This is a genomic window from Caminibacter profundus (assembly GCF_054657155.1).
In genome coordinates, this window is record NZ_BAAHXC010000003.1 from 1 (window position 1) to 57,671 (window position 57,671).

General features: G+C 29.6%; 57 protein-coding genes, 6 tRNA genes and 1 pseudogene (1 of these 64 running past the window's edge). 47 read left to right on the forward strand and 17 right to left on the reverse strand.

Annotated features, from left to right (window positions below):
* The first annotated feature begins 471 nt into the window (after positions 1-471).
* The 20 genes from ACYQ1U_RS07900 to modD all read left to right on the forward strand — a co-directional run bounded on the left by ACYQ1U_RS07900 (position 472) and on the right by modD (position 18,514).
* Positions 472-548 (forward strand) — tRNA-Thr (locus ACYQ1U_RS07900).
* A gap of 28 nt (positions 549-576) precedes the next feature.
* Positions 577-662 (forward strand) — tRNA-Tyr (locus ACYQ1U_RS07905).
* 3 nt (positions 663-665) lie between these two features.
* Positions 666-742: transfer RNA gene (locus tag ACYQ1U_RS07910), tRNA-Gly, on the forward strand.
* Positions 743-856: 114 nt separating this feature from the next.
* Positions 857-931: transfer RNA gene (locus ACYQ1U_RS07915), tRNA-Thr, on the forward strand.
* Between the two features lie 61 nt (positions 932-992).
* Complete coding sequence (gene tuf / locus ACYQ1U_RS07920; protein WP_459886479.1) at positions 993-2,192, forward strand: elongation factor Tu; 1,200 nt, start codon at positions 993-995, stop codon at positions 2,190-2,192.
* A 27-nt stretch (positions 2,193-2,219) separates the two neighbouring features.
* The gene (gene rpmG, locus ACYQ1U_RS07925) at positions 2,220-2,372 is read left to right on the forward strand and encodes a 50S ribosomal protein L33 (RefSeq protein ID WP_459886481.1); all 153 of its coding nucleotides are present in this window, start codon (positions 2,220-2,222) and stop codon (positions 2,370-2,372) included.
* A gap of 50 nt (positions 2,373-2,422) precedes the next feature.
* A tRNA-Gly gene (locus tag ACYQ1U_RS07930) sits at positions 2,423-2,499 on the forward strand.
* 3 nt (positions 2,500-2,502) lie between these two features.
* Positions 2,503-2,578 (forward strand) — tRNA-Trp (locus ACYQ1U_RS07935).
* A 29-nt stretch (positions 2,579-2,607) separates the two neighbouring features.
* The gene (gene secE, locus ACYQ1U_RS07940; RefSeq protein ID WP_459886484.1) at positions 2,608-2,796 is read left to right on the forward strand and encodes a preprotein translocase subunit SecE; all 189 of its coding nucleotides are present in this window, start codon (positions 2,608-2,610) and stop codon (positions 2,794-2,796) included.
* A gap of 8 nt (positions 2,797-2,804) precedes the next feature.
* A complete protein-coding gene (nusG, locus tag ACYQ1U_RS07945; protein WP_459886487.1) occupies positions 2,805-3,344 on the forward strand; it encodes a transcription termination/antitermination protein NusG in 540 nt (179 codons plus the stop codon).
* A gap of 10 nt (positions 3,345-3,354) precedes the next feature.
* Positions 3,355-3,780, forward strand: coding sequence for a 50S ribosomal protein L11 (gene rplK, locus ACYQ1U_RS07950; protein ID WP_459886489.1), 426 nt, complete (start codon positions 3,355-3,357; stop codon positions 3,778-3,780).
* 41 nt (positions 3,781-3,821) lie between these two features.
* Entirely contained in the window at positions 3,822-4,523 is a 702-nt protein-coding gene (rplA, locus tag ACYQ1U_RS07955) for a 50S ribosomal protein L1 (RefSeq protein ID WP_459886492.1), read from the forward strand.
* An 83-nt stretch (positions 4,524-4,606) separates the two neighbouring features.
* A complete protein-coding gene (gene rplJ / locus ACYQ1U_RS07960) occupies positions 4,607-5,092 on the forward strand; it encodes a 50S ribosomal protein L10 (RefSeq protein WP_459886495.1) in 486 nt (161 codons plus the stop codon).
* Positions 5,093-5,118: 26 nt separating this feature from the next.
* Positions 5,119-5,493, forward strand: coding sequence for a 50S ribosomal protein L7/L12 (gene rplL / locus ACYQ1U_RS07965; RefSeq protein ID WP_459886497.1), 375 nt, complete (start codon positions 5,119-5,121; stop codon positions 5,491-5,493).
* An 81-nt stretch (positions 5,494-5,574) separates the two neighbouring features.
* A complete protein-coding gene (gene rpoB / locus ACYQ1U_RS07970) occupies positions 5,575-9,714 on the forward strand; it encodes a DNA-directed RNA polymerase subunit beta (protein ID WP_459886500.1) in 4,140 nt (1,379 codons plus the stop codon).
* Positions 9,701-14,212 (forward strand): DNA-directed RNA polymerase subunit beta', encoded by a 4,512-nt coding sequence (gene rpoC / locus ACYQ1U_RS07975; RefSeq protein ID WP_459886503.1) that lies wholly within the window; start codon positions 9,701-9,703, stop codon positions 14,210-14,212. The genes rpoB and rpoC overlap by 14 nt, the downstream gene beginning before the upstream one ends.
* Before the next feature lie 101 nt (positions 14,213-14,313).
* Positions 14,314-14,697, forward strand: a complete 384-nt coding sequence (gene rpsL / locus ACYQ1U_RS07980; RefSeq protein WP_123352888.1) for a 30S ribosomal protein S12 — start codon at positions 14,314-14,316, stop codon at positions 14,695-14,697.
* A gap of 236 nt (positions 14,698-14,933) precedes the next feature.
* Positions 14,934-15,404 (forward strand): 30S ribosomal protein S7, encoded by a 471-nt coding sequence (rpsG, locus tag ACYQ1U_RS07985; RefSeq protein ID WP_459886506.1) that lies wholly within the window; start codon positions 14,934-14,936, stop codon positions 15,402-15,404.
* Between the two features lie 102 nt (positions 15,405-15,506).
* Positions 15,507-17,588 (forward strand): elongation factor G, encoded by a 2,082-nt coding sequence (gene fusA, locus ACYQ1U_RS07990; RefSeq protein ID WP_459886509.1) that lies wholly within the window; start codon positions 15,507-15,509, stop codon positions 17,586-17,588.
* 98 nt (positions 17,589-17,686) lie between these two features.
* Positions 17,687-18,514, forward strand: a complete 828-nt coding sequence (gene modD / locus ACYQ1U_RS07995; protein ID WP_459886513.1) for a ModD protein — start codon at positions 17,687-17,689, stop codon at positions 18,512-18,514.
* On the opposite strand, the gene ACYQ1U_RS08000 is transcribed toward modD, so the two are convergent.
* Positions 18,498-18,893, reverse strand: coding sequence for a DUF6858 family protein (locus ACYQ1U_RS08000; protein ID WP_459886516.1), 396 nt, complete (start codon positions 18,891-18,893; stop codon positions 18,498-18,500). The genes modD and ACYQ1U_RS08000 overlap by 17 nt on opposite strands.
* A 270-nt stretch (positions 18,894-19,163) precedes the next feature.
* Between ACYQ1U_RS08000 and ACYQ1U_RS08005 the strand changes: the two genes are divergently transcribed.
* From ACYQ1U_RS08005 to ACYQ1U_RS08015, 3 genes and pseudogenes are all read left to right on the forward strand, one after another.
* Positions 19,164-19,484: a hypothetical protein gene (locus ACYQ1U_RS08005; protein WP_459886519.1), complete on the forward strand. Its 321-nt coding sequence runs from the start codon at positions 19,164-19,166 to the stop codon at positions 19,482-19,484.
* Between the two features lie 26 nt (positions 19,485-19,510).
* Entirely contained in the window at positions 19,511-19,750 is a 240-nt protein-coding gene (locus ACYQ1U_RS08010; RefSeq protein WP_459886522.1) for an HP1242/YdcH family protein, read from the forward strand.
* A gap of 496 nt (positions 19,751-20,246) precedes the next feature.
* Positions 20,247-20,924, forward strand: a pseudogene (locus ACYQ1U_RS08015) (methyl-accepting chemotaxis protein); the annotation flags it as partial.
* Here ACYQ1U_RS08015 and ACYQ1U_RS08020 read toward each other — a convergent pair.
* Genes ACYQ1U_RS08020 through nadA form a run of 3 tightly spaced genes read right to left on the reverse strand, consistent with a single transcriptional unit; the run spans position 20,925 to position 23,584 of the window.
* Positions 20,925-21,782 carry a PhoH family protein gene (locus tag ACYQ1U_RS08020; protein ID WP_459887179.1) on the reverse strand — a complete coding sequence of 286 codons (858 nt, stop codon included), beginning with the start codon at positions 21,780-21,782 and terminating at the stop codon, positions 20,925-20,927.
* A gap of 3 nt (positions 21,783-21,785) precedes the next feature.
* On the reverse strand, positions 21,786-22,616 hold the full coding sequence (gene nadC, locus ACYQ1U_RS08025) for a carboxylating nicotinate-nucleotide diphosphorylase (RefSeq protein ID WP_459886525.1): 831 nt from the start codon (positions 22,614-22,616) through the stop codon (positions 21,786-21,788).
* On the reverse strand, positions 22,613-23,584 hold the full coding sequence (nadA, locus tag ACYQ1U_RS08030; protein ID WP_459886528.1) for a quinolinate synthase NadA: 972 nt from the start codon (positions 23,582-23,584) through the stop codon (positions 22,613-22,615). The genes nadC and nadA overlap by 4 nt, the downstream gene beginning before the upstream one ends.
* A 165-nt stretch (positions 23,585-23,749) precedes the next feature.
* Here nadA and plsY point away from each other — a divergent pair, with 165 nt between their 5' ends.
* The 11 genes from plsY (at position 23,750) to cobA (ending at position 35,558) form a co-directional block, all read left to right on the forward strand.
* A complete protein-coding gene (gene plsY / locus ACYQ1U_RS08035; RefSeq protein WP_459886531.1) occupies positions 23,750-24,358 on the forward strand; it encodes a glycerol-3-phosphate 1-O-acyltransferase PlsY in 609 nt (202 codons plus the stop codon).
* A 46-nt stretch (positions 24,359-24,404) separates the two neighbouring features.
* A complete protein-coding gene (locus ACYQ1U_RS08040) occupies positions 24,405-24,731 on the forward strand; it encodes a dihydroneopterin aldolase (RefSeq protein WP_459886533.1) in 327 nt (108 codons plus the stop codon).
* A 49-nt stretch (positions 24,732-24,780) separates the two neighbouring features.
* Positions 24,781-25,449: a homeostatic response regulator transcription factor HsrA gene (hsrA, locus tag ACYQ1U_RS08045; protein WP_459886536.1), complete on the forward strand. Its 669-nt coding sequence runs from the start codon at positions 24,781-24,783 to the stop codon at positions 25,447-25,449.
* A 1-nt stretch (position 25,450) separates the two neighbouring features.
* Entirely contained in the window at positions 25,451-25,705 is a 255-nt protein-coding gene (locus ACYQ1U_RS08050) for a YfhL family 4Fe-4S dicluster ferredoxin (RefSeq protein WP_459886539.1), read from the forward strand.
* Entirely contained in the window at positions 25,705-27,168 is a 1,464-nt protein-coding gene (locus ACYQ1U_RS08055; protein WP_459886543.1) for a Ppx/GppA phosphatase family protein, read from the forward strand. Before ACYQ1U_RS08050 ends, ACYQ1U_RS08055 begins: the two co-directional genes overlap by 1 nt.
* 87 nt (positions 27,169-27,255) lie before the next feature.
* The gene (locus ACYQ1U_RS08060; RefSeq protein WP_459886546.1) at positions 27,256-27,654 is read left to right on the forward strand and encodes an arsenate reductase ArsC; all 399 of its coding nucleotides are present in this window, start codon (positions 27,256-27,258) and stop codon (positions 27,652-27,654) included.
* A 91-nt stretch (positions 27,655-27,745) separates the two neighbouring features.
* Positions 27,746-29,008, forward strand: a complete 1,263-nt coding sequence (locus ACYQ1U_RS08065; protein ID WP_459886549.1) for an MFS transporter — start codon at positions 27,746-27,748, stop codon at positions 29,006-29,008.
* 22 nt (positions 29,009-29,030) lie between these two features.
* Positions 29,031-30,614, forward strand: a complete 1,584-nt coding sequence (locus tag ACYQ1U_RS08070; protein ID WP_459886552.1) for a bifunctional protein-serine/threonine kinase/phosphatase — start codon at positions 29,031-29,033, stop codon at positions 30,612-30,614.
* Positions 30,615-30,675: 61 nt separating this feature from the next.
* Positions 30,676-32,439: a ferredoxin--nitrite reductase gene (locus ACYQ1U_RS08075; protein WP_459886555.1), complete on the forward strand. Its 1,764-nt coding sequence runs from the start codon at positions 30,676-30,678 to the stop codon at positions 32,437-32,439.
* 21 nt (positions 32,440-32,460) lie between these two features.
* Complete coding sequence (locus tag ACYQ1U_RS08080) at positions 32,461-34,425, forward strand: molybdopterin oxidoreductase family protein (RefSeq protein ID WP_459886559.1); 1,965 nt, start codon at positions 32,461-32,463, stop codon at positions 34,423-34,425.
* 2 nt (positions 34,426-34,427) lie between these two features.
* Positions 34,428-35,558 carry a uroporphyrinogen-III C-methyltransferase gene (gene cobA, locus ACYQ1U_RS08085; RefSeq protein ID WP_459886562.1) on the forward strand — a complete coding sequence of 377 codons (1,131 nt, stop codon included), beginning with the start codon at positions 34,428-34,430 and terminating at the stop codon, positions 35,556-35,558.
* 18 nt (positions 35,559-35,576) lie between these two features.
* Here cobA and bamA read toward each other — a convergent pair whose 3' ends face one another.
* Entirely contained in the window at positions 35,577-37,757 is a 2,181-nt protein-coding gene (gene bamA / locus ACYQ1U_RS08090) for an outer membrane protein assembly factor BamA (protein WP_459886565.1), read from the reverse strand.
* 69 nt (positions 37,758-37,826) lie between these two features.
* Between bamA and ACYQ1U_RS08095 the strand changes: the two genes are divergently transcribed.
* Positions 37,827-38,654 (forward strand): prephenate dehydrogenase, encoded by an 828-nt coding sequence (locus ACYQ1U_RS08095; RefSeq protein ID WP_459886568.1) that lies wholly within the window; start codon positions 37,827-37,829, stop codon positions 38,652-38,654.
* Between the two features lie 147 nt (positions 38,655-38,801).
* Here the strand turns inward: ACYQ1U_RS08095 and ACYQ1U_RS08100 are convergent, their stop codons facing one another.
* The 12 genes from ACYQ1U_RS08100 to ACYQ1U_RS08155 form a co-directional block, all read right to left on the reverse strand.
* The gene (locus ACYQ1U_RS08100) at positions 38,802-39,398 is read right to left on the reverse strand and encodes a Fic/DOC family protein (RefSeq protein ID WP_459886571.1); all 597 of its coding nucleotides are present in this window, start codon (positions 39,396-39,398) and stop codon (positions 38,802-38,804) included.
* Positions 39,379-39,504, reverse strand: a complete 126-nt coding sequence (locus tag ACYQ1U_RS08105) for a hypothetical protein (RefSeq protein WP_459886574.1) — start codon at positions 39,502-39,504, stop codon at positions 39,379-39,381. Before ACYQ1U_RS08105 ends, ACYQ1U_RS08100 begins: the two co-directional genes overlap by 20 nt.
* 903 nt (positions 39,505-40,407) lie before the next feature.
* Complete coding sequence (locus ACYQ1U_RS08110; RefSeq protein WP_459886577.1) at positions 40,408-40,929, reverse strand: thiamine phosphate synthase; 522 nt, start codon at positions 40,927-40,929, stop codon at positions 40,408-40,410.
* Between the two features lie 140 nt (positions 40,930-41,069).
* A complete protein-coding gene (locus tag ACYQ1U_RS08115) occupies positions 41,070-41,750 on the reverse strand; it encodes a F0F1 ATP synthase subunit A (RefSeq protein WP_459886579.1) in 681 nt (226 codons plus the stop codon).
* Positions 41,751-41,944: 194 nt separating this feature from the next.
* Positions 41,945-42,688, reverse strand: a complete 744-nt coding sequence (locus ACYQ1U_RS08120) for a TIGR02757 family protein (RefSeq protein WP_459886592.1) — start codon at positions 42,686-42,688, stop codon at positions 41,945-41,947.
* A gap of 56 nt (positions 42,689-42,744) precedes the next feature.
* A complete protein-coding gene (gene flgK, locus ACYQ1U_RS08125; protein WP_459886594.1) occupies positions 42,745-44,898 on the reverse strand; it encodes a flagellar hook-associated protein FlgK in 2,154 nt (717 codons plus the stop codon).
* A gap of 2 nt (positions 44,899-44,900) precedes the next feature.
* Positions 44,901-45,311: a hypothetical protein gene (locus tag ACYQ1U_RS08130; protein WP_459886596.1), complete on the reverse strand. Its 411-nt coding sequence runs from the start codon at positions 45,309-45,311 to the stop codon at positions 44,901-44,903.
* A gap of 25 nt (positions 45,312-45,336) precedes the next feature.
* Complete coding sequence (locus ACYQ1U_RS08135) at positions 45,337-45,525, reverse strand: flagellar biosynthesis anti-sigma factor FlgM (protein WP_459886600.1); 189 nt, start codon at positions 45,523-45,525, stop codon at positions 45,337-45,339.
* 44 nt (positions 45,526-45,569) lie between these two features.
* Positions 45,570-45,839, reverse strand: coding sequence for a rod-binding protein (locus tag ACYQ1U_RS08140; RefSeq protein ID WP_459886602.1), 270 nt, complete (start codon positions 45,837-45,839; stop codon positions 45,570-45,572).
* A gap of 9 nt (positions 45,840-45,848) precedes the next feature.
* A complete protein-coding gene (locus ACYQ1U_RS08145) occupies positions 45,849-46,802 on the reverse strand; it encodes a flagellar basal body P-ring protein FlgI (RefSeq protein ID WP_459886604.1) in 954 nt (317 codons plus the stop codon).
* 111 nt (positions 46,803-46,913) lie between these two features.
* On the reverse strand, positions 46,914-48,167 hold the full coding sequence (locus tag ACYQ1U_RS08150) for an MFS transporter (protein ID WP_459886607.1): 1,254 nt from the start codon (positions 48,165-48,167) through the stop codon (positions 46,914-46,916).
* A 9-nt stretch (positions 48,168-48,176) separates the two neighbouring features.
* The gene (locus tag ACYQ1U_RS08155; protein ID WP_459886609.1) at positions 48,177-48,956 is read right to left on the reverse strand and encodes a histidinol-phosphatase HisJ family protein; all 780 of its coding nucleotides are present in this window, start codon (positions 48,954-48,956) and stop codon (positions 48,177-48,179) included.
* Positions 48,957-49,009: 53 nt separating this feature from the next.
* Here ACYQ1U_RS08155 and ACYQ1U_RS08160 point away from each other — a divergent pair, with 53 nt between their 5' ends.
* From ACYQ1U_RS08160 to ACYQ1U_RS08215, 12 genes are all read left to right on the forward strand, one after another.
* Positions 49,010-49,669, forward strand: coding sequence for a hypothetical protein (locus tag ACYQ1U_RS08160; protein WP_459886612.1), 660 nt, complete (start codon positions 49,010-49,012; stop codon positions 49,667-49,669).
* Between the two features lie 3 nt (positions 49,670-49,672).
* The gene (locus ACYQ1U_RS08165) at positions 49,673-50,956 is read left to right on the forward strand and encodes a peptidase U32 family protein (protein ID WP_459886615.1); all 1,284 of its coding nucleotides are present in this window, start codon (positions 49,673-49,675) and stop codon (positions 50,954-50,956) included.
* A 101-nt stretch (positions 50,957-51,057) separates the two neighbouring features.
* Positions 51,058-51,555, forward strand: coding sequence for a 5-(carboxyamino)imidazole ribonucleotide mutase (gene purE / locus ACYQ1U_RS08170; RefSeq protein ID WP_459886618.1), 498 nt, complete (start codon positions 51,058-51,060; stop codon positions 51,553-51,555).
* Positions 51,555-52,013, forward strand: coding sequence for a DUF3972 domain-containing protein (locus ACYQ1U_RS08175; RefSeq protein WP_459886621.1), 459 nt, complete (start codon positions 51,555-51,557; stop codon positions 52,011-52,013). Before purE ends, ACYQ1U_RS08175 begins: the two co-directional genes overlap by 1 nt.
* Before the next feature lie 81 nt (positions 52,014-52,094).
* A complete protein-coding gene (locus tag ACYQ1U_RS08180; RefSeq protein WP_459886624.1) occupies positions 52,095-52,331 on the forward strand; it encodes a glutaredoxin family protein in 237 nt (78 codons plus the stop codon).
* Complete coding sequence (locus tag ACYQ1U_RS08185; protein WP_459886627.1) at positions 52,328-53,188, forward strand: damage-control phosphatase ARMT1 family protein; 861 nt, start codon at positions 52,328-52,330, stop codon at positions 53,186-53,188. The genes ACYQ1U_RS08180 and ACYQ1U_RS08185 overlap by 4 nt, the downstream gene beginning before the upstream one ends.
* Positions 53,185-54,042, forward strand: a complete 858-nt coding sequence (gene glyQ, locus ACYQ1U_RS08190; protein WP_459887182.1) for a glycine--tRNA ligase subunit alpha — start codon at positions 53,185-53,187, stop codon at positions 54,040-54,042. Before ACYQ1U_RS08185 ends, glyQ begins: the two co-directional genes overlap by 4 nt.
* Positions 54,039-54,758, forward strand: coding sequence for a Nif3-like dinuclear metal center hexameric protein (locus ACYQ1U_RS08195; protein WP_459886630.1), 720 nt, complete (start codon positions 54,039-54,041; stop codon positions 54,756-54,758). The genes glyQ and ACYQ1U_RS08195 overlap by 4 nt, the downstream gene beginning before the upstream one ends.
* A gap of 26 nt (positions 54,759-54,784) precedes the next feature.
* Positions 54,785-55,507 (forward strand): zinc ribbon domain-containing protein, encoded by a 723-nt coding sequence (locus tag ACYQ1U_RS08200; protein ID WP_459886633.1) that lies wholly within the window; start codon positions 54,785-54,787, stop codon positions 55,505-55,507.
* Positions 55,507-56,652 carry a lipid IV(A) 3-deoxy-D-manno-octulosonic acid transferase gene (gene waaA / locus ACYQ1U_RS08205; RefSeq protein ID WP_459886635.1) on the forward strand — a complete coding sequence of 382 codons (1,146 nt, stop codon included), beginning with the start codon at positions 55,507-55,509 and terminating at the stop codon, positions 56,650-56,652. Before ACYQ1U_RS08200 ends, waaA begins: the two co-directional genes overlap by 1 nt.
* 12 nt (positions 56,653-56,664) lie before the next feature.
* A complete protein-coding gene (locus ACYQ1U_RS08210; RefSeq protein WP_459886638.1) occupies positions 56,665-56,946 on the forward strand; it encodes a DUF167 domain-containing protein in 282 nt (93 codons plus the stop codon).
* Positions 56,943-57,671: the beginning of a bifunctional diguanylate cyclase/phosphodiesterase gene (locus ACYQ1U_RS08215; RefSeq protein ID WP_459886640.1), read on the forward strand. 1,626 nt of this gene lie beyond the right edge of the window; only the first 729 of its 2,355 coding nucleotides appear in the window; it begins with the start codon at positions 56,943-56,945; its stop codon lies beyond the right edge, outside the window. Before ACYQ1U_RS08210 ends, ACYQ1U_RS08215 begins: the two co-directional genes overlap by 4 nt.

The window sequence follows — 57,671 nt, forward strand, 5'->3', positions numbered from 1 at the left end:
AATCCCTTATCTAATTTTCTTCCCATATTGAATATTATACACTATCTATTTGAGATTTGGTATTATCCAAAAAATCATTTTTCAGTAATATCAATAATTTTAGCTTGTATTTTGCTAAGGTATGGCTCAATGTAGTAAATTTTTTCTATTTCAACTTAAATTCTTTAAATTTTAAGAAAGTTTACATAAGAAAAAATAAAAAATATAGTAAAAAATTGATAAATTTTTTAATTTTTAACCTAGCTCTACTCCTGCAGGCAGATAGGCTCCAGACTATCTAGACCACCATAAAAATGCTGGTAGACATGTTTTTCGATGGTCTGATAAGTTCTTAAATTTTAAATTTAGATTATATTCTTTTTTATTTTTAAAAAAATTGAATTTTTTTTCAAATTTTTTTCGAATTAGCTTGAAAACTCTTGACTTTAAAAATTTTTTTTCTTATAATTTCAATCCACAACGACAGGTTGTGCCGGCGTAGCTCAGCTGGCTAGAGCAGCTGATTTGTAATCAGCAGGTCGGGGGTTCGAGTCCCTTCGCCGGCTCCAGTCGTATTCAGCGTTTGACCAGTTAAATGGTGGGGTTCCCGAGTGGCCAAAGGGGACGGGCTGTAAACCCGTTGGCGTTCGCCTTCGCAGGTTCGAATCCTGCCCCCACCACCATGAGCGGGCGTAGCTCAGTTGGCTAGAGCGTCAGCCTTCCAAGCTGAGGGTCGCGGGTTCGAGTCCCGTCGCCCGCTCCAGTCATGACAAACTGGGAGCTGAGCAACTTCGATAATGCAATGTTGTCTGCTCATAAACTCCCAAAAGTAATTTATTGTTTTAATTTATTTTAAAACATTGCTAGCAGTGTTTTTGCCCATATAGCTCAGTGGCAGAGCACTTCCTTGGTAAGGAAGAGGTCGCCGGTTCAATCCCGGCTATGGGCTCCAGCAAGGCCTTGTTGGAGTTCATAAAAGAGCTTATTTTAAAAATTTTAAATGGAGGAATAAAATGGCAAAAGAAAAATTCCAAAGAACTAAACCACACGTTAATATTGGTACTATTGGACACGTTGACCATGGTAAAACTACTTTAACAGCAGCTATTTCTGGTGTTTTAGCAATGAAAGGTTTTGCTGAAATGAAAGACTATGACCAAATCGATAACGCACCAGAAGAAAGACAAAGAGGTATTACTATTAATACATCTCACGTAGAATATGAAACTGAAAATAGACACTATGCACACGTTGACTGTCCAGGACACGCAGACTATGTTAAAAACATGATTACTGGTGCTGCTCAAATGGACGGAGCTATTCTAGTTGTTGCAGCAACTGATGGTCCTATGCCACAAACAAGAGAGCACATTCTTCTTTCAAGACAAGTTGGTGTACCAGCTATTGTTGTGTTCTTAAATAAAATGGATATGGTAGATGATGAAGAGCTTCTAGAACTTGTTGAAATGGAAGTTAGAGAACTTTTAAGTGAATATGATTTTGATGGTGATAATGCACCTGTAATTGCAGGTTCAGCTCTTAAAGCTCTTGAAGAAGTAAAAGCTGGTAAACTAGGTGAGTGGTCAGAAAAAATTATGGAACTAATGAATGCAGTTGACGAGTATATTCCAACTCCAGAGAGAGACACTGAAAAAGATTTCTTAATGCCAATTGAAGACGTATTCTCAATTTCAGGAAGAGGTACAGTTGTAACTGGTAGAATTGAAAGAGGTATCTTAAAACTTGGTGACGATGTTGATATCGTTGGTTTCAAAGAAACAAGAACTACAAAAGTAACTGGTATTGAGATGTTTAGAAAAGAAATGGATGAAGCTCAAGCTGGTGATAACGTAGGGGTACTTCTAAGAGGTATTGGAAAAGATGAAGTAGAAAGAGGTATGGTTCTTGCAAAACCTGGAAGTATTACACCTCATACAAAATTTGAAGCAGAAGTTTACGCATTAACTAAAGAAGAAGGTGGTAGACATAAACCATTCTTTAATGGATATAGACCACAATTCTACATCAGAACAACTGACGTAACTGGTACTATTCAACTACCAGAGGGTGTAGAAATGGTTATGCCTGGTGATAACGTAAAATTAACTGTAGAACTAATTGCTCCAATTGCACTAGAAGAAGGTACAAGATTTGCTATCAGAGAAGGTGGTAGAACTGTTGGTGCTGGAGTTGTTACAAAAATTATTGAATAAGGTTTTGCCTTATTTTAAAGGATAGTGATGAGAGAAATTATTCATCTAAAATGTACTGAGTGTGGTAGATTTAATTATCATACAACAAAAGAAAAAAGAAAACATCCTGAAAAGTTTGAAATTAGAAAATATTGCAAGTGGTGTAATAAACACACTACTCATAAAGAATCTAAACTTTAATTTGGGCTTTTGCCCTTTCATTCAAGCCTATTAAAACTAGGTTTGAATGAGCGGGCGTAGCTCAGTTGGCTAGAGCGTCAGCCTTCCAAGCTGAGGGTCGCGGGTTCGAGTCCCGTCGCCCGCTCCATATAGGGCAGTAGCTCCAATGGTAGAGCGGCGGTCTCCAAAACCGCTTGTTGGGGGTTCGAGTCCCTCCTGCCCTGCCATTAAATGCCAATTTTTGGAAGAGGTTAAAATGGGAAGATTTAAATCTTTTATTAGTTATATAAAACTAGCAAAAACTGAACTAGATAAAGTAATATTTCCAACATCTAATGAAGTAAAACAAGCTTTTATTTCTGTAATAGCAATAGTAACTATTGTAACATTGTTTTTAAGTTTTATTGATTTAATAATGAGAGGAATACTTAAAGTAGTATTATAAGGATAAATATGGCTGAAAAAAATAAAGAGTGGTATGCACTTCAAGTATATTCAGGTAGTGAACTTGCTGTAAAAAAAGCTGTTGAAAATTTAAAAAAAGAAATGCGCTTAGAAGATAGAATTGGTCAAATAATAGTACCTACAGAAGAGGTTATAGAAGTAAAAAATGGTAGGAAAAAAATATATGAGAGAAGTATATATCCTGGATATGTGTTTTTAGAAGCTGATTTGGATACTGCATTATGGCATAAAATACAATCTCTTCCAAAAGTTGGTAGATTCATTGGTGAATCTAAAAAGCCAACTCCTCTGAAAAAAGAAGATATTGACTTAATTTTACAAAAAGCAAAACAAAAATCGGCACCTAAGCCTAAGGTTAGCTTTGAAGAAAATGAAATTGTAAGGATCATTGAAGGTCCTTTTGCTAACTTTACGGGTGAAGTTGAAGATTTTGACTATGAAAAAGGTATGCTAAAACTAAACGTGACTATTTTTGGTAGAAGCACACCAGTCGAAATACATTACACAAAAGTAGAAAAAATCGTATAAAGGATAAGGGATGGCAAAAAAAGTAGTAGAAGTATTAAAACTTCAAATCCCAGCAGGTAAAGCGAATCCATCACCTCCTGTAGGTCCAGCTTTAGGACAAAGAGGTATTAACATTATGGAATTTTGTAAAGCTTTCAATGAAAAAACTAAAGATATGATGGGCTTTACAGTTCCTGTTGAGATTACTGTATATAGTGACAGAAGTTTCACGTTTATTACAAAACAACCACCAGCAACAGATTTACTAAAAAAAGCAGCTGGAATAACTAAAGGAAGTAGTAATCCTTTAAAAGAAAAAGTTGGAAAAATTACAAAAGCTCAGCTTAGAGAAATAGCTGAAAAAAAATTACCAGACTTAAATACGGATGATATTGAAGTAGCAATGAAAACTCTTGCAGGAAGTGCAAGAAGTATGGGAATAGAAATAGTAGACTAATACCACTTGTGTGGAAGTAGAAAAACTACGTAGGAGTGAAAATGGCAAAAAAACATGGTAAAAGATATCAAGAGCTTTTAAAAAAGATAGATAAAGATGTTTATTCATTAAAAGAAGCTGTTGAAAAAATAAAAGAATTAAAGTCAGCAAAGTTTGATGAAACAGTAGAGCTAGCACTTAGACTTGGTGTTGACCCAAGACATGCAGATCAAATGATTAGAGGAAGCGTAGTACTTCCTCATGGAACAGGAAAAGAAGTAAAAGTAGCAGTATTAGCTAAAGATGATAAAGCAGAAGAAGCTAAAGCAGCTGGGGCTGATATAGCTGGAGAAGAAGAAGTTCTTGAAATGATTCAAAATGGAAACTTAGATTTTGATATCTTAATAGCAACTCCAGATATGATGGGTAAACTTGGAAGATTCGGTAAAGTATTAGGGCCAAAAGGTCTTATGCCAAATCCAAAAACAGGAACTGTTACAGTTAATGTTGCTCAGGCTGTAAAAAATGCAAAAGCAGGTCAAGTTAACTTTAGAGTAGATAAAAAAGGAAATATGCACGTAGGTATTGGAAAAGTAAGTTTTACACCTGAACAATTATTTGAAAACGCAAAAGCTTTTGTTGAAAAAATTAATAAAATGAAACCGGCAAGTGCTAAAGGTAGATATATTCAAAATGCAGCACTAAGTCTTACAATGAGTCCAAGTTTAAAATTAGATGTAAATGAATTAGCTGAATATAAATAGGCTTTTTGCCTAAGTCCAAGTGACTTAGAAAGCAGGTGGGATATTCCCTTAATACCCTGCCGAGTCTAAGAGAAAGGAGCTTTATGAAAAAAAAGTTAAAAAAGCAAATAGTTGAAGAACTTTCAAAAGAATTTACAAATGAAGCTAGTGTATTCTACGCTGACTTTAAAGGTCAAACAGTAAAAGAATTAGAATCTTTAAGAAAAGCTGTTAGAGAAGCAGGTGGAAAAACAAGAGTTATTAAAAATACTCTTGCAAGAATTGCTTTTAAAAACAATGGCATTGATGTTGACTTTGAAGAAAACAACATTTTTGTATGGGGTGAAGATCAAATCACTTTAGCAAAAATTATTACAAAACATGCTGCGGCACATAAAGAAACATTTAAAATTAAAGGTGCAGTAGTAGAAGGTGAATTAAAAGACGCAGCTTATGTAGATGAAATAAGCAAACTTCCAACTAAAGATGAATTACTTGGAATGGTTGCATTTATGATGAAATCTCCAATTGCAAAATTTGCATGGGGACTACAAAAATTAATTGAAAAAAAAGAACAAGAACAAGAATAATTAAATAAAAAATAGGAGGAGTAGTTATGGCATGTACATTTGAACAAATTTTAGAAACAATTGAAAACTTAACAGTTAAAGAACTAAACGAATTAGTTAAACTTTTTGAAGAAAAATTTGAAGTTAGTGCACAACCAACTGTTGTAGCAGGAGCAGCAGGTGGAGCAGCAGGTGGAGCAGCTGAAGAAAAAAGTGAATTTGATGTAATTCTTAAAGATGCAGGTGCTAAAAAAATTAATGTAATTAAAGTTGTAAGACAAATTACTGGTGCAGGACTTAAAGAAGCAAAAGAAATGGTAGATGGTGCACCAACTACACTTAAAGAAGCAGTGAGCAAAGAAGAAGCTGAAGAAATCAAAAAACAACTTGAAGAAGCAGGAGCTACTGTAGAACTTAAATAATTTCTTTCTTGCTTTTTTTTTATTTTTTTGATATAAATACCATTTCGAACAAAATCTACAAATTCTCACCCAGGAGAGCCTATGCTAAACCAATTAAAATCAGCTAATAGATTAAGACTTGACTTTTCAAAAGTCCCTCAAATATTGGATATCCCGAATTTACTACATTTACAACAAAACTCTTTTCAAGATTTTATAAATTTAAAAGAACCTGAAAAAAGTGGTATCCATAAAGTGTTTAAGTCAATGTTTCCAATTACAGATGCACAAAATAGAATAACTTTAGAATATGCTGGAATCGAGTTTAAAAAACCAAAATATACAGTTAGAGAGTGTATGGAAAAAGGTCTTACATATTCTATTCCAATTAAAATAAAAGTAAGATTAATAGTTCATGAAAGAGATGAGAAAACTGGTGAAAAAATTGGTATAAAAGATATAAAAGAACAAACACTTTTTATTAGAGATATACCTTTAATGACTGAAAGAACTAGTTTTATTATAAATGGAGTTGAAAGAGTAATTGTTAATCAATTACACAGAAGTCCTGGAGTTATTTTTAAACAAGAAGAAGCTCAAAATTCAAATAAGTTATTATACTCTGCACAGATTATTCCAGATAGAGGAAGTTGGGTATATTTTGAATATGATGTAAAAGATGTATTGTATGTAAGAGTAAATAAAAGAAGAAAAGTTCCTGTAACAATACTTCTTCGTGCAATGGATTATAGCAAAGAAGACATTTTAAAAATGTTTTATCCTATAATTGATATTTATATAAAAAATAATAAATTTTTAATGCCTTCAAGTCAACTTGAAGTAGGAAAACTTGATTATGATATAAAAGATGAAGATGGAAATGTAATACTTGCTGCTGGTAAGAGACTTACAAGAAGAAAACTTAAAGAAATTCAAGAAAAATATGATTTAGTTGAATATCCTATTGAAATTCTTTTAGATAGACATTTAGCAGAACCAATTTATGATCCATTAACTGGTGAAGTGTTATTTGATACTTTAACAATTTTGAATGAAGTTAAACTTAAAAAGATTGCAGAATCACAAATTGATTCATTTAAAATAGTAAATGATTTAGCTGACGGTGTTGATGATGGAATTTTGAAAGCATTTCATCAAGATATAGAAACACTTAAAATTCTAAAACAGACTGAAGGAATTGAAAACGAAAATGATTTAGCTAGAATTAGAATATATAAAGTTATGAGACCTGGGGAACCTGCAAACCCACAAACTGCAAAAGAATTATTTGAAAAACTATTTTTTGATCCGGAAAGATACGACTTAACAAAAGTTGGTCGTATGAAAATGAATCATAAACTAGGACTTAACGTTCCTGATGAAGTAACTGTTTTAACATATCAAGATATTATTAAAACTATTCAATATTTAATTGGTGTAAAAAATGGTATAGGTCAGATAGATGATAGAGATCATTTAGGAAATAGAAGAATTAGAAGTATCGGAGAGTTACTTGCAAATAAACTTCAAGATGGTCTTGCTAAAATGCAAAAAACTATTAAAGATAAAATGACTACTATTACAAATGTAAATGATCTACTTCCAATGGATTTAGTAAATACTAAACTTGTAACAACAACTATATTAGACTTTTTTGCTACGGGTCAATTATCACAGTTTATGGACCAAACTAACCCGCTTAGTGAAGTTGCACATAAAAGAAGACTCAGTGCTCTTGGTGAAGGTGGTGTAACTCGTGAGAGAGCAGGATTTGAAATCCGTGACGTACATCCTAGTCATTATGGAAGAATTTGTCCTATTGAAACACCTGAGGGACAAAATATTGGTCTTGTAAACACACTTTCAACTTATGCAAAAGTTAATGAGTTTGGGTTTATTGAAGCTCCTTATAGGGTTGTAAAAGATGGCCGTGTAACAGATGAAATAGTTTATTTAACTGCTACACAAGAAGAAGAAAAAGTAATAGCACCTGCAAGTGTGAAAATTGATGAGGAAACAGGTGAGATATTAGAGGACTTAATCGAAGCAAGAAAAGATGGTGAAATTATTTTAGTTGATAAAAAAGAAGTTGATTTGTATGATTTGAACCCTAAAATGATTGTAGGGGTTGGAGCATCGCTTATTCCATTCTTAGAGCATGATGACGCAAACAGGGCATTAATGGGTTCTAACATGCAGCGTCAAGGTGTGCCACTTTTAAGAAGTGAGGCGCCACTTGTTGGTACTGGAATGGAAAAATATGTAGCACGTGATGCGTGGCAAATTGTAAAAGCAAAACGTGGTGGAAAAGTTATTAAAGTTGACTCTAAAAATATTTATATTCTTGGCGAAGATGAAAACGGAGCATATATTGACCATTATGGACTTGAAAAATATCTCAGAACAAATCAAAATACATCTTTTGATCAAAGACCTATTGTAAAAGAAGGAGATATTGTAAAAGCTGGAGATGTAATTGCAGATGGTCCGAATATGGATAATGGTGAAATTGCTCTTGGTAAAAACGTTCTTGTAGCATTTATGCCATGGAATGGATATAACTTTGAGGATGCTATTGTACTTAGTGAAAGAATTATTAAAGATGACGTTTATACATCAGTACATATTTATGAAGAAGTTTGTGAAGTTAGAGAATTAAAACACGGTTTAGAAGAGCTAACAAATGATATTCCGGGAGTTAAATCTGAACATTTACAACATCTTGATGAAAGTGGAATTATAAAAGTTGGAACATATGTAAAACCTGGTATGATTCTTGTAGGTAAAATCTCACCAAAAGGTGATGTAAAACCAACACCTGAAGAGAGACTACTTAAATCAATTTTTGGAGATAAATCAGGTCATGTAGTAAATAGCTCACTATATGCACCGGCAAGTATGGAAGGTGTTGTAATTGATGTTAAAGTTTATACGAAAAAAGGTTATGAGCTTGATGAAAGAGCAAGACGTGCTTATGAGGAAGAAAAGCAAAAAATTGAAGATGTATATAAAAATAAATTAAGTATTATTGATAAAGAAGAAATTTTAGCTCTTGCAACTCTTTTATCAAGTAAACCACTTGCAAAAGACTTAAAATTAAACGAAAGAGCTTATAAAGCTGGAGAAAAAGTTTCAAGAGATGAGTTAGAAAACATTAATAAATTTTTACTTTTAAGTTTAATTGAATATTATGATGAGGAGACAAAACAAGAATTTGAGAATATTAAAGTTAAATATCAAGCAGAAAAAGAAAATATTAGACGTGAATATGATGAAAAAATTGAAGTATTAGAAAGAGATGATATCCTGCCAAACGGTGTTGCTAAAATGGTAAAAGTATATATTGCTAATAAAAGAAAAATTAAAGTTGGTGATAAAATGGCAGGTCGTCACGGTAACAAAGGTATTGTAAGTGTTATAGTTCCAGAAGAAGATATGCCTTATATGGAAGATGGAAGAACTGTAGATATTGTTTTAAATCCACTTGGGGTTCCATCAAGGATGAACATTGGGCAGATTCTTGAAGTTCACTTAGGTCTTGTTGGTAAAAAACTAGGAGAACAACTTGAAAAAATTTTAAAAGAAAAACAAGAAGATTATATAAATAAACTTCGTGAGAAAATGAAAGAAATTGTAAGAGTGGCTCATTTTGGTGAACATTATGAAAAATTCCTTGATAGCTTAACTAACGAAGAGTTATTAAAATATGCAAGAGACTGGGCAAAAGGTGTTAAATTTTCAACTCCTGTTTTTGAAGGTGTGACAGAAGAAGAGTTTAAAAAATTATTTGAGATGGCAGGAATTCCAGAAGATGGCAAAACTCAGCTGTATGATGGTAGAACTGGTGAGCCTATCAAAGAGAGAGTAAATGTAGGTTATATGTACATGATGAAACTACATCATCTTGTTGATGATAAAGTTCACGCAAGAAGTATCGGTCCTTATTCACTTATTACTCAACAGCCAGTTGGTGGTAAGGCGCTATTTGGTGGACAAAGATTTGGGGAAATGGAAGTATGGGCACTTGAAGCATATGGTGCTGCATATAACTTAAAAGAAATGTTAACAACTAAATCAGATGATGTTGAGGGTAGAAATAAAGCATATAGAGCTCTAACTCGTGGTGAAAATGTTCCTATTGAAGGTCTTAGTGAAACTTTTTTTGTTTTAAGTAAAGAATTAAGAGCACTCGGACTAGATTTAGAGTTTTATAAAAAGGAAGAGGACAATGAAGAAATTTAAATATATTAAACTTGACTGGGACGAAGAGAATAGACCGCAAGATATAGATGCGGTTCAAGTTAAGATTGCAAGCCCGGAAGAGATTCTTTCTTGGTCTCACGGGGAAGTTAAAAAACCTGAAACTATTAATTACAGAACTCTTAAACCAGAAAGAGATGGGCTTTTTTGTGCAAAAATATTTGGTCCTATTAATGATTATGAGTGTCTTTGCGGTAAATATAAAAAAATGCGCTACAAAGGAATTGTTTGTGAAAAGTGTGGTGTAAAAGTTACTACTTCTAAAGTAAGAAGGGAGAGATTTGGACATATTGAACTTGTAACACCTGTAGCGCATATTTGGTATGTATCTAACCTTCCAAGTAGAATTGGTACTCTTCTTGATATTAAAATGAAAGATTTAGAGAGAGTACTTTATTATGAAGCATATGTAGTATATGAACCAGGCGACGCTCCTGTAAAAAGAGGAGATGTATTAGTAGAAGAAGAGTATAGAAAACTTGTAGACCTTTATGGAGATAGTGGTTTTCATGCAGAAATGGGTGCTGAAGTTATTAGAAAAATGCTTGAAGAGCTTGATTTACCAGAAATGTACTATACATTAAAAGAAGAACTAAAAAATACAAAAAGCGAAGCTAGAAAAAAAGATATTGTTAAAAAACTTAAAATTGTGGAAGGTTTCTTAAATAGTGATAATAGACCTGAGTGGATGGTTATGTCTGTAATTCCAGTACTTCCACCTGATCTTAGACCTCTTGTAGCACTTGATGGAGGAAAATTTGCAGTAGCAGATGTAAATGACTTATATAGAAGAGTGATTCATAGAAATCAAAGATTAAAAAGACTTATAGAACTTGATGCACCTGAAATTATTATTAGAAATGAAAAGAGAATGCTTCAAGAAGCTGTTGATGCATTATTTGATAATGGAAGACGTGGTAATACAATTAAAGGTGCTAATAAAAGACCACTTAAATCTCTAAGTGATATTATTAAAGGTAAAACTGGTAGATTTAGACAAAACCTTCTTGGTAAAAGGGTTGACTATTCAGGAAGAAGTGTTATTGTAGTAGGACCAAATCTTAGAATGGATCAATGTGGGCTTCCTAAAAAAATGGCGTTAGAGCTATTTAAGCCACATTTAATTGGAAAACTTCAAGAAAAAGGATATGCAACTACAATTAAGCAAGCAAAAAGACATATTGAAGAAAAAACACCAGAAGTTTGGGAGTGTTTACAAGAGATTGTTGATCAGTATCCAGTATTATTAAACAGGGCACCAACTTTACATAAATTATCAATTCAAGCATTTCATCCAGTTTTAATTGATGGGAATGCAATTCAATTACACCCTCTTGTTTGTGCTGCATTTAACGCAGACTTTGACGGTGACCAAATGGCAGTTCACGTACCATTAAGTCAAGAAGCAATTGCTGAGGCTAAAATTTTAATGTTAAGTAGTATGAATATCTTGCTGCCAGCTTCAGGTAAGGCTATTGCAGTACCATCTCAAGATATGGTTCTTGGAATTTATTATATTTCTCTAATTAAAGATGGAGTTAAAGGTGAGCATAAGCTTTTTGCTAACCCAGAAGAAGTTTTAATTGCATTTGATGAGGGTGCAGTTGATCTGCATGCAAGAATTAAAGTGAAAGTAAAAAGTGAAATTGTTGAAACTACTCCTGGTAGAATGATTTTATACTCTATTACACCTGATTTTGTTCCAGTTGAGATGTATAATAAAATAATGAAGAAAAAAGATATAGCAAATCTTGTAGATTATGTATATAAAGTAGGTGGATTAAAAGTTACAGCTGAGTTTTTAGATAAACTTAAAGATCTTGGATTTAGTTATGCAGCAAAAGTTGGGGTTTCTATTTCTATGGCTGATATTCTTGTTCCGGAAGAGAAACCACAAATTATTAAAGAAGCTCTTGAAAAAGTTAAAGAAGTTCAAGAACAATATAAAAAAGGTCTACTTACAGAGCAAGAAAGATATAACAAAATTATTGATATATGGACAAAAGTGGATAATGATATTAAAGAGAAACTTCTTGATCTTATGAAAAAAGATAAAGAAGGATTTAACTCAATTTATATGATGGCGGATTCAGGTGCTAGAGGTAGTGCAAGCCAGATTAAACAGTTAGCAGGTATGAGAGGTCTTATGGCTAAACCAAATGGTGAAATTATTGAAACACCTATTATCTCAAACTTTAAAGAGGGATTAAATGTTCTTGAGTTTTTCATTTCAACTCACGGTGCTAGAAAAGGTTTAGCAGATACTGCTCTAAAAACAGCAAGTGCTGGGTATCTAACAAGAAAACTTGTTGATGTTTCACAAAACTTTAGAGTTATTATGGAAGATTGTGGAACACATGAAGGAATTGAAGTTACTGATATTACTGATGGGTCAACTTTAGTTGAATCTCTTGAAGAGAGAATTTATGGAAGAGTATTAGCAGATGATGTTTATGACCCAATTACAAATGAAGTTCTTTTTACAGAAGGTACGCTAATTACTGAAGAAGAAGCTAAAGAAATAGTTAGAAAAGGTGTAAAATCTGTAAAAGTAAGAAGTGCACTTACTTGTAAATCACCAAAAGGTATATGTGCTAAGTGTTATGGAATGAACCTGGCTGAGAGACGTCTTGTAAAAGTAGGAGAGGCTGTTGGTATTATTGCGGCTCAAAGTATTGGTGAACCTGGTACTCAGTTGACTCTTAGAACATTCCATACAGGTGGTATTGCTGGTTCAACTCAAGAAGAAAGACAAATTGTAGCAAGTAAATATGGATATATTAGATACTATAATATTGAAACATATGACAGAGATGGTAAAAAAATTGTTGCTAATAGAAGAAATGCAGCAGTTTTATTAGTTGAGCCAAAACTTAAAGCACCTTGTGATGGTGTTGTAAAAGTAGAAACTCAACACGAAGAAGTTATCGTTGAAATTCATTGTAATGATGGAGCAGTTAAGAGATATTCTCTTAGAAAAAATGATATTGTAAAAGGTACTGAGCTTGCAGGTATTGCTGGGAAAACTGAAGGAAAACTTTATATTCCTTATAAAGATGCACCAGTTAAAAAAGATGATGCCATTGTAGAAGTAATTAAAGAAGCATGGTATGTACCTCAAAGAATTCCTTATGGGGCTGAACTTAAAGTTGATGACAATGAACCAGTTCCTATGAAGGTTGAAAGCAAGGCAAGTGGTATTGTTAAATATTATAAATTGATTGGTGATCATCTTGAGAGAGTTTATGATCTTAAAGCTGGAACTGAAATTGGTAAAACAAATGAGTTTAAAGGTCTATTTGCAGTAATTGTTGATGAAAATGATAGAGAAGCAGATAGATATTATATTGTAAGAGGAAGTAGGATATTAAAAGATGATAATGCTAAGATAAAAGCAGGGGATACTATCGCTGAACCAATTAATGGAGAGAGTAAAATAATTGCTGAATGGGATCCATTTGCTAATCCAATCTTAGCAGAAGCAAATGGTGTGGTTAAATTTGAAGATGTAATCGATGGATTTACTGTAACAACTCAAATAGATGAGCTTACAGGTGAATCAAGAATTATTGTAAAAGAGTATTTACCAAAAGGATATCATCCAAGAATTTTGTTAGCTAGTGAATCAAAAGTTTATGAATATGTACTTGAACCTAAAACAGTTATTCATGTTCAAGAAGGTACGGAAGTTAAACAAGGTGATGTTTTAGCTAAAACGCCTAAAGCTGTTGCTAAATCAACGGACATTACCGGAGGTCTTCCAAGAGTTAATGAACTATTTGAAGCAAGACGTCCTAAATCTCCAGCGATTATTAGTGAAATTGATGGAATTGTAAAATTTGGTAAATCAATTAGAGGAAAACAAAGACTTATAGTTGAGGGTGAGAGTGCAGTAAAAGAATACTTGGTTCCAGCAGATAGACAAATTTTAGTGCATGATGGTGATTTTGTTCATGCTGGGGAGAGACTAACAGATGGGCAAATTTCTAGTTATGATATTTTAAATATTTTAGGAGAAAAAGCACTTCAACAATATATTGTAAGTGAAGTTCAAAAAGTTTATAGATTGCAAGGTGTTAATATTAATGATAAACATATTGAACTTATTATCAATCAGATGTTAAGACAAGTAAGAATTGTTGATAGTGGTGATACTAAATTTATTGAAGGAGATTTAGTAAGTAGAAAAATGTTTAATGAAGAGAATGAAAGAATTAAGAAATTTGGAGGTGAACCTGCTATTGCAGAACCAGTGTTAGTAGGTATTACAAGAGCTGCAATTCAATCTGATAGTTTCATTAGTGCAGCTTCTTTCCAAGAAACAACAAGAGTACTTACAGAAGCTAGTATTCAAGGAAAATTTGATTATTTAGAAGACTTTAAAGAAAATATTGTTTTAGGAAGAGTTGTACCAGTTGGTACAGGAATGTTTTATCACAAAGATAGAGATCTTAAACTAGACCACGGAGAGGATGAATAATCCTTTTCCTTTTTATAAGGAAAAAATAGTTTGTAAAAAACACTAAATCTTGATATAATTCCGCACTAAAAACTATTCAAATTTCACGAAAAAGGAAGCAAATGCCTACTATAAACCAATTAGTTAGAAAAGGTAGAAAAAAAGTAATTAAAAAATCTAAATCACCGGCACTTGTAAGCTGTCCTCAAAGAAGAGGGGTTTGTACAAGAGTTTATACAACAACTCCTAAAAAACCAAACTCAGCTTTAAGAAAAGTTGCAAAAGTTAGACTAACTTCAGGATATGAAGTAATTAGTTACATTCCTGGTGAAGGTCATAATCTACAAGAACACAGTATTGTACTTGTTAGAGGTGGTAGGGTAAAAGACTTACCAGGGGTTAAATATCATATCGTGAGAGGTGCTCTAGATACTGCTGGAGTTAAAGGTAGAGTACACTCAAGAAGTAAATACGGTACTAAAAAAGCAGACGCAGGTAAAAAGTAATTAAGTAGATAAGTGGTTAAGCAGGTGAGTAGATAAGTTGTAATATATTTATAGTTGGTTTTGGTTATAGTAGGAGCGATATTAAATGGACAATGTAAAATGCAAAATGGAAAATGATTTTTATCAATTTTCCATTTTAAATTGTTTAATTTTCCATTGAATGAGCTCCTCACTGCCAAAAAAGGTAGAGTAAGTCCTGTAGTTGCAGGAAAAAAACTGAAGAGAAGGAGATTTTAATGAGAAGAAGAAGAGCGCCAAAAAGACCGGTAATGCCAGATCCGGTATATAATAGTGAAGTAGTTACAAAATTTATTAATAAAGTTATGTGGGATGGTAAAAAGACTTTAGCTGAAAGAATTGTATATGGTGCAATTGAAAGATTAGATGGTAAAGAAGAAGGAACAAAAGGTATCGATATATTCTTCAAAGCTATTGAGAATGTAAAACCACTTCTTGAAGTTAGAAGTAGAAGAGTTGGTGGGGCTACTTATCAAGTACCTATGGAAGTTAGACCTGAAAGACAACAAACTCTTGCAATTAGATGGATAGTTGACGCGGCAAGAAATAGAAATGAAAGAACAATGATAGAAAGACTTGCAAATGAATTATGGGATGCTGCAAATGAAAGAGGAGCAGCATTTAAGAAAAGAGAAGACACTCATAGAATGGCAGAAGCTAATAAAGCATTTGCTCATTATAGATGGTAATAATCAATTGAAAATTGAAAATGGAAAATGGAAAATGATTAAACTTTTCCTTTTCTTTTTTCTTCATAGCCTACAACCACAAAATCAAACAAGGAGAATATAATGCCAAGGAAAACACCTATTGAGAAGGTTAGAAATATAGGTATTGCAGCACATATCGATGCTGGTAAAACTACTACGACTGAGAGAATTTTATACTATACAGGGGTTAGTCATAAAATTGGTGAGGTGCACGAGGGTGCAGCTACAATGGACTGGATGGAACAAGAAAAAGAAAGAGGTATTACAATTACTTCAGCTGCTACTACATGTTTCTGGAAAGAGCATCAAATTAATATCATCGATACTCCAGGGCACGTTGACTTTACAATTGAAGTTGAAAGAAGTATGAGGGTTCTAGATGGTGCTATTGCAGTATTTTGTGCTGTTGGTGGTGTTCAACCTCAAAGTGAAACTGTTTGGAGACAAGCAAATAAATATCATGTACCAAGAATTGCATTTGTAAATAAAATGGACAGAATCGGTGCAAACTTTTATGAAGTTGAAAAACAAATAAGAGAAAGACTAAAAGCAAACCCAGTTCCAATTCAAATTCCAATTGGTGCAGAAGATAACTTTAAAGGTGTTATTGATTTAGTTCAAATGAAAGCACTTGTATGGGAAGATGAAGCAGCACTTGGAAGTAAATATGAAGTTGTTGATATTCCAGCAGAACTTATGGAGAAAGCCGAAGAGTACAGAGAAAAATTAATTGAAGCTGTTGCTGAAACTGATGAAGAGTTAATGGAAAAATATTTTGCAGGTGAAGAACTTACAATTGATGAAATTAAAGCAGCTATTAAAAAAGCTACACTAAATCTTGAAATAGTTCCAATGCTTTGTGGTACAGCATTTAAAAACAAAGGTGTTCAACCACTACTTGACGCAGTAATTGATTATTTACCTGCTCCAACAGAAGTTACATGGATTAAAGGTATTGATCCTAAAACTGGTGAAGAAATTAGCGTAAACCCTGGTGATGACGAGCCTTTCAGTGGACTTGCATTTAAGATTATGACTGACCCATTTGTTGGTAAACTTACATTTACAAGATTTTATTCAGGAATTATTAAAGCTGGAAGTTATGTACTAAACTCTACTAAAAATAAAAAAGAGAGAGTTGGTAGACTTCTTAGAATGCATGCTAACAAAAGAGAAGAGGTTAGCGAGTTTTATAGCGGTGAAATTGGAGCGATTGTTGGTCTTAAATACACTTTAACAGGTGATACTTTATGTGATGAAAGCAGACCTATTATCTTAGAGAGAATGGAGTTCCCAGATCCAGTTATTAGTGTGGCAGTTGAACCTAAAACAAAAGCTGACCAAGAAAAAATGGCACTTGCTCTTCAAAAGTTAGCTGAAGAAGACCCAAGCTTTAGAGTTACTACTGATGAAGAGAGTGGACAAACTATTATTTCTGGTATGGGTGAGCTACATTTAGAAATTATTGTAGACAGACTTAAAAGAGAATTTAAAGTTGAATGTAACACTGGTAAACCACAAGTTGCATACAGAGAAACATTTAAAAATACAGTAGAACAAGAATATAAATATGCAAAACAATCAGGTGGTAGAGGTCAATACGGACATGTATTTATTAGAATGATTCCTCAAGAGCCTGGAAAAGGTTATGAGTTTGTTGATTTAATTAAAGGTGGTGTGATTCCTAGAGAATATATTCCAGCAGTTGATAAAGGTATCCAAGAAGCAGCTCAAGGTGGGGTACTTGCAGGATTTCCTGTTGTTGATTTTAAAGTAGAACTTTATGATGGTAGTTATCATGAAGTTGACTCAAGTGAAATGGCATTTAAATTAGCTGGAAGTATGGCGTTTAAAGAAGGTATGAAAAAAGCAAATCCAGTTATACTTGAACCAATTATGAAAGTTGAAATTGAAGTACCAGAAGAATATATGGGTGATGTGATTGGTGATATCAATAGAAGAAGAGGTCAAGTTAACTCAATGGAAGATCAACATGGAATTAAAAAAGTAACAGCTTTTGTTCCACTTGCAGAAATGTTTGGATACTCAACAGATCTTAGAAGTATGACTCAAGGTAGAGGTACATACTCAATGGTATTTGATCATTATGAGGAAGTACCAGGAAATATAGCTGATGAAATTATTAAAGAAAGACAAGGGTAATTCCCTTGTTTATTTCTTATTAGTGTATTGATATATTAGTATTAATACAAATAACTAATATATCAATACACTAATATATTGCTCTCTAAAGGTTTCTTATGTATTATACTCACGATGAAATCGATAAACTTATAAATGAAGATATGCCTTTATTTGATTTAACAAAAGAGCTGTTAGAAATATCTACACCCGGTAAAATTTCTTTTATTGCAAGAAAAAAAATAGTTGTAACTGCAAATGATCTAATTGAAAAACTGGCTATGAGACTTGATTTAAAAGTGATTTTTAAAGAAAACAATAAAAAGTTTGTAGATGAAAATTCGAAACTTTTTGAGGCTGAGGGAGAAAATGTTTTGATTTTGTGGAAGGTGGCTCAGAATATTTATGAGTATGCACTTAGTGTAGCTACTTATACTAAAGAATTAGTAACTAAAGCGAAAAGATTTAATCCAAAAATAGAAATACTGACTACAAGAAAAGTTATACCTTTTACTAAAAAAATAGCTTTGAATGCCGTAATGGATGGAGGAGGATATCCACACAGGGTAACTACTACTGAAACAATTTTGGTTTTTGAGAATTATATTAATTTATACGGAGGATGGGAAAAGTTTTATAAAGATTTTGAGAAATTAAAACACAAAGCAATTGAAAAAAAATGGATTGTTGAAGCTAAAGATTTTGAGCATGCTAAAAAATTAATAGAGATTGGTGTGGATGTTTTACAACTTGATAAGGTAGATATTGAAACAACTAAAAAGATAGTAGATTTGGCTCATAAAAACAATATAAAAGTAATAAGTGCAGGCGGTATTAATATTGAAAATATTGAAGAGTATGCAAAAACAGGGGTGGACAGTATAGTAACGACTGCTCCTTATTTTGCTAAAGGAGCAGATGTGAAGGTTGTTATTGAGCCTTTTTAAGTTCTTTTATCCAAGATTGCATTACTTCATTTGCCATTATTGCTGGAGCTTCAAGGAAAGATATTTCAAATTTATTTTCATATTCTGTAACACTTATGCTTCTAGGTCTTGCGGCAGTGATTTTACCATTTAAAAGTTTGTTACCAAAGCAAAAAATAATTAATTTACAATCTTTAATTTCAGGGGCTATTTCTCCATTTTCTAAATTTTTTGTGTGTGTAAAGTGGTCAAACTCTCCTATATAAGTACATACAGGATGAGAGTCTATTTTTTCTTTTAAAAAGTTTATAATTTCTTGAGTATTTTTATAATTAGTTTCATATTTTTCTATATCTATTGTAAATATTGGATATTTTTCTTGTAAAGTTATATGTTTCATAAACTCTCCTTTTTTGAAGAGAAGTTTAGCACAAATAAATTTGTATTATAATATTTATAAGTAAAATTTATTATTGGTTATACTAATTCTAATATAGTCATAGTTTTTAAATAGAAGTATATGCTTTAATTGGTTGTATTTGATTAACTAAATTTTATTATACTGAAGTGTCTAAACATCTTGGAATTGGTATTATATTAGATAATTACATAGGTTAGTATTTTAAATATAGGTTGGTATAATTATAAACAAAATAAAAAAAGGAATATAATGGCATATGAGTTAATGATTTTTCCTAAAGAGAGTAAAATTGAAGTCCACTCAGATTTATGTGATAAATTGATTGAAAGTAAAGATAATTATTTGTTAATTAATGAGATAGAGTATATTAATTTAATTGATTTTGAGGAAGTGGAAGAGTTTTTAAATAAAGATGAGTATAAAGATGAGTATAAAGGTTATGAGATAATTTTTTGTGAGGTTTGTAAGCCTAAGGAAAATAAGGAAAAATATGATGAAGAGTATGATGATTTTTATGAAGAATTTGCAGAAGATGATGAAATAGATAACAGCCGCTGTGATATATTTTGATATAATTATATAAAAAAGGAGAAAATATGTTTAAAGAATGTTGTCCAGAACTAATTCCACTAATGGAAGAACTTGCTTCACAAAATCCTCATATAGATAAACTTATTCAAAGACATGCTGAGCTTAATAAAATAATTGATGAGGTTGAAGCTGGAAGAGAACATATGGAAGATTTAGAACTTGAAAAGTTAAAAAAAGAAAAACTACATATTAAAGATGAAGTTTATCAAGCAGTTTTAAATTATAAAAAAGAAAAAAATCTTTAATCTATATAAATATTTCTTCAAATAAATACTTACAATAATATCCCCTTATTTGATAGGGGATAAATAACTTAATACTTAATATAATCTAAAAAAAAGGGTTGTTATGTTTTGTAAAGATAAAAAGATAAAGATTAAAGAGCTTCAAGAAGAAAATTATTCTTTAAAAATTAAAATAGAAGAACTAGAAAGAGAAGTTGAGTCTCTTCAAAATGAAATTAAAATGTTAAAGTCTCAAGATAAGACTAATCAATATGAAGACAAAATAAATCTAGTGAAAGAAATGATTAAAGGCAATGTATCAAATATTGGAGAAATTGCTGAAGATTCTAGTGTTATAATTTCGGATCTAGTTTCTTTGGTAGAAGTAAATAGAGGAGTAAAAGGAGAAATTAAAGTCCTTAGAGAAACTTTTGACAATTTTTTACAAGAGATTGAATATTTATTAAACTTTGCTTCAACAAGTAAAGAAAATATCAAAGAATTAAATGATAGTGTAGATAACATAGGAAGTGTAATTCAGTTAATTAAAGATATAGCAGACCAAACAAATTTATTAGCACTTAACGCAGCAATTGAAGCTGCACGTGCAGGTGAACATGGTAGAGGTTTTGCAGTTGTTGCAGACGAAGTAAGAAAATTAGCAGAACGTACCCAAAAAGCAACTCAAGAAGTTGAAGTAACAATTAATGTTTTAAAGCAAAGCAGCTCAAATATGACAGATGAAGGAAATAGATTAGACCATATAATTGAAGAGATGCAAAAATATATGGATTCTTTTAAACAAGGATTTGATGAATTATATGAAATTGATATACAAACATTTGATAAAATGCAAAATTTAGCGAATGACCTAATAGCTATTGAGCAAAAAATAAATAATTTATTGTTTAAAGCAAGAAGTTATGAAGAAAAAATTGTTGGTAAATCTCAAGAAATAAATGATGATGGGAAACATAGTTTTGATGAATGGTATCAAGGAAGAGGAAAAACTGCTTTTGAAAATACAAACTCTTATAAAAAAATAAACTTATCTCAAGATAGATTTGAAGGAAATGTAAATAATGCTATGAATGCAACTATGAAGCAGTCTTTAAATGATTTTAAACAAATGGAAGAAGAGACTAATAAAATGTATGATCTGTTAGATGATATGGTAAAAGAAACTAAAAGATAATTACTCAATTAACTTAATAGCAAGCTCTGTGAGCTTGTTTCTATAAATTTTTTTTAGATCTACCCACGCAAGCGCTTCATGAGGTAAGACTTGCTGAAGTCTAAAAAGTCCACTGTCTTGTTTTTGTATAGTTGAATATGTTTGATGAATGTCTCCAAGCAAAAATAGTTTAGAACCTTCGCTCATTCTACTTAATATCATACTCATATATTCTCTTGTGACAAGTTGGACTTCATCAACTATTAAAATTTCATCTTCAAGTATTGAAACTCCTTGAATCATATTAAGTGGAATTATTTCAAATTTTTCAAAAAACAATTTGCTTTTAATTGAATCGTAATTTTCGCCTTTAACGCCTCTATATAGATAGTTAAGTGCACTTAAAAAGCCACCAGCCCACTCAAGCATTTTTTCATCTTTACTTCCAGGTAAAAATCCTATATCATAATCACTACTTATTCCAATTGGAGGACGAGTTATAAAAATTTTTTTGTTTGTAAGAGAGAGGGCAGTTGCAGTAGCAAGAAGAGTTTTTCCACTACCAAATCGACCAGTAAGTAAAGTTGCAGGAGCTTGTGTTAGAGCATAGATAGCGCATTTTTGGTAAATATCAAGAGGTTCAAAAATTTTAGCATTTTTAATTCTTAGTTTACTAGTTTCAGGAATATTATCAATTCTCTCAATTCCTTTATCAGGGTGATAGCAGTAAGCAAGGTCTCTATATTCATCATTGGTTACAACAAAATCCCAAGGCTCTAGTATATAATTAAACTTTTCTTTTATATATTTTTTAAAGTCTTCAATAGATTTTATTCCTATAAAATGACCAAATTCAAAGTTTTTATCTTCTATTATTATGACTCACTCCTTTATTTTCATTGAAAAATCTTTAAATGTAGCTTGATGAATTATAGCACCACTACTTACTGCATCAATTCCACTTTCGATGTATTTATCAATATTTTCAAGTGTTACATTGCCGCTAGCTTCTAAAAATACATGAGGGTAACTTGTATTTCTTATATTTACTACTTTTTTTATGCTTTCAAAATCCATATTATCACACATTACAATATCTGCTCCTGCTTCCATGGCTTCTATCGCCATTTCAACATTTTCACACTCTACTTCTATTTTTGTGGTAAAAGGGATATTAGCTCTTGCTTTATTTATAGCTTCTGTAATTGAGTTAAAAGTTGCAAGGTGGGTATCTTTTAGCATTAAACAATCATCTAGTCCTAATCTGTGGTTAGTAACACCCCCACAATTGCTAGCATATTTTTCAAATATTCTAAGTCCAGGTCTTGTTTTTCTTGTATCTAGTATTTTTATTTTGCCTTTTGCTTTTTTAATAAACTCATATGCATTTGTTGCTATACCACTTGCATGCTGCAGTATATTTAGCATTGTTCTTTCTATGGATAGAATGTCTTTTGCACTTCCATATACTTCAAAAATTATATCACCCTTTTTATATTCACTACCATCTTCAAAATGAAAATCAAACTTAACATCGGCTATTTCAGAAAAATGCTTTATATATTCTAATCCGGATAGTATTCCTTCGCTTTTAGAAATGACTTTTGCTGTTTTTTGTCCTTTAATAAGGGTTCTTGATAAGTCTCCTCTACCAATATCTTCATTTAGTACATTTATTAAAAATTCAACTATTTGATGTTTCATCAAATTCATGACAACTCCATCATTCTTTGCAATGCTTTTAGTGCATTTTCTTGTACACTTTTATCTACTTCTATTTCGTTATAAGGATTTCCCTCATCAATAGCTTTTAGTAAGTTATAAAGTTCTTCTAAGCTAGTTTCATTCATACTAGGACATTCTGGTTTAGTAGATGAAAGGACATAAATATTTGGGTTAATATCTCTTTTCATTCTTTGAACTAAATTATATTCCGTTCCTATTGCCATACGTTTATTAGGATTTTCTTTTACATAGTTTATAATTTGAGATGTGCTTCCTACAAAGTCTGCCATTTCACAAACTTCTGGGCTACATTCAGGATGAACTACTATTTTTATATCAGGAAACTTTTCTTTATAAAATTCTATATGTTCTGGCATAAATACTTGGTGAACAGAACAATGACCATCATAACATATAATATCAGCTTCTTGAAAGTTTATATCTCCTATTACACTACTACTTACTCCCATCATTCTTGCTATATTTTGTCCAAGATTTTTATCAGGCAAGAAAAAGATCTTTTTACCTTGATTTAATATATGTGAAACTATTTTTTTTGCATTTGAGCTTGTACAAGTTAGTCCACCAAGTTCTCCTACTATTGCTTTTACTTTTGCACTTGAATTTATATAAGTTATAGGAATAAAATCAATATTGTTTTCTTTTAGAGTTTTAATATTTTCTTCTACTTTTCCTTCTTCTGCCATTCTTGCCATAGAACAACACGCAAGTTTCGGCATATATACAGGAATATTTGGGTTTAAAATTTTTGCACTCTGTCCCATAAAACTTACACCGCAAAAAATAAGAGGGTTTTTTAATGCAGCTGTTTTTTTAGCAAGTTCAAGACTATCACCTGATAAATCTGCTATATCAAAGATTTCATCTTTTTGATAATAGTGTGCTGCTAATGTAATATTATGTTTTTTTAGTAATGCTTTTACTTTTTCTTGCATTGCCGTCCTTTTTGTAAATTATATCATTTTTATTATTAATTTAAAAAAAAAATTTAGCTAATAAAAATGAAATAATTATTAACTTCGATAATTAAATGAATATAATAAAAATGTTTTTTTGGGTTTTAAATAAAGTATATTATAATTTCACAAAAAAGGGAATTAATGAATAGTGTAATTTGGTACCTAATAGCGTATTTTGTAGGTGGTATTCCTTTTGGGTATTTGATAGCTAAATATTTTGCAGGAATAAATATAAAAGAACACGGTAGTGGAAATATAGGTGCAACTAATGTTTTAAGAGTATTAAAAGAAAAAGATCCCAAAAGAGCTAAAACTTTAGCAGCAGTTACACTTTTTTTAGATGCTTTTAAAGGAGCAGCTGTAATAATATTAGCGAAGATATTAGGAGTTTGTGATGCTACTTTATGGACAATAGCAGTTTTAGCAGTAATTGGGCATTGTTTTTCTCCATTTTTAAAATTTGAAGGTGGAAAAGGAGTTGCTACAACTGCAGGTGTTATGCTTGTTTTAATTCCAAAAGCTGCAATAGTAGGGCTTATTGTATGGTTTATAATGGCAAAAACTGTTAGAATTTCCTCTCTTAGTTCACTTGTTGGAATTTTAATAGGAATTGCAAGTGCATATATTTTATATCCAAATATTTCTATTGAATCATATTCGCCTTTATGGATTATAGCATTTATTGTTATTTATAAACACAAAGAAAATATTTATAGATTAATAACAGGTCAAGAAAAAAGAGTAGTTTAATAAGTTAAAAGTAAAAAATGAAAAGAAAAGGTTAAAGGCTAATAAGATGTATAAGATTTTAATAGAAGAGATAACTTTTAAAGCAATAATAGGAATTTTAGAAAAAGAGCGAAAAAATGAACAATTAGTGGTTGTGAATGCAGAAATTGAATATATTGATAAAAAAAATTATATTGATTATGCAAAAGTATGTGATTTGATTGTAAAGGTTATTCAAAATGGTAAATTTATGTTAATTGAAGATGCAGTAGATGAGGTTGAGAAAGTTTTATTTGAAAACTTTCCTCAAATAAAAAGTTTAAAACTTAGTATTAAAAAACCAGAAATTTTAAAGAATGCTTTAGTCGGAGTTGAAATTTTAAGAAAATATTAATTTTTGTTATAATAAGTTAAATTTTTGTGGCTTTGCCAAAAGGAGAGATATGCGTCTTTTAGTTGTAGAAAAAGATGAAACACTAAATGATTTAATTACAAAGTCTTTATTAGAAGTAGGATATAAAACTGATGAGGCTTTTACTATAAAAGATGCCAAATATTTTCTTGATATTAGACATTATAATTTAATTATTGTGGATGCAAATTTTGGTGCAAGTGAAGTTTTTAAATTTATTGATTATGCAAAGGATATATATCCGTTAATAAAAATAATAGTAATTTCAGATGATCCATCAGTTGAGAGTGAAATAAAAACTCTCAAAATGGGTGCTGATGATTATATAAAAAAACCTCTTCATTTTGATTTGTTAATAACTCGTGTAAATGTTGCTTTAAGAGGAGGGAAAGAGACACAAATAAAAATAAAAGATTTAATAATTATAAAAGATGAAGAAAAAATTATTTATAAGGATAAAGAATCTTATCTTAAGGGTAAGGCTTTTGAAGTTTTTATGCATTTAGCCAGATATCCAAATCAGGTTATTTCAAAAGAACAACTGTTAGATGCTATTTGGGAAGAGCCAGAACTTGTTACACCAAATGTTATAGAAGTTGCTATAAATCAAATCCGTCAAAAGGTTGACAAAGTTTTTAAAATTGATACAATAAAGACTATTCGCCGTAGAGGCTATAAATTTTCATATCCAAAGGAGTAGCATGTCACTAAAAATTACTGAAGAATGCATAGCTTGTGATGCTTGTGTGGATGAGTGTCCAAACTCAGCTATTGAAGCTGGTGATCCAATTTACGAAATAGATCCTGACCTTTGTACTGAATGTATTGAATATGGTGGAGAACCACAATGTGTTCAGGTGTGTCCAGTTGATGCGATTGTTCCAGATCCAGACAATGTTGAAACAGCAAAAGAATTAAAATTAAAAGCAGAACTTATTCATAAAGACGAAGAATAATGGCAAAAGTAACGGCTGTAATTGATATAGGTTCTAACTCTGCCAGAATGGCAGTATTTAAAAAAACCAGCCGTTTTGGTTTTTACCTTCTTCGTGAAGAAAAAAGTAAAGTTAGAATTAGTGAAGGTGCATATGAAAATGGAGGTAATCTTCAAGATTTTGCAATTAAGAGAGCTTTAAATGCTTTAAGAGAATTTCTTTTAATTGCAAAATCTTTGAAAGCTAGAAAAATTTTGTGTGTTGCTACATCTGCTGTAAGAGATGCTCCAAATAAGGCTCAGTTTATAAAGCGTGTTAGAGATGAACTTGGACTGAAAATTAAAGTTGTTGATGGTGATAAAGAAGCATTTTTTGGTGGAGTTGCAGCTGCAAATTTATTATATGAAAAAAATGGCGTTACTATTGATATTGGAGGTGGTTCAACTGAACTTGCTTTAATTAAAAATAAAAAAATTGAAGCTACAATCTCGCTTAAACTAGGTACTGTAAGACTTAAAGAACTTTTTTTTGATAAGGGTGACATTAAAGGTGCAAAAGAATATATAAAAAAAGAGATTGAGAAGTTACAAGATATCAAAACTGCAAAAAAAGTATTTGGAATTGGTGGAACTGTTAGAGCATTATCTCAGGCAATTATGAAAAGAGAAGAATATCCTCTTGATATTTTACACGGATTTACTTATGAAGTAGAAGATCAAAAAGAATTTTTAGAAAAAATTATAAAAATGAGTGACGATGAATTACTAAAGGCTGGTATAAAGCCAGAAAGACTTGATGTAATAAGACCTGGTACTTTAATATTTTTAGAGTTACTTGAATATTTAAACGCAAAAGAAGTAATTACTAGCGGGGTTGGTGTTAGAGAAGGTGTGTTTTTAACAGATTTACTTAGGAACGATAATTATAGATTTCCTGATAATTTTAATCCCTCGGTTAGGACTATAATAGATGTATATCAAATAGATAGAAAAATAGCTTCTTATGAGACAAAAATTGCTCTAGAAGTATTTGACTTACTTAAAGATGATTTTAAACTTGATGAAAAATATAAAATGCATTTAACTTATGCGATAAAACTTTCACGTGCGGGAGAACTTGTAGATTTTTATGAAGCTCATAAGCATACAGATTATATCTTACTTAATTCACTTCATTATGGATTTAGACATTATGACAGGCTTTTGATTTCAAAAATTATAAGATATCACAAACGTAAAAAAATAAAGAAAAAAGAGATAGAAAAATTTAAATGCCTTCTCCCAAAAAAAGATATTGTAGAAAAACTTTGTAATATATTTTGGGTTGCGAAACTTATAAATCTTAATCTTTCAATGCCAAAAGTTGAAATAAGTAAAATTGATAAAAAGATAGTAATAAAAGGTGAAAATCTTTATCTTTCAAAAGAACGCTCAAAGACAAGAGAACTATTTTTTGATTTAGAAATAATAGATAATACCAATTGAAAATGGAAAATGAAGTGACCAAGTAGCCAAGTTCCAAGTAATATAGGATAAATAACAAATTACCAATTATTAAAAAAAGGAACAGATTTGAAAAAAGTATTAGTTTTATGTACAGGAAATAGCTGTAGAAGTATAATTGCAGAAGCAATTTTAAATAAAGATTTAGATGTTTTAGCTTACAGTGCAGGAGTTAAAGCAACTGGAAAAGTTAATCCAAATGCCAAAAAAGTTTTAGAAGAGTTTGGGTATTGGAGAGATAATTATTATTCAAAAACTCTTGATGAAATTATAGATATTGATTTTGATTTGGTAGTAACTGTATGTGATAATGCAAAAGAAACTTGTCCAGTTTTCCCAGGAAAAACAAAAACGATTCATGTGGGTTTTGTTGACCCAGATGGAAAAGAATATAGTGAATTTGTAAAAACTTTCAAAGAGATAAAAGAAAAGTTACTCCCTATTGTAAAAAAAGAACTCTCTGATTAAAAATGCTTCATATTGTGTATAAAAAATAATCAATAACATGATTATTGTTTTGTTTATTTAAGAGTATAATTGTCTTAAAAAAAGGCAAAAAATGATTAAAGAAATAAAGAGTTTAAAGGGTAAAGGGCATACTCCTACTTTAATTGCAGCATTTTTGTATTTTGATTTTTCATTTATGGTTTGGACTATGCTTGGTCCTCTTGCCCCTGAAATTGCTCAAAGTATTGGGGGGTTAACTCCTTCTCAAATTTCAACTATTCTTGCTTTACCAATCCTTGGTGGAGCTATATTAAGAGTACTTCTTGGATTTTTGGTTGATAATATAGGTCCTAAAAAAACAGCACTTATTGCTCAAGCAATTGTAGCAGGAGCACTTTGGTATGCATATTTTAGAGGAGTGAATATTACTTATGGAGAGCTTTTATTTGTAGCCTTCGCTCTTGGATTTGCTGGTGCTTCTTTTGCTGTAGCCTTACCTCAAGCAGGACAATGGTATCCACCAAATCTTCAAGGTGTAGTTTTAGGTATTGCAGGGGCTGGAAATATTGGAGTTGTAATTGACTTTTTATTTGCACCAAAAATTGCTGAACTTTGGGGATGGCCAGCTGTATTTTTAGTTGGAGCAATTTTATCAACGTTTATATTTGTATTATATATTTTTATGGCAAAAGACGCTCCAATTAAAAGAACTAAAAGAAAAGTTAGTGATTATATAAAATTACTTAAAGATAAAGATACTTATTGGTTTATGTTGTTTTATGCGGTAAGTTTTGGAGGGTTTGTAGGTTTTGCAAGTTATATGAAAGTATATTTAATGGATGTGTATTCAGAAGAGATGGCAAGAATTGGTTTAGATTGGCTATCAGAAAATAATATAAAAGTAGTTGCAGGATATTTTGGTGCTTTAACTATTTTTGCAGGAGCTATTCTTAGACCGGTTGGAGGAGCGGTAGCAGATAGAATAGGTGGAGTAAAAGCACTTTATTTATTTTATAGTGCAGTTTTGGTGCTTGCGATTATTAATGTATTTATTAAATTACCTTTTTGGTTTGCTATACTTGATCTATTTTTAATTATGTCATTTCTTGGAGCGGCAAATGGTGCTGTTTTTCAATTAGTACCTCAGAGATTTTCTAAAGAAATGGGAATTATGACAGGTCTAGTTGGATGTGCTGGTGGTCTTGGAGGGACTGCTATTATTAAAACACTTGGATTCTCAAAAGCTATAACAAATGGTTATGCAGCTGGCTTTTTAGCATTTAGTACTATTGTTTTACTTGCGATTATTGGTTTAAGTTTAGTAAAAACAAGATGGAGAACTACTTGGGGTGTTAATGCTGGAGGGAGAATATAAACTAAAATTTTAGGACTTTTAAATGGATAATGTGAAATTAGGTGGATTTTCATTAGCTAAGGGTAAGGAATTAATAGGAGATGACGCTTTTTTAATTAAAAAGTATAATGGATTTACTTTGGGTGTAGTTTGTGATGGTGTTGGAAGTGTTAAAGAAGGTCGTGAAGCTGCAAGAAGAGTTATTAAATATCTTGATAACTCTTTTTCTTCTCTTCCTGTGTCTTGGGATATGGAAAAGTCTATAAAGCATTTTATTACTTCTATTAATAAAATTCTATACAATGAAGGTATTCAAAACTATGAAAGACCTGAATTTCTAACAACTTTAGCACTAACTGTAATAAAAGGTAATAGATTATATGGAGCAAATGTAGGAGATAGTAGAATTTATTTATATCGTGATAGATTATATCAGCTTTCTATTGACCATAATGACCCTTATGATTCAAGTTGCATTACAGAAGCTATTGGAATGAAAGAAGAAGTTGGGATTTATTATTTTGAAAATAATTTAGAGATTAGTGATAAGGTTCTTTTGTGTAGTGATGGTCTTTATGAAGTTTTAAATGAAGAAGAAATTGTTAAAAATCTTTTTGGTGCAAGTCATATTGTAAGAGTTGCAAGTAAAAAGACAAATGACAATTTGCCTGATGATACGACTGCTGTTGTTATTGAGATAAATAATATAGATAAAAGTGAAGAATTAAAAAAAATAAATTTACCTATAATAAAAGAGTTAAAAGCTGGAATGGAAATTGATGGATTTATCCTTAATAAAAGTCTTATTCAAAATAATCGCACTTGGCTGGCAATTAAAAAAAATAAAAAATATGTATTAAAATTTGCTCCATTAGAAGCAGAAGATGATGAAAATATTCTAGATTTATATGTAAAAGAAGCAATAAATGCAATTAGACTTAAAGCAGGGTTTTTTCCAAAAGCAGTAATACCTAAAAAAAGAAGTTATCGTTATTATGTAATGGAGTATTTAGAGGGAAGTAATCTTAAAAATAAAAAGTTATCAGTTGATGAGGGAGTAAAACTTGCTAAAATGCTTCTAAGAGCCTTAATGTATCTACTTAAATTTGATTTAGTTCATGGCGATATAAAACCCGAAAATATTATAAAAACAAAAACTTATAAACTTGTTGATTTTGGTAGTATTACTGAAATTTTTTCTTCTACAAATAGAGCTGGAACTCCAAGTTATTTAGCGCCTGAGAGATTTAAGGATGCACCTATTAATGAATCAACTGAAATTTTTGCAATAGGTGTTACTTTATATGAATTGTTAACTTCAAAACTCCCGTATGGAGAAATAGAACCATTTCAAACTCCAAAATTTAAAAAACCACTTCCTCCAAATAAGCTAAATAAAAATATTCCAGAATGGTTAAATAGTATTATTTTAAAGGCAATTGAAATTGATAAAGATAAAAGATATCAAAATTACTCTGAAATGTTATATGACCTTACTAATCCAGAAAAAGTAAAGCCTTATTTAAAAAAAGAATTTTTATTAGAAAGAGAAGATAATTATAAGTTTTGGTTTATTGTAAGTTTAGTGATGAATTTTATTCTTTTATTTGTATTGCTTAAAAATTAATCAGTTTTTTTAAAAAAAATTAATCACTCTTTAGATAAAATTCATACAAAAAAGGTCTTAAATGATTGAGAAATTAAAAGAAATAAATTTGAGACATTCAAAAAAACTAAATAAGATTGAAAAATTAAAAGAAAAAACAAATCCTTTTGAAGCTCTTGAGAGGTTAAAAGAAAGAAGCTTGCTTCCTGAAGATAGAGACTTTTTTTTAAAATGTTTTGGTTGTTTTTATAAAAAAAATACAGATGATTATATGATAAGGGTTAGAATTCAAGATGGAGAGATAACTCCAAATCAGGCTCAAAAAATAGGAGAAATTGCTAAAACATTTGGAAATGATTATATAGACCTTACGACTAGGTCTCAAATAGAACTTCGCTATATAAAGGAAAAAAATCTATACAATGTTTTAAAAGAGTTTGAAAGTACAAATATTATAACTTACCAAACAGGAGTTGATAATTTTAGAGGAATTTTAACTGACCCAATGGCTGGAATTAGTGTTAGTAGTTTTATTGATGATAAAGAGTTAAGAAAAAAATTAGAAGAAGAATTCTTAGGAAAAGAAGTTTGCACCCTTCCTAGAAAATTTAATATAGGAATTTGTGGTAATATTAAAAATACATCAAATGTTTTTACTCAGGATTTAGGATTTGCTCTTGCAAAAAGTAAAGGTGAATATGGTTTTAGGGTATTTATGGGTGGTAGAGTTGGAATGATTGGAAAAGATACTAAAATTTTTGTAAATATTGATGAGGCAGTTAAACTTTTTAGAGGTGTTAAAGAGTTATTTAAAACATATGGATTTAGGGATAATAGAAATAAAAATAGATTTGCCTTTTTATTAAAAGAAGTTGGACTTGAGAACTTTATAAAAGCTCTTGAAGAGTATGTGAACTATGAATTTAGAAAAGAAAGTGAACTTTTAACTTCTAAAGAAATAAATTATCATATTGAAGAAGAACTAGTAAATGGTAAAAAGGCATATAAATTTATTGTACCAAGTGGAATTTTTAGTGGGACTGATATGATAGAAGCTGGGAATTTAGCTAGTGAATTTGATGGGGTTATTAAACTTACGTTTGATCAAAACTTTTATATAACAAATGCTGATGATAGTATAAAAGAAACTAAACTATATAAAAAATATTTCCCAAATCCATATTTCAATAATCTTGTGGCTTGTGCAGGGACAAAGACTTGTTCTTTTGCAGTAATTGAAAATAAAAATGATGCTATAAATTTAGCTAAAAAATTGAGTGTTTTAGCACCAATTGATGGAATAGTAAAGTTTCATTGGTCAGCTTGTGTTAAAGGTTGTGGGATTCACGGAGTAGGGGATTTTGGATTTGAAGGTACAAAAGTTAAGATAGATGGCAAAACGGTAGAAGGGGTTAATATTTTTATTGGTGGAAATTCAATTAAAGAAGGAAAAAAGGTTTTAAGTGTACCTTTAAGTGAACTTGATAAATATATTTTGCCTATGATGAAATTATATCAGGGGAGAGAACCATATGAAAAATGGTATGAAAAGGCAAATATAAGTGAATGGGCGGTAGCTTTTATTATGAAGTTTAATGCTAAGTTTTTTGAGTTTTTACCAAAACTTCCTCTTAAATCAAATAAAATAGAATTTTTTGAAATTAAAGAGCTAGGTAATAGCTTGTTTTATCAAATTTCAGGAACTCATGCGTTTGATGATTTATATAGACCATTAAAGGTAAAAAGTCTTAAAGAGTTTGGATATAAAGATGAAGTGCATCAAATTATTGATAAAATGGTAAGAGGTGATTTTAGTGTTTGGAGTGAAGTACTTAGTGAAATTTAAACTTTTAATGGAGAATAGGATATGATAAAAAGTGTATGTAGTTACTGTGGAGTTGGTTGTGGATTTGAGATAGAAAATAAAGTAAAAGGAATAAAAGAATACCCATCTAATAAAGGGCTTATTTGTAAAAAGGGTAGTTTAGAAGATAAAGTAATAAATAATAGAATTTTAAAACCTCTTTTTCGTGAAAGTAAAGATGAAGAGTTTAGAGAAATTAGCTATGAGGAAGCTATTAAAATAGTAGCAAGTAAATTAAAAAATATTAATCCACAAAAAGTAGGGTTTTATCTATCAGGTCAGCTTTTAAATGAAGATTATTATATAGCAAATAAATTTGCAAAAGGATATATCAAAACTAATAATGTTGATACCAATTCGCGTACTTGCATGGCAAGTGCTGTTGTTGCAATGAAGAAGGTTTGGGGCAGTGATTATGTCCCTTTGACTATGGAAGATGCTTTAAATTCTAATCTTTATATATTAGCCGGTAGTAATATTGCTGAAGCTCATGTTGTATTTTTTAATAGAGTAAAAAAAGCTAAGAAAAAGGGTTTAAAAGTTATTGTGATTGACCCTAGATTCACAAAAACTGCAAAAATTGCTGATTTATACATACCGATAGCTCCAGGGGGAGATATTTATTTTTTCTTGGCTCTTGCTAAGAGGTTTTTAGATGAAAACTTGATTGATTTTGATTTTTTAAGAGAAAAAGTCAATTTTGATGAAAAATATTTTGATAAATTAAAAGAAATTAATATTAGTAAGTATCTAGAACGGGCTAAAGTCAAAGAAAAAGATTTTGAAGAGTTTATAAGACTATGGAAAGAAAATGAAAACATAGTTGGAAGTTGGACAATGGGACTTAATCAAAGCAGTGAAGGAGTTGAGAAAAACATTGCTTTTATTAATTTATTTTTACTTACTGGCAAAATTTTTAAACCAAATAATGGTCCATTGTCTCTCACTGGTCAGCCTAATGCAATGGGAGGTAGGGAAGTTGGAGGACTTGCAACTACTTTGGCTGTTCATTTAGACTATTCACCAGAAAATGTTAAAAAGGTAGAGAAGTTTTGGGGAGTTAGTGGTATTCCAAAAGAAAATGGTCTTACAGCTGATGAGATGATAAAAAAAGGAAATCTAGAGTTTTTACTTGTTGCTCATACTGACCCTGTATATCATTTGCCAGATAGAAATGAAACTGAGAAGTATTTTAAACAAATTGATTTTGTAGTAGAGTTTAATGCATATAAATGGAGCGAAACAAGTAATTTTTCTAATCTCATAATACCAGTGGCTCCTTGGGGAGAGAAAGAAGGAACTCAGACAAATCTTGATAGACTTATAACAATTCAGATGCCTTTTAGAAAAAAATTAGCAAAGCAAGATTGGGAAGTTATATCCGATATAGCAAGAGAACTTGAGTTTAGTGGATTTGATTTTAGTTCAAGTAAAGATGTATTTAATGAATACAAAGAAATGACAAGACTAAGTTTAGATTTGAATATATATGAATGTGATTATGATGAGTTAAAAAATAAACCATTCAGATGGGGAGAGAATTTAAAAGATCCTCTTACTCAAAACAAAAAAGTAAATCTTATTTGGGTAGAACCAAAAAGTAGAAGTTTAAGTCCAAGTGAAAAGTATCCTTTTATTTTATTAACTACTCGTCTTGAAAATCATTGGCACTCAATGAGTAAAACTGCTCAAGTTATAAGTGATGAGGTAGACTTTGTAGAAATAAACGAAGAAGATATGAAAAATCTTGGATTAAATGAAGGTGATTTAGTTAAGGTAACTAGTCAATTTGGAAGTGTGAAGGTTAGAGTTAAAAAAGCTAAAATAAAAAGAGGAGTAGTTGCCATTCCTATGCATTTAAGAGGTATTAATTATTTAACAAATCCAATACTAGATCCTGTAAGTAAAGAACCAGACTATAATCATACTCCAGTAAATATTATAAAAATAGTGGAGAATGGAGAATAAAAATGTTAGTAAACCTAAAAATAAAAAGAGCTTTAATTATTGGAGCAGGAAAAGTTGCAAAGCAAAAAGCTGATGTTTTAAGTAAATGTGGAGTTGAGTTTGAGGTAGTAGCTAAAGAAGTTGGTGAAAATTTTGATTATCCTGTAAAAGTAAAAAAGTTTGAAATAGAAGATACAAAAGGATTTGATGTTGTAATTGATGCGACCGGTAATAAAGATGTTACGAATGAATTGCTTAAAAACAAACACTTTTTATTAAATGTAGTAGATAAGCCAGAGTTTTGTGATTTTTATTTTGGAAGTATTGCTAAAAAAGAAGATATAGAAGTTTGTATAAGCAGTAATGGAAAGATGCCAAGATTAACGCAGGTTGTTCGTGATAGAATTGAAAAGATATTACCAGGAAGTTTTGAAATTGATAGAAAAAAAACTTATGAAGAGGTAAAAAAAGATACTAGTAAAGTTTTTTTAATTGGATGTGGTCCAGGAGCTTTGGATTTACTAACAATTAGAGCTTATAATACTTTAAAAGTACTTGATGTAGCATTATATGATCATCTTGTAAATCCTGAAATTTTAGAACTTTTGCCTGAAAGTTGTGAAAAGATTTATGTAGGAAAAGAAAAAGGAAAACATAGCAAAAAACAAGAGGAGATAAATAAAATTTTGATATCTAAGGCGAAAGAGGGTAAGATAGTTGGAAGATTAAAAGGCGGACACCCTTTTGTTTTTGGAAGAGGATATGAAGAATTTTTGGCTTTAAGTGGTGAAGGAATTGAAGTTGAGGTAGTTGAGGGACTTAGTAGTGCTATATCAGCACCTACTGAAGGTTTAATACCTTTGACTCTAAGAGGACAAAAAGATAGTTTTATAGTAGTGTCAGCTCATTTAAGAGGTGCTAGGATTAATTTAAATTGGGTGGATTTGTTATTTAGAGAAAATATAAGAGTTGTAGTTTTAATGGGTCTTAGTAGAAGAAGTGAAATAAGACAAAAAGCTTTAGAAATTGGTATCTCTCCAGATAGAGAAGTATATATAATTTCAAATGCTACAAAAAACCAAGAAATTATAAAAACAACACTTCAAAACTTAGATAAAGTGAAGGCTAAAAAGCCAGCAGTTATTGTGTTTTAGCGAGTATGTAGTTTTGTATTAAAAACTAGCTCCTAAGCTAAATTCAAACCTTTGTAAATCATCTCCTTTTTCACTTTTTATAGGCCAAGCCCAAATAAAACTAATAGGTCCCATTGGAGTTATCCAGTCAATCTCAAATCCATAACTACTTCTTGTAATATTTAAACTATCTTCTCCAACAGCCCCATAATCAATAAATCCTGTAAGCCAAATTTTGCTTTTAAGGCTTAAAGGAGTAGATATTTCAGGACCTGTTATAAATTCATATTTTCCACCTATTTTATTTCCTGTGCTATCTTCAGGAGAAATTGAATACCAATTAAATCCTCTAACAGTTTTGCTTCCTCCTAAATAAAATTTTTCATCAATTGGTAAATAACCATTTTTTATAATAGCCCCACCAATTATTCTATATTTTAAAACAGCTACTGTATTATACGTTTTATCTATTATAGGATAAAAATATTTAAATTTTGCTATATTTTTAATGTATTTTTCATCCCCTCCAAGTCCTGCAAATTGTGAAGAAAATCTTGTCTTTACTCCTGTTGTTGGGAAAAAGTAATCATCAGTGTTGTTATAGCTAATACCTAAAGTTATATAGCTTTTTATACTTTCTGGTTTAATGTATTCGGTTGTATTATAGTCACTCAATTTTGTATTAACATAACCATATGTAACATCAGCTGAAGTAAATCTATTTAACATTTTACCAATACCAATATAACCACCTCTTTGTTTTGATGTATATGAGATTCCTTGAAATGTTTGATTATATATAGCAGTATTTAAAGAATATTTAGTATCTAAAACTCTTGGATTGAATAGGCTTATTTTGTAAGTTCTTGAAACAGAGCTAACATCCGCACTAACTCCTAAGCTTTGTCCACTTCCAAATACGTTTTTTTCACTAACTGCTAAATTAAATCCAAGTTTAGTATAACTTCCATAGCTAATTCCAGCTCTGAGTGTTCCACTTAGACCATCTTTTGCTTTTACTATTAAATCTATTTTATTTGAAGATACTCTTTTTTTAATAATTTCTACTTTTTCATAATATCCTTTTCTTTTTAAAGAGTTGATACTATCTTGATAATCTGTATAAGAGAATTTATCTCCGGGAGCTAAGTAGATATTTCTTCTAACGACTCTATCAAGGGTTTTATTGTTTCCTTCGATTATTACATTATTAATATATACAATTTTTCCCGGAACAACATCATAAGTAACTAATGCATAGTTTTTTTCTTTTTTTATTTGAGGGTATACTTTAACATAAGCATAACCTTTATCCATAAAAGCGTGAGATATTTCTTTCAAATCTGCTCTAAGTGCTGATACGTTAAAGTATTTGTCTTTTTTAAGGTTTAATTTTGGAAGTTTTATTTTTATATTTTTAGGGTAGTTTACTTTTACTTCTTTTACAATATATCTTTTTCCTTCAATTATTTGGTAGTCAATATCAGCAAAATAACTATCTAAGTTTGCATTTGCAAAAGGTTCACTTACTTTTGCATCCATAAATCCAAGATTTAGGTAATAGTCTTGAAGAGATTGTTTATCTTTAGTTAATTTATATAAATTTAATTTTCCACTGTTTGTAAAAGGTAAAATGCTCCAAAAACTTCTTGGTCTGTTTTCTACTTCATCAAGAAGATCACTTTTATCAAGAGTAGAGCCAAAAAAGTTTACATCTCTTATAATTACTTCTTTTCCTTTATTTACAATAATTGTAAGTTTTATTCTATTGTTAGATAAAGAAGTTTTATCAATTTTTACTGCAGTATTGAAATAACCTTTTGCAAGATAATATTGTTTTATAAATGTTTTTAAATTTTTTAATTTTTCTTCATTTAATATTTCACCTTTTTTAGGAAGAGTGTTTTGTTCTTTTAATAGTTTTTTTAAATCTTCTGAGACATTAATCATTTCGATTTTAGCAATTGTAGGTTTTTCTTTACATATAAAAGTTAAAATGCCTTTTTCGTAGTCTACTTTTATGGTTTGAAAATATCCAGTTTTATATAAGGCTTTTATACTCTCATCGATTTTTTCAATATTTAACTCGCTATTAGGTGTTATTTTTATAATTGTATTTGCACTAATTGGTGAAATATGTATAAGACCTTTGTATTTGATTTCTTTTATCTGTGAGGCTAATAAAAATATAGGTATTAATAGAAATATCGATTTTTTCATAGTTCTCCTTTTTTATGATGAATAAAATTATATCGTAAATGTGATATAATTTTCTTAAAAAGAGGTTAAATGACTTGTGCTATTGTAGGTCTTGGACTGATGGGAGGAAGTTTTGCTCTTGCAACTAAAAGTTATTTTGAAAAAATTATTGGGATTGATCATAATGAAACACATCAAAAACAAGCTTTAAGTCTTGGTCTTGTAGATGAGGTTAGTAATCTAGATGGGGCAATAGAAGCTGATGTTATTGTTTTAGCTATTCCTATTAGGGGAATTATTAATGTACTAAAAGAAATCTCTTGTTATAATCTAAAAAAGGATACTTTAATTATTGATTTTGGTTCAACTAAAGAAACAATAATAAATGAATGTCCTAAAAACATAAGAAAAAATTTAGTAGCATCTCATCCAATGGCTGGGACTGAATATTCTGGTCCTGAGGCTGCTATAGCAGATTTATATAAAAACAAAGTAATGGTAGTTTGTAATATTGAGGATAGTGGGGAAGAACAAGTAAAAAAAGCTTTTGATATTTATAAGTTTTTGGAGATGAAAATAAAAATAATGGATGCAAGTGAACATGACAGACATGCGGCATTTATATCACATATGCCTCATATTGTTTCTTTTTCAATTGCAAATTCAGTACTAAAACAAGAAGACAAAGAGCACATTGTGGCTCTTGCAGCTGGTGGATTTAGAGATATGAGTAGACTTGCTAAAAGTAACCCTCATATGTGGAGAGATATTTTTAAAGAAAATAAAAAAAATTTACTTGATTCAATTGATGATTTTAAGAGTGAGCTTGAAAAAGCAAAAGAGATGATAGAAGAAGAGAGATGGGATGAACTCTTTGAGTGGATGAAAATGGGAAATAAACTTCATAAAATTATGTAATTTAGTTGTAAAGTAGTTAAGTTGTGACCACTTCACATAAAGCTTATGTATATTTTTCTTCTTATACCAATTTTAATTTATTTGAATTCTTTTGTTATTTAATAAAAACCTTTTATTTAGGTTTTTTATAGTGTTAAATTCAAAAAGTTACAATTTTTTTATTGAGTTTTTTATTATTTTTTCAAAACATTCTTGATCAGCACTTCTAACACATTCTATCGCACATTTAATATAATCATCTTCATTTATATCTGAATAATCGATTATATCATACCCTGCATTTATAGATAGAATATCAATAAATAATCTTATTATTCTACCATTTAATTCATAAAATGGATGTATTGCTATTAACTCACATTTATAATATGCTAATTTTTTTATAAAAGTTTCTTTATCTAAATTTTTTAAATAATTATCTTTTTTTAATTCATTAAAAATTTTTTTCATTTCCTGTTTAACATAAATGCCCCTACAAAAAAGAGTATTACCTTTTGCTATATCTACATCTCTATATATTCCTGCCCAATCATATAAATCCTGAAAAATTTTTTTATGAAGATTTATGAAAAAATTTTCATTCAGTTCAATATTAAGCTTTGTAGCAAATTTTTCATAAGCTTCAAGTAGAAGTAAATGCTCTATTTCTCTTAATTTTTCTTCATCTTTTATATTAAGTTTATTTTTGGGTATAGAAGTTTTAGGATAATATATTTCACTTTTTTTAAACGTGTACTTTGACATTATATTTAGATTTTATCTCTTTTAATTTTTTTTCAGTAAGATTAATTTTATATCCTTCTAATCTCATAGAATGATAAACTACTTTTTTGAATCTATTTTTTTTCATAAAAATTCCTTTTATAAGGATATATAATTATATCAAAACTCCAATTGTTTTCATAAAATTTTTGGCACTGACTAAATAGGGACAAAAATTGCTTTTTTTTAGAAAAAGGTTAATCTTATGAAAGTTGGATTTAATAAAGGGAAAAAATATAAAAAATATAAAAGATTAACTCAAGAACAAAAGGAAATGATTTTTAAATTATTCTCAGAAAAAATGTAATTAAGAAAAATAGCAAGAGTTATTGGAGTAGAATTAGGAACAGTTCAATATCATTTAAAAAAAACTTATGGAGTATGAAGAGTTGTATAAACTATTTGTAAATCTTTTGAAAAAAGCTAATTTAGTGTTTTCATATCTTTGTTTAGATGAACTTTATACTTTTTATGGTAAAAAAGATAATAAAGCTTATGTATGGACAACAGTGGGAGTTACTAAAACAGGAAGAAAATTTTATTTTTATTTTTTATCCAAAAAAAAGATATTGAAAGTTTATTATCGTTTAATTTTGATTTGCCAAAGGTAGAAAGATATTACACAGATGGTCATTTTGCATATTCAAATGTTTATGAAGATAAAGTAATATCAATTCTAATATAGTCATAGTTTTTAAATAGAAGTATATGCTTTAATTGGTTGTATTTGATTAACTAATACCAATTCTTAATTAGTTAGTTACTTTATAAATGTTTAAAATTTCCTTAATTTCAATACTTTTCATCATTTTCCATTGTCCATTTTCCATTGTCAATTGGTATAAATTTTATTATACTGAAGTGTCTAAACATCTTGGAATTGGTATTATTTAAAAAGAAAAGAATTTTTTTCTTTAAAACTTTTAAAGGATTATAAACAATGCATAGAGAAATTTTTATAGTGGTGAATTTGATTATTCTTAGTAAGAGTTTAACTTCTTTTATAAAAGTATCTAATACTACCAAAGCCAACTGCTTTAGTTTTTTTTATTTCTTTAACTTGGTCTTGTGAGACAATTCCTCCAAGAGCTATAACTTTTGGATGTAGGTTGCAAATATGATTTAATACATGAATACCAAGTCCACATCTATTTTTTGACTGAAATATTGGAGAAAAAGTGATAAAATCAGCAACACTAGCTTTTTTGACTTCTAGAGGATTATGGGTTGATGCTATGACTATTTTTTTGTTTTTAAATTCTTTAATAAAATTAAGCTTGCTTGATGGAATATGTACTCCATCGAACATTTCAAGTAATTTTTCATTTTTTAAACTATCAAAATTTATAAAAATTTTTGAATATTTTTTAGCAAAGTTTGCAAACTGCAATATTTCATTTTCATCAAAATACTCTTTATTTCTATAGCAAATAAACTCAGGTTTATGCTTTTTTATAGCTTCAAAAGTTTCTTTTAAAGAGTATTTGGGGTCTGTAATCATATATTTAATCATAAAAAAATCCTTGTAACTTTTAAGAGGTTTTTTGTAATTTGAGGAACTTGGACAAATTTGTAGTTAGAGAGTGTCTTTGAGTAATAAAAAACATATTAAAGTTATACATAGGACTTAAAATAAGCCCTATGCAAAATTTTTTATAGAGTTTCTTCTTGACCTGAAATAGCTCCATATAGGTAAACATATGTTAATACCATAAATACGAAAGCTTGTAAGAATGCTGAAAATGTAAGTAATGCATAACCTGCAAGAGGGAATACCCAAGGAGCCAGCATTAGTAGAACTGCTAAAAATAGGTCGTCCCCTTTTATGTTACCAAATAACCTGAATGCAAGTGAGATAATTCTAGAAAAATGTGAAAGTATTTCAACAGGGAACATTAAAGGAGCTAGCCATTTTACAGGACCTGCAAAGTGAGCAATATAGTGTACTATACCTTGAGCTCTAATACCTTCAAAGTGATAGAATAAAAATACCATTAAAGCTAGTGTTAAAGTTAGGTTTACATTTCCTGTCGGAGATTCAAACCCAGGGATTATACCAAGTAAGTTACCCATAAAAATAAAAATTGCTAAACTTCCAGCAAGAGTTAAATATTTTCTTGCAGTTTTTTCATCTGCAACATCTTTACCAATAGCTAAAATCCCACTAACTACTGCTTCCATTACGTTTTGGCAACCGCTTGGTACTAATTGAAGTTTTCTTGTAGCAAGTTTTGCTACTGCTACTGCTAAAATAGCTGCAAGAATTGTATGTACAATTAGTTGAGTATATGGGTCGTGACCTAAAAAGCCAAAAAATAACCACAGTTCATTCATAGAAAAGTCCTTTTTGATGGAATTGTATCATATTATTAAGTTTATTTTAATAGTGAATTGTGAAAAAATTAGAAAATATTACTGAATTTTAGTGAGTAGTGAATAGTGAGAAATAATTGGTAGTTTGTTATTTATTTCACTCAAAATCCTAAATCCTATATTACTTGGAACCTGGAACTTGGAACTTCACTACTTCATTTGCTTGGAACTTGGCTACTTGGCAACGTTATATTTAGTTGACCAATTCTATAGAGTGCAAAATCATATTTTAAAGGATCAAGCGGATCAAATTCTTTTAGTTTATTTGTAAGTTCTATAGCTGCTTGTAAATCATATGTTTTTCTTTTTAAAAGACTAAGTTTTATTGAAACTTTGTGAGTATGAGTATCAAGAGGAATTATTAAATCTTTTTTGTCAACTCCTTCCCATAGTCCTAAATCAAGATCGTCTCTTCTTATCATCCATCTTAAAAACATATTCCATCTTTTATATGGACTAACTCCTTTTGTACAATTTGGAGGAATTTTACCTATTAAAAATTCATAACCTTTTGATTTATAAGGAGTAGTTTCATAAATTTTTATAATTATTTCTCTAATTCCATCAATTGGATTTTTTGTTTTTTCATATCCTTTTAAGAAAAGTTCATTTAATGAATATTTGTCTTTCATTTTTTTTAAAGTATCTAGAAAAACTTTTACATCTTCTTTTGTTTGGAATCTATAGTATGAATCATTTGAGTTTAGATTATTTAGATCAAGTGAGTTTAAAAACTTTAAAATTGCTTTTACATTCCCATATGCAAAAAGTGAAGCAATTAATGAAATATATTCATCATTATATTTTTTTGCAATAATTATTGGGTCAAGTTTTTCTTCATTTACTTCATAAATATTATTTTTTATTAATTCATCCAGTTTTGTTTTTATCGTTTCCATATCAACTCACTTTTGTAATTTATCATTCTTTATTCTTTACTAAATCTAATTATTTATTATTGTTTTATACCAAATAGTGCATCAAGCATTTGATTTATAGTTGTTATTACTTTTGCATTTGCTTGATACCCTCTTTGAAATTTTTCAAGATTAATTAACTCTTCATCAATATTTACTCCACTTATTGAATAGTATTCATTTTGGATACTTGTAAAAAGAGTTTCAGTTGTTTCTTTTTTTGTACTTACTGCTGCAGTTTCATTTGCAAGAGAAGAAGTAGTAAGTCTATAAAATCCAGTAATAGTGTTTTGAGTAGATTTTCCATTTTTATAAAAGGTTATATTTTGAAATTGAAGTTCTAATATTTGATTTGCTACTTCATTGTTTCCTTCATTTGGAGCTTTATATGCATTAATAATACTTGGGTCATTTGCTAATTCATCTCTTAAATTAATAGTAAAAGCATCTTTTCCATCAAGAAATTTATTAACTCCTAAGCTTCCTCCAAAGTTTGCTGTATCGTTATCTAATCCTACAAAAATATTTTCTTTTTTAGGAGATAAAATAAATTGACCATTTAAAATTTTTGCTTCATAGTAATCGTCTATATCATTATTTGGATTGTTATCTTGATTGTCGTCTATATTAGGAGTGTTTATTTGAGCAATTATTCCTTCAAGTGTTGAATATTTTGGATCTTTTGAATCCATATTTATAGTAATTGTTCGTCTTGCTATTTCTTCACCATTATCATCATAAACTACTATATCAAAATTACCATTTTCAAGAGGAATAGGTAATTTTGTAGTATTTATCTTGTTAAGAGGCATATATTCAAGTTCATTTAATGCGCTAAAAAGCAAACTTCCATCATCTTTTACTAAAACATTTGTAGATTCTTTTCCATCTGGAGTTACAAATTTTATTTCTCCATTTACAAGTTTAGCAGTAGTTGAGGTTTTTCCATTTAGTGTGTTATTTATATCACTAATAATTTCATTAATACTTTTATTGGGATCAATTTTTACTGATACAGTGTCTATTTGGTTTGAGTTATCATCATATATATTTAGTTTCATAATACCTTTTCTTACAGGATGTGATAGATAATCACTAATCAAAGAAAGAGGTTTTTTAGCTAAATCTTGAGAAATGCTAATTATTTTGTAGTTGTTATCTGTTTGGATAGAAGGTTTTGCTGAATATGAATATATAGAGTTAATACTTCTAATCATTCCTTGTGCAAGAGCATTTAGTGAGCTTAAGATATCTCCAATATTACCATCTTTTGGGGTAGAGTCATCATTAAACTCATATCCTCTAATTTGAAGTAATCCCCCAATTTCTCCATCAATACTTTTTGTAATATCAACTTCGCTAAAATCTTCTTTTTGGATCGCTATATTTGTATTTCCTATTACATCTAAGGTTTTTAATGGGTTATAAGTATTATTATTTAATAAAGAATATCCTCCAAGAGTAATTTGATAATCTTTTGTATAATCTACAGTGTTTTCTCCTTGTACAGGTATTGATTGAACATCATTTTTGTATATACTAACACCTAAAAGTTCTTTTAATCTTTTCTCAAGAGCATCTCTTTTATCTCTAAGTTCATTTGCATTAGAAATGTTATTTGCTTCATGAGCAGATATTTGTTTGTTAATATCTGCAATTTGTTTTAAAATATTATTTGCTTCATCTACTTTTGATTTTATTTCGTCGTTTATATTTTTTTGAATATCTTTTAGTTTATTTGTTAACATATGAAAAGTATCGCTAAGAATTTGAGTTTTTGCTGCTAAATCTACTTTTGCACTTCCATCATTTGGATTACTAGCAAATGTTTTCCAAGCGTTAAAAAATTCTTCAATATCTTTAAAAAGTCCCTCATCATTTGTATCAGGGAAATATGTAGATATTTCTTTTAGATATTGTTCCATAGTTGAATATTTTTGAAGGTCTTGAGAAGTTTTCGTCATTCTATTAAATAAAAATACATCAGTTATTCTATAAATACTACTGATTTCTACACCAGTGCCAATATCTCCTGGAATTGAATTAATAGAAGAAAGAGAGCTAAATACTGCTCTTTGTCTTACATAATCTGGATTTGAAGCGTTTGATATATTATTTGAAGTAGTTTGAATGGCTATTTGATGGGCATTAAGACCACTTAGGGCAGTTGATAAAGATGAAGAAATAGCCATTTTTAAGCCTTTAATTGTAATTTAGAGTCAAAAGTTGCTGTTTCGTTATAGCTGATTTGCTTTTCTTGTTTTATTTTGAGTAAAAGAGTGTTATAAAAGTTTGCTACACTTAAAGCAAGGCGTGAGAAATGTCTGTGTTTTTGATGAAAAATATTTAACTTTTCTCTGAATTCATCAAAAAGTTTTGCTTCTTCAGGGGTAAAAATTTCTTCGATTGGTTTGTTTCTTTTTACTAAAATTAAGTCAATTTCGTTTTTTAATTCATAAAATTTCCCGGCTAATTTTTCTTTTGGAGTAGTGTTTGAAAAAACTGCTTCATGATTTGCTTTTTTTATATTTTTAATATCTTCCTCAGTTATTTTTATTAATTTATCTAGAGTATCAATTATTTGATTTAGTTTAAGAGTTAGCATTTTATCCCCTTTTTAGGGGTGGAGATTAAAGAAGAGCCTTTGCAAAAGAAGTTGCAGTTTTTTCTATATCTATTTTATATGTACCGTTTTGCAAGGCTTCTTTTATTTCCTCCACCCGTGGTATTTTTTGAGTTTGTTTTGTTTTTTGAACTTGTATTTTTTCGTTACTATTTTGAATAGTGTTTAGTGTATATGCCGAAATTTTTCTAATCATTTTAGCCTTCTTTTAAGAATTTTTTTATTTTTATAAATCGGCATTTACACTTTATTTTTTAGGTAATCAAATAAAAGTTTAGAGTAACCAAAGTTTCCACTTATTTCTTGAGATAAAGTTTCTTCATACATTGCTTTATAAATTTTTTCACCAGGACTCTCTGGAAAAAGAGCGTTTTTAGATTCAAGAGCTTCTTTTAAAAAAAAGTTTAATATTTCAGCTTCAAATGCATCACATTCTTTTTTTAATTTTTCTAAGTTTTTTTCTTTTGTTATATTTATTTGATTAGTTTGCAAAAAACTATTTATTTGCATAATTTCTCCTTAATTTATAATCAATTTTGCTGTAAGTGCATTTGATGCTCTTAAATTTTCGAGTATTGCTATAATATCTTGTGGGCTAGCTTTTACTTTTTGTAAATTCTGAGTTAGTTCTAATACATTTGTTTCTTTTTCTATTTTTATAGTAAAATTGCCATACATTATAACTGTTGGTTTTACTGTTATATCACTTCCAGCAACAACTGTTCCGGTTCTTTCATCAATAACTATTACTGATTCTCTAGGTACTAAAATATTTAGATTTTCTACATTTGCTAGGAATTCTGGCATTGAAAGATTTTTTGGTTTTTTTAACTGAACTGTTCTTGGATCAATAGCAATTGCTACTTTTTCTTTAAAATGTTTATTTATAGTGTTTTGAATTTTTACAGCTAAATCAAAATCGCTTTTATTTAAAGATAAAGTAGCAAAATTTTGGTGATATATATCCCAAACAATTGCTCTTTCAACCGTTGCACCGTTTATTACTTTAACAGTAGTTGTGAAATGCTTTTGGTTTTTACCACCTTTTAGATTAAACCCTCCTATTGTAATTGGTCCCTGAGCTAGTGCATATATTTTTCCATTTACACCTTTTAAAGGTGTAATTAATAATACTCCTCCTTGTAAGGATTTAGCATCTCCAATTGATGAAACGGTTACATCAATTTTATCTCCTTCTCTTGCAAAAGGAGGAAGCGTAGCTGTTACCATTACAGCTGCTACATTTTTAGACTTAATATCTTTTGGGTCTAGTTTAACATTTACATTTTTTAATAAGTTTGAGAGGGTTTGATTGGTAAACTTTGAAGATGAATCCCCACTTCCATTAAGCCCTACAACAAGTCCATATCCAATTAGCTGGTTGTCCCTAACACCTACAATTGAAGAAATATCTTTTATTTTTTCGGCATTTGCAAAAAAGATTAAAAAGAATATTATAATTAATCTAAACATCTATTGCCTTTTTATAAGGCTCTAGCAAAAATTGTTCCAAATGTATTAGAGGTTGTAGAGGTATTAGAGTAATAAATTAATGTCAATGTCCTCTACTAACCTCTACTAACCTTATATAATGTATCTAACTATTAGCTTTCCATCTCTTTCATAAAAGTCATATACATTTTTTTGAGTTTTAATTTTTTCAATAAAGTCTTTATTAAAGTTAGTATATTCAACTATTTTGAATTTTTTAATAGATTTCATTTTAATAAGAGATATAACCCAAACTATACTTACAATTATTGTAATAAATAAAAATGGAACTAAAAGAGAATGTTTTAGAAAGTAACCACTAACTGCGCCTCCTAAGAAAATTCCAAGATATTGGATTGTATTTGAAGTAGATAAAGCTGTTGCTTTTTGATGAGCATATGCTACTTTACTAACAAAACTTTGTAATACTGGTTCGAGTAAATTAAAGCCAAAGAAAAATAAAATTACTCCAATTAATGCGACAACTGAAGAGTGGTTTTCTAATCCAAGTAGGAAAAAAAGTAGGGCAACTAATATATTAAATGCTGATAAAATAAATACAAGTTTTCCTTTTTCTTTTTTTTCAGCTAAAATTGCTCCAAGAGGCAGGGCAAAAAAACCTAGTATTAGAGCTGGTATATAAATTTTCCATAGTTCAGTTTTTTCATATCTAAAATTTTGAGTAAAAACTAAAGGAATAAGTAAGAAAAACACACTCATAAGACCTTTTTGCATAAAACCTGAGAAGAATAGTTTTAATAGTTCTTTATTAGTTAATATGTCTTTTAGTGAGCTTTTTTTTGAATGTATAATTTTTGGAGCTGGAGGTATTTTTTTTATTACTAAATATATTGAAATTAGGGCGAGTACTGCGGTTAAAATAAATAATTTGTCTGTGCCATAGGTAGTACCAATTGTTGGACCTAAAATCATAGATAAAGCAAAACTTAATGCAATAAACTGTCCCATTCTTGCAAATGCTTTTGTGCGAGAATTTTCATCAGTTAAATCTGCAATATATGCTAGTATTACGCCACCAATAGCACCAGCTCCTTGAAGAAGTCGTCCAAAAATTAGCATATAAATATTTGTAGAAAAAGCACAAACTAAACTCCCTAAAAATAACAAAAATAGACCAACAACTAAAATAATTTTTTTGTTGTATTTATCGGCAAGTTTTCCAAATGGGATTTGTAAAAATACTTGAGAAAGAGCATACGCTCCAAGTGCAATTCCTACACTAAATTCTGTAGCTTCTTGAAGATTCATTGCATATATAGATAAAACAGGCATAACAATAAAAAGACCTAAAAATCTAATAGCCATTAATAAACTTAAATAAATCATTACTCTCCTTTATATTTTATAGTATTGTTTTGATTTTTTTTCGAAGAAAACTAGTTTGTCAACTCCTAAATTTTTAAGTTTTTGTATAGTTTCTTTTAATTTAAATCCAACTTGATTTAGTGAATGAGCATCTGATGAGGTAGTTAAGTCTATTCCTTCATTTAAAATCATTTCAAGCAGTTCATCTGATGGATATAGTTCTTTTACAGGTTTTCTAAGACCTGCTGTATTAATTTCGACTGCCATATTAGCTTTTTTTATAGCTTTTATAGCATTTTTTGCAATATCTTTTAAGCTTTTTTTTGGTTTATATCCGAAAACTTTAATTAAATCAATATGTCCTACTATTTGAAAAAGTTTTGAGTCTGCAAGTTTTTCAATATAGCTAAAATATTCCTTATATATATCATCTACATTTCTTGTTTCCCATTCTTTTATAAATTCAGGATTATCAAATCCCCAATTATCAAGAAAATGGACACTTCCTATTAAATAGTCTACATCTGATTTTAGAACTCTTTTATCTATATATTTTGTTGGTGTGAAATCAACTTCATATCCAAGTAAAATTGTTATTTTATTGTTATATTTTTTTTTAAGGTTTTTTATTTTTTTTTCATATAGTTTCATTTCATCAAAACTCATTCTATATTTTTTATCAAATTCCATAGGGGCATGGTCTGCAAAACCGTAAATTTTTATCTCTTTTTTAATGGCTTCTTCTACATATTCGAGAGGTTCGCCTGTTGCATGTTTGCAAAGAGGAGTATGATTATGTAAATCTAGCATGTTTTGCCTTTTTAAATGAAATTATATATAATTAATCAAAAAAAGAGGCGGCCATGACACAAGAGGAACTTGATGCTTTATTAAATTCTCATAATGATTTAGAGAATATGGAAGACATAGAAGATAATGCTGGTGAAGAATTAGAAAATGAAATTGAAAATAATAATGAAGATGAGGAAATATATCCGCCACCTGCGGATGATAAACATAAAGTAGTAGCACAACTTGATGAAGTAACAAAAGAAAGTGAAGAAAAGGCTTCTCAGGTTCTTGAAATAATTACTTCAATTTCTGATGATTTAGAAAAATATATTTCGAGTTTTAAGAGTATTTTGGAATTTCTAGAACATCAAAAAACTATTTTTGAAAAACTGCATGAAAAATTTCCTGATATTAAGACTTTTGAAAAAGAGCTAAACTCGATAAATGAAAAAATTAATGAAATAAATGAAATTTTAAATGAAAGCGATGAAGTAGAAAACAAAGTATTAATGGCGCTTGAGATTATGCAATATCAGGATATTCATAGACAAAAAATAGAAAGGGTTATTAATATTATGAGAGCTCTTATTAAATATATGAATAAATTATTCGAAGGAAGATTACCTGATGAAGAGAGAGTCAAAAGTGCTCATCACATACATGGAGATGAAAATGAAGATGTTGTTAGTGAGGAAGATATTGAAGAATTACTTAAACAGTTTGGAGTGTGATAAATGAAAAAAGTTGAACTACTTTCACCAGCAGGAGATTTTGAAAAATTAAAAATAGCAATTGAATATGGAGCTGATGCTGTTTATGCTGGAGTTAGTCATTTTTCACTTAGGTGTCATAGTGGAAAAGAGTTTGATTATGAAACCTTTAAAGAAGCGGTTGATTATGCGCACAAAAGAGGAGTTAAAGTTTATGCAACAGTTAATTCGTTTCCTTTTGAAAATCAACTATCAATTGTTGAGGAGCATATAAAAAAGTTAAAAGAAATAGGTGTTGATGCTTTAATTGTTTCAACTCTTGGTGTAATAATGAAAGCTCGTGAACTAGCACCTGAAATTGATATACATCTCTCAACTCAAGCAAATGCCTTAAATTCTTGGGATTATATAGCTTATAAAGATTTAGGAGTAAAAAGAATAATAGCAGCTCGTGAGACTACTCTTAAAGATTTAATAAGAATAAAAGAAAAAGTTCCAGATATTGAAATTGAAATATTTGTTCATGGAGCAATGTGTTTTGCATATTCTGGAAGATGTCTTTTGAGTGCAGTGCAATTTGGAAGAAATCCAAATAAGGGAAGTTGTGCAAATGATTGTAGATATCCTTATGTTTTATATGCTGAAAACCCAGAAACTGGTACTATGTTTAAATTAGAGGAGTTTTCAGATGGTACATATATTATGAATGCAAAAGATTTATGTTTAATCGAGCATATTCCTGAAATTTTAGAAAGTGATGTTATTGATAGTGTAAAGATTGAAGGGCGTACTAAAGCACCATATTATGTAGGAGTTGTTACAAAAGCATATAGAGATGCTATTGATGAATGGTATAAAACAGGCAAGTGTGAATGTAAAAAGTATTTAAATGAGATTTTAACTACTAAAAATAGAGGTTTAACTGATGCATATATTGTAAAAAGACCGTTTGAGAGAAATGATACTCAAAACCTTGAAACTTCTTTAACTTATGGAGAGTGGCAAGTAGCTGGTATTATAAATGAAGACAACAAAACATTTATGTGTAAATATAAAATATTTCTAGGGGATGTGCTTGAAATTGTTTTACCAAAAGAATCAAAAATTGCTACTTGTAAAAATGAAATAGGAGAAATTTTTGAAAAAAATGGAAAATGGTATGTGAAATTCGATAAAATTATGACTATTTCAGGAAAAGAGTTAAAAAGTGTTCATAGCGGAAATCAAAATCCAATAAAATTGCCTTGTGATTTACCATATTTAACATTTTTGAGAAAAAAAGTTGAATTTGCTCCAAATGGAGTATAATAAGAAGTTGCCAAGTTCCAGGTTCCAAGTGAGAAATGAAAAGTGAAAGATAAAATTAAATTTAAACTTTTAATTAAAAATAATTAAAAAAAGGAGTAATTATGAGGTTTGTAAGTATTTTAATGGGAAGTAAAAGTGATTATGAAATTATGAGAGAAGCAGTTAAAGTATTAGAAAAGTTTCAAATTCCATATGAGTTAATTATTACTTCAGCTCACAGAACACCTGATAGAACTCATGCTTATGTAAAAGAAGCTGAGAAAAAAGGTGCTAAAGTTTTCATTTGTGGTGCAGGAATGGCAGCTCATTTAGCAGGAGTTGTAGCAAGTTTAACAACTAGACCTGTTATTGGTGTTCCAATGCCAAGTGGAATGATGGATGGGCTTGATGCACTTTTAAGTACTGTTCAAATGCCAGGAGGTATGCCAGTAGCAACTGTTGCAGTTGGAAAAGCTGGAGCTAAAAATGCAGCATATTTAGCTCTTCAAATTTTAGCAAACAATGATGATGAACTAAAAGCTAAACTAGAAGAAGATAGAAATGCTCAAGCAAAAAAAGTTGAACTTGACTCAAAAGAAGTGGAAGTAAGACTTGATTAATGCAGACTTGGTTAAGTATTGAAGAATTTTCCAAATTAACTGGAAAAACTAAAAAAGAGATAATTGTTCTTTGTAAGCAAAAAAAACTTAAATGTAAAAAGCAAGATGATACTGTGTATATAGAAGTAGAATCAATGGCTAAGGCTATTGTGCCTGAGCCAACACTACAGATAATTGAAAAAGAACAATCTGTTGTTGAGAAAACTATCGGCATGTTTTTAACTCTTCATGAAAAAGTTTTAATGAGTAAAGATGAAACAATTGCTGCATTAAAAGAAGAAAACCAATTTTTAAAAGAATCTATTTACTCTATTCAAGAAGATTATGAAGTGCAGAAGAAAACAATTGAGAGACTTCAAAAACAGCTTGAAATAATCCAAGAAGAACTTGAGTTTTGCAAGCGAAAATATAAGCTTATGTGGGGACAAGTGCTTAAAAAAGAAGACGAAGAGAAGTAGCCAGGTAGCCAACCGATCTAAGTTAATTTATACGTGGAACCTGGAACTAGAAACTAGTAAATTTCAAATAAAGGAGGAAAAATGGCAAAAAGAGTAGTGCTCTTTACTGCACCTGGATGTATTTGGTGTACAAGGGCTGAGCAGTTTTTTAGAAAAAATAAAATTAGATTTTCTAAAATTGATATCAGTAAAGATAGTAAAGCTGCAAAAGATTGTGAAAGACATGGATGTAGAGGTGTACCTGTGATTCTAATAGGAAATAAATGGATTTGTGGATTTAATGAACCTGTAATTAAAAAGGAGTTAGGTATTAAATGAATATAGCTAAAGAGTGTTATTTATGTATTTATAAGCAAATATATAATATAACTGAAAAATTTAGTCTTGATGATAAAAAAGCTAGCGAGGTATTAAAAACAAGTGCAAATATTTTAAGTAAATACGATATTAATGTAACTTCTCCTGAAATTGCAGCCAAACAGTATGAAAAAGTTAGTAAAATTTTAGGAATTAATGATTTATTTGAAAAAGAGAAAAAAGAAGCAATTTTAGAAGCTTTAAAATTTAAGCCTATTCTTAAAAATAGACTTAAAAAATCAAAAAATAAACTTTTAGATGCTTGTAAAATTGCAGTTGCTGGAAATGTAATTGATCTTGGTATTCATCAAGAGTATAATTTAAAAAAAGAGATTAAAAAAATATTTGAAATGGTATTTAAAAAAAATAATTATGATGAATTTAAAGAAAAATTAACTAAGGCTAAAACTATTTGTTATCTTGCTGATAATGCAGGTGAGAATGTATTTGATGAAATTTTAATAGAAACAATAAAGGAAATTTATAATCCAAAAGTTTATTATATAGTAAGAGGAAGACCTGTAATTAATGATGTAACAATGAAGGATTTAAAAGCTCTTGATATTTTAAATGAGGCTCAGGTTATTGATAGTGGAGTGCCAAGTCCTGGATTTCATCTAAAATTTGTAAATGAAAAAGCAAAAGAGATTTTTTATACTTCTGATATGGTTATAAGCAAGGGAATGGGGAATTTTGAGTGTCTTTATGGAGAGTGTGGTAGGGAAGTTTTTTATTTATTTAAAGTAAAGTGTGAGGTGGTTGCTCGTGCGGCTAATGCAAATGTAGGAGATTATATGCTATTTAAAGGAGATATATAATGTATTTTAGTGATTTACTTTTAAAGTTACAAGAGTTTTGGAAAAATAAAGGTTGTAATATTGTAATGCCTTATGATTTTCCAAGTGGGGCTGGGACATTCCATCCAGCAACACTTCTTAGAAGTCTTGAAAACAGACCTTGGAATGTAGCTTATGTAGCACCTAGTCGTAGACCTACTGATGGGAGATATGGAGAAAATCCAAATAGACTTGGAAGTTATTATCAGTTTCAAGTTATTATGAAACCAAGCCCTGATAATATCCAAGAAATTTATCTGGAAAGTCTTGAATATTTAGGACTTGACTTAAAAAATCATGATGTTAGATTTGTAGAAGACAACTGGGAGTCACCAACACTGGGTGCTTGGGGACTTGGATGGGAAGTATGGCTTGATGGTATGGAAGTTACTCAGTTTACATATTTTCAACAAGTAGGAGGTCTAAAAACATTTCCTGTGCCAGTTGAAATTACATATGGGACTGAGAGACTTGCAATGTATCTTCAAGGTGTTGATAATGTATATGATATAAAATGGAATGAAAATACAACTTATGGAGATATGCATAAAAGAGGTGAATTTGAGTTTTCAAAGTATAATTTTGAAGTAGCAAATGTTGATATGCTTTTTAGATGGTTTGAAGATAGTAGAAACGAGGCAAAAAGATGTATAGAAGCAAAATTGCCGCTACCGGCATATGATTATACTATTTTTGCATCTCATATCTTTAATGTACTTGATGCAAGAAAAGCTATATCTCAAACTGAGAGACAAAACTATATTTTAAAAATCCGTGAACTTGCAAAAGCAGTAGCAGAGCAATACGCAGAGATTCATAACAAAGAGGAAGAATGAAAGTAAAAGAAATATATAATTTTCTAGATGAAATATCCCCTTTTTCATTGCAAGAAGAGTGGGATAATAGTGGATTAAATATTGGAGATTTTGAAAATGAAATAAGAAAAGTTTATATTTCTCTTGATATTGATGAAAGTGTAATAGAAGAGATAGAAGAAAATTCTATTCTTATTACCCATCATCCTTTGATTTTTAAAGGAATAAAAAAAGTTTTACCTGATAGATTTGCTACAAAATATTTGATAAAGCTAATACAAAAAAATATTTCACTAATTGCAATGCATACAAATTTTGATAAAACCCATCTTAATGAATATTTTGCTAAAAAAGTTTTAGGGTTTGAAGGTAAAAAAGAAGATTTTGTTTTTTATGCAGATGTTAATATAAAATTTGATGAATTAGTTAAACTAGTAAAAGAAAAAATTAATTTAGAGCATTTAAAAGTAGTAAAAGCAAAAGAAGATATAAGAAAAGTTGCGATTACAACTGGGGCTGGAATGAGTTTATTAGATGTAATTAGAGCTGATTGCTTTTTGACAGGGGATATCAAATACCATGAAGCTATGGATGCGAAATCTCGAGGGATTAATTTAATTGATATAGGTCATCATGAAAGTGAAAAATACTTTGTAGAAGCTTTATATGAGGAGATAAAAAATTTAAATGTTGAAATTATAAAAATAAATTCTCAAAATCCATTTAGCTTAATTTGATATAATTTCAATAAAAAAGGCAGAGAATGAATAAATTTTTAAAAGAGTTAATTGAACTTAATAGACTTGAGAGAAAGTTAAAAGAGCTTGAGCCAGTAGAAGCAAATATAAAGGCGCCTTTAATTAAGCTTGAAAATCAAAAGAGTTCTTTTGAAGATAGATTAGAAAAGCTTGAAGATGAGATTAGAAATTTAAAACTTAAAAAAAGTAAAAATGAACTTTTGATTTCTGAATTAAAAGAAAAACTTAAAAATCTTGAGGAAAAACAAACTAAAGTAAAAACTGAGAAAGAATTTAAAGCTTTACAAATAGAAGAGGAATTAGCTCGTGAGCAAATTGAAGCGGCAAATGATGATATCGCAAGACTTGAAAAGATGATAGAACAAAAAGAAGAAGAAAAGCAAAAATTGCTTAAAGAAATAGAAAAAGTTGATGCTGATATTACTATTACAAAACTTGATGTGGATAAAAAACTTGAAACAGTTGATGCTCAAAAAAGAGAGATTTATCAAAAAAGAGATAATTTAATTAAAGAGATGAATCCTCAAATTTATAGATTTTATGAAAAAATTAAAAGATGGGCTGGAATCACAGCAGTTACTCCAATTAAAAAGCAAGCTTGTACAGGATGTAATATGAGAATAAATGATAAAATTTATTCTGAAGTTTTAAAAGGAGAAGAAATAGTTACTTGTCCACACTGTGGAAGAGTTTTATTTATTGAAGATGAGGATAAAGATAAGGAGTAATGTTTTTTCTTTATTATTTTTTAGCATTTTTTCTTTATATTTTTTCTTTGCCTCTATTAATTGTTCTTATTTTCAAAAAAAAATATAAAACTTCACTTCTTGCCCGCTTTTTTTTATATAAAAATCCTATGTTTTCACAAAAAAGATATTGGTTTCATGCTTGTTCTTTAGGAGAGACTAGAGCCTTAAGAGGTATTTTAAAGAAGTTTGAAAAAGTAAACTTTAGTGTAATTACCCAGACTGGGTTTGATGAGGCAAAAAAATATAAAAATGCAGAAGTTAGATTTTTACCATTTGAGATTTTTTTGCCTTTTTGGATTAGACCTTGTAGGACTTTAGTGGTAATGGAGGCTGAGCTTTGGTATATGCTTTTTTATATTGCAAAAAGAAGATGTGAAAAGACAGTTTTGCTTAATGCCAGAATTAGCGATAAAAGTTATCCTAAGTATTTGAAATTTAAGTGGTTTTATAAAAAAATTTTTGAAAATATTGATATTGTTTTAGCTCAAAGTGAAATAGATAAACAAAGACTATTAACTCTTGGTGCGAAACGTGTAGAAGTTGTAGGAAATATTAAAACATATTTTAAGCCTTTAATTACTAAAAAGTATAAAAAAAGTAAACCTTTAATTGTTTTAGCTTCGACTCATAAAAATGAGGAAAAGATGATTTTATCTAAAATTGATTTAAATAAATATCAGGTAGTAGTAGTTCCAAGACATCCGGAAAGATTTGATGAAGTTTATGAAATTATGAATAAGTTTGGAGAAGTGAAAAGGATAAGTTCCAAGTTCCAAGTTCTAAGTTCCAAGTCTGAAGTTGAGAATATTATTGAATTAGAAGGTGATTTGATTTTAATGGATAAGATGGGGGAACTTATAAATTTATATGCTGTGGCTGATGTTGTTATTCTTTGTGGGAGTTTTGTTGATAATGTAGGAGGTCATAATCCAATTGAACCAGCTTTTTTTAATGTACCAATAATTAGTGGAAAATACTACTTTAATCAAAAAGCACTTTACAAGGAAGTTGAAAATATTGAAGTGTGTAATATTGATGATATTCCTGAAAAACTAGAAAAAATTAAAAAGACATCGATAAAAAATAAAGTTGATTTGGATTTGATTTTAGAATATATAAAATAAAAAGGAGTTTTTGTGTTTTATGAAATAAAGGACAATAAAATTCTTATAAATATAAAAGCTCAACCTAATTCATCAAAGAACAAAATTGCTGGACTATATGGAGATTCTTTAAAAATTAATATAAAAGCTCCTGCAGTTGAAGGTGCTGCAAATAAAGAGCTTATAAAGTTTGTCTCGAAATTATTTAAAGTTTCAAAAAGCGATATTACACTAAAAGGAGAGAGTAGTAAACGCAAGCAACTTATTCTACCTTTAAATGATAAGATAAGAGAGTTTATAGAAAGTATAAAATGAAATTTTATGCTTGTGAATTTAGTGAAGAGAATATAAAAAATGTCCAGCATTATGAATATAAAGATTTATTGATAACTATTTTTAGCGGGATTGTAAATAGGCCTTATATTTTGAATGTAATTAAAATATTAAAAAGTTATTTTCCAAAGGCAAAAATAATTGGTACTACAACCGCAGGAGAGATAATTAATTCTAATATAGAAGATGGTAAATGTATTTTAGGTTTTTATTTTTTTGAAAAGAGTGAAGTAAAGACTAAAGTAATTGAGTTTGGAGATAATTTTTTTGAAGTAGGCAAAAATATAGCAAAAGAGCTTTTTTCATCAAAGTCAAAGTTAATGATAACCTTTATGAGTGGAATTAATGTTTTTTATGAAAGAGTAATTGAGGGAATTAAATTTATTAATGATAATGTTCCAGTAATTGGTTCTATTGCAGGAGATAATTTAAAGTTTAGGAAATCTTTCGTATTTGATGAAAAAAGAGTTTATGAAAATGCTATTTTAGGATGTGTTATTGATTCAGATGATTTAATAGTTACCACTTCTTATATTTTTGGTTGGAGAGGGATTGGAAAATCTTTAAGAGTAACAAAAAGTAAAAATAATATTGTGTATGAACTTGAAAATCAAAAAGCACTTGATATTTATAAGTATTATTTTGGCGAATATGTAGATAATTATATAAAAAAAATAGGATTAGAAATTCCTCTTATAAAAAATGAA

Coding starts and splice junctions, on each gene's coding strand:
- flgK (WP_459886594.1), bottom strand. CDS start 44,898: ATGGCTATTTCTTCATCTTTATCAACTGCCCTAAGTGGTCTTAATGCC.
- rpoB (WP_459886500.1), top strand. CDS start 5,575: ATGCTAAACCAATTAAAATCAGCTAATAGATTAAGACTTGACTTTTCA.
- nadC (WP_459886525.1), bottom strand. CDS start 22,616: ATGAATTTGATGAAACATCAAATAGTTGAATTTTTAATAAATGTACTA.
- rplK (WP_459886489.1), top strand. CDS start 3,355: ATGGCAAAAAAAGTAGTAGAAGTATTAAAACTTCAAATCCCAGCAGGT.
- ACYQ1U_RS08000 (WP_459886516.1), bottom strand. CDS start 18,893: ATGAAACATATAACTTTACAAGAAAAATATCCAATATTTACAATAGAT.
- rpoC (WP_459886503.1), top strand. CDS start 9,701: ATGAAGAAATTTAAATATATTAAACTTGACTGGGACGAAGAGAATAGA.
- modD (WP_459886513.1), top strand. CDS start 17,687: ATGTATTATACTCACGATGAAATCGATAAACTTATAAATGAAGATATG.
- ACYQ1U_RS08115 (WP_459886579.1), bottom strand. CDS start 41,750: ATGAATGAACTGTGGTTATTTTTTGGCTTTTTAGGTCACGACCCATAT.
- waaA (WP_459886635.1), top strand. CDS start 55,507: ATGTTTTTTCTTTATTATTTTTTAGCATTTTTTCTTTATATTTTTTCT.
- ACYQ1U_RS08145 (WP_459886604.1), bottom strand. CDS start 46,802: ATGTTTAGATTAATTATAATATTCTTTTTAATCTTTTTTGCAAATGCC.
- ACYQ1U_RS08040 (WP_459886533.1), top strand. CDS start 24,405: ATGTATAAGATTTTAATAGAAGAGATAACTTTTAAAGCAATAATAGGA.
- fusA (WP_459886509.1), top strand. CDS start 15,507: ATGCCAAGGAAAACACCTATTGAGAAGGTTAGAAATATAGGTATTGCA.
- ACYQ1U_RS08005 (WP_459886519.1), top strand. CDS start 19,164: ATGGCATATGAGTTAATGATTTTTCCTAAAGAGAGTAAAATTGAAGTC.
- rpsG (WP_459886506.1), top strand. CDS start 14,934: ATGAGAAGAAGAAGAGCGCCAAAAAGACCGGTAATGCCAGATCCGGTA.
- ACYQ1U_RS08150 (WP_459886607.1), bottom strand. CDS start 48,167: ATGATTTATTTAAGTTTATTAATGGCTATTAGATTTTTAGGTCTTTTT.
- ACYQ1U_RS08055 (WP_459886543.1), top strand. CDS start 25,705: ATGGCAAAAGTAACGGCTGTAATTGATATAGGTTCTAACTCTGCCAGA.
- ACYQ1U_RS08140 (WP_459886602.1), bottom strand. CDS start 45,839: ATGCAAATAAATAGTTTTTTGCAAACTAATCAAATAAATATAACAAAA.
- ACYQ1U_RS08075 (WP_459886555.1), top strand. CDS start 30,676: ATGATTGAGAAATTAAAAGAAATAAATTTGAGACATTCAAAAAAACTA.
- ACYQ1U_RS08155 (WP_459886609.1), bottom strand. CDS start 48,956: ATGCTAGATTTACATAATCATACTCCTCTTTGCAAACATGCAACAGGC.
- ACYQ1U_RS08110 (WP_459886577.1), bottom strand. CDS start 40,929: ATGATTAAATATATGATTACAGACCCCAAATACTCTTTAAAAGAAACT.
- ACYQ1U_RS08070 (WP_459886552.1), top strand. CDS start 29,031: ATGGATAATGTGAAATTAGGTGGATTTTCATTAGCTAAGGGTAAGGAA.
- bamA (WP_459886565.1), bottom strand. CDS start 37,757: ATGAAAAAATCGATATTTCTATTAATACCTATATTTTTATTAGCCTCA.
- ACYQ1U_RS08120 (WP_459886592.1), bottom strand. CDS start 42,688: ATGGAAACGATAAAAACAAAACTGGATGAATTAATAAAAAATAATATT.
- ACYQ1U_RS08105 (WP_459886574.1), bottom strand. CDS start 39,504: ATGAAAAAAAATAGATTCAAAAAAGTAGTTTATCATTCTATGAGATTA.
- tuf (WP_459886479.1), top strand. CDS start 993: ATGGCAAAAGAAAAATTCCAAAGAACTAAACCACACGTTAATATTGGT.
- purE (WP_459886618.1), top strand. CDS start 51,058: ATGAGGTTTGTAAGTATTTTAATGGGAAGTAAAAGTGATTATGAAATT.
- rplA (WP_459886492.1), top strand. CDS start 3,822: ATGGCAAAAAAACATGGTAAAAGATATCAAGAGCTTTTAAAAAAGATA.
- ACYQ1U_RS08095 (WP_459886568.1), top strand. CDS start 37,827: ATGACTTGTGCTATTGTAGGTCTTGGACTGATGGGAGGAAGTTTTGCT.
- ACYQ1U_RS08160 (WP_459886612.1), top strand. CDS start 49,010: ATGACACAAGAGGAACTTGATGCTTTATTAAATTCTCATAATGATTTA.
- ACYQ1U_RS08200 (WP_459886633.1), top strand. CDS start 54,785: ATGAATAAATTTTTAAAAGAGTTAATTGAACTTAATAGACTTGAGAGA.
- ACYQ1U_RS08180 (WP_459886624.1), top strand. CDS start 52,095: ATGGCAAAAAGAGTAGTGCTCTTTACTGCACCTGGATGTATTTGGTGT.
- rplJ (WP_459886495.1), top strand. CDS start 4,607: ATGAAAAAAAAGTTAAAAAAGCAAATAGTTGAAGAACTTTCAAAAGAA.
- nadA (WP_459886528.1), bottom strand. CDS start 23,584: ATGCAAGAAAAAGTAAAAGCATTACTAAAAAAACATAATATTACATTA.
- plsY (WP_459886531.1), top strand. CDS start 23,750: ATGAATAGTGTAATTTGGTACCTAATAGCGTATTTTGTAGGTGGTATT.
- secE (WP_459886484.1), top strand. CDS start 2,608: ATGGGAAGATTTAAATCTTTTATTAGTTATATAAAACTAGCAAAAACT.
- rplL (WP_459886497.1), top strand. CDS start 5,119: ATGGCATGTACATTTGAACAAATTTTAGAAACAATTGAAAACTTAACA.
- ACYQ1U_RS08100 (WP_459886571.1), bottom strand. CDS start 39,398: ATGTCAAAGTACACGTTTAAAAAAAGTGAAATATATTATCCTAAAACT.
- ACYQ1U_RS08135 (WP_459886600.1), bottom strand. CDS start 45,525: ATGATTAGAAAAATTTCGGCATATACACTAAACACTATTCAAAATAGT.
- ACYQ1U_RS08065 (WP_459886549.1), top strand. CDS start 27,746: ATGATTAAAGAAATAAAGAGTTTAAAGGGTAAAGGGCATACTCCTACT.
- ACYQ1U_RS08080 (WP_459886559.1), top strand. CDS start 32,461: ATGATAAAAAGTGTATGTAGTTACTGTGGAGTTGGTTGTGGATTTGAG.
- nusG (WP_459886487.1), top strand. CDS start 2,805: ATGGCTGAAAAAAATAAAGAGTGGTATGCACTTCAAGTATATTCAGGT.
- rpmG (WP_459886481.1), top strand. CDS start 2,220: ATGAGAGAAATTATTCATCTAAAATGTACTGAGTGTGGTAGATTTAAT.
- ACYQ1U_RS08050 (WP_459886539.1), top strand. CDS start 25,451: ATGTCACTAAAAATTACTGAAGAATGCATAGCTTGTGATGCTTGTGTG.
- ACYQ1U_RS08130 (WP_459886596.1), bottom strand. CDS start 45,311: ATGCTAACTCTTAAACTAAATCAAATAATTGATACTCTAGATAAATTA.
- ACYQ1U_RS08195 (WP_459886630.1), top strand. CDS start 54,039: ATGAAAGTAAAAGAAATATATAATTTTCTAGATGAAATATCCCCTTTT.
- ACYQ1U_RS08010 (WP_459886522.1), top strand. CDS start 19,511: ATGTTTAAAGAATGTTGTCCAGAACTAATTCCACTAATGGAAGAACTT.
- cobA (WP_459886562.1), top strand. CDS start 34,428: ATGTTAGTAAACCTAAAAATAAAAAGAGCTTTAATTATTGGAGCAGGA.
- rpsL (WP_123352888.1), top strand. CDS start 14,314: ATGCCTACTATAAACCAATTAGTTAGAAAAGGTAGAAAAAAAGTAATT.
- hsrA (WP_459886536.1), top strand. CDS start 24,781: ATGCGTCTTTTAGTTGTAGAAAAAGATGAAACACTAAATGATTTAATT.
- ACYQ1U_RS08185 (WP_459886627.1), top strand. CDS start 52,328: ATGAATATAGCTAAAGAGTGTTATTTATGTATTTATAAGCAAATATAT.
- ACYQ1U_RS08165 (WP_459886615.1), top strand. CDS start 49,673: ATGAAAAAAGTTGAACTACTTTCACCAGCAGGAGATTTTGAAAAATTA.
- ACYQ1U_RS08175 (WP_459886621.1), top strand. CDS start 51,555: ATGCAGACTTGGTTAAGTATTGAAGAATTTTCCAAATTAACTGGAAAA.